We start from the raw sequence: 52,969 nt of genomic DNA, 5'->3' as shown, positions 1-52,969 counted from the left end.
CCCCCCCCCCCCCCCCCCCCCCCCCCCCCCCCCCCCCCCCCCCCCCCCCCCCCCCCCCCCCCCCCCCCCCCCCCCCAACTAGTGCCAAACTTCTTCCTTCTTTAAAGGGGCGATGGTAGCATAAAAATTCTAAAAACGATCATGGGTTAGTCCCGTTTTTCGTGTCTGATGAACTCTGGATTCACCCCTGCCATTTTGTCAGCCACCATTTGGGGGAAGTTGGGGTGGGGGATTTGCAAATTTATCCCTGCATATTTATAAATCTCCACACAACGTCCCAAACCATCGGGAGTTTGGAGCAAGGCATCAATTTTGGGGTGGTAGATCACATGATGGTTAGCGTGCATGGATGGGGGGTAGGGCACAAAGCGTTTAAAGGTGTTGCCACTACTGATCACAAAAATAGGCCCAAGGTCCAAAGCGACACAAAAATGCGGGATTGCCGTTTCATTGGACACAATAAAACGCGCTTGGCAGAGCACAGATAAAAGCTCCATTAAGCTTGTTTTGCCAGCTAAGTTGAGGGCATTAGGGATTTTTTGAACTAATTGTAAGCCCTCAGAACTCTCATTGGGCGAGCCACACAGCACAATCTGGAAGGCTGGGGCGATTTTTTGGGCTAGAGTCACCCACGAATCGAGTGCCCATTTTCTTTTGGGGTTGCTAGCCCCTAAAAAGAAAACGCCGTAATCTTGAGAGGGCAAGGCAAAGCTAGCCTTTGCATTCAAGGGCGGAGGTGGGGGGAGCTTGAAATACACTTTTGTCAAGGGCTTTTGCACCAGCTGGCTAAAAAATTCCCGATTGCGCTCAAATTCAAATAGGACCTCTGGGGAATTATTAAAAAGGCGTGTGTAGGCATGATCGAGACGGCCCGGGCGTGGGGTATCCACAAGCCATTGATTCACCTGCTCAAAACCTAAATGGCCCATTTTATGCTGGGCATGGATTAGACTGACTAAAAAGTCATCTTTGTAGATGGAACGACTGAATGTGGGGGTTAAAATCATTTCATAACTTCGTTTGTTGAGCATATAGACTGTCTTAAGGCGATAAAACAGAGGAAATCGTTTCCAAGAGCTCCACTTAGAGATGTCCAAAGGGATCAGATGATCGATATAGGATCGATCATAGGCTTCTATGATTTCTAAAAAACCTTGATTGCACAATAACGTGATCTCATAGCCGGCATAAAACTCTCTTAAGGGCTGTAAAAAATTCCTAAAAAGCACATAATCGCCAATGGTGTCTAATTTCATCAACAATAAAGTTTTGGGGCGAATCGGCTGTTTGTGGATTTTGCGCAACACCCACACCATCCAAGAGGCTAAAAAATAAGACACCCTTTCGAGCCATAAGCGTACATGGAGACGCAAATAGGCTAGAATGCTTAAATGTTCGTCCAATGTTTAGCCCTGAGCACTTAAGAAGTTTTCATCAAGCCTAGCAGGGCTTCTTTGCTAAAGCTGGGCGTGTTGAGCGTGGGGGGTTTGCTAAAGACTTGTTTTTGACTCACGCTCTCTTGGATTTTGCCCAAGGCTTGCTTGATGATCTCTAGGCGATCGTGCAAATACGCTGATAAATATCCAGCCCCCTGAGTTTCTAGCAACTCTAGCGGGTTGGCTACTTGCACTTCTAGACTCTCGCTCTCCAAACTAATAACCAACGACCCTCCAAAAAGGGCTTGCCCTAAAAATTGTGCCTTTTGCACCACTTCTTGCATCTGTGGCTCCGTGTTGCTATCCTGCCCGAGTGTGGGGATGAGCTTGAGCAATTTTTGGCAGGCAATCTGCAAGGTTTGCAAAGCCCCGATACTTTCATTGATGCCCTTGATCTCGCGACTGAATTTATCGATCTTGGCGGATTTTTGCTGGGTGTCTAGAATTTCTAAACTTTGGGTGTCAATCACGCCTAAGTGCTTTTGCAACGCTTCTAGCATGTTCTGTTTCAACATCTGCCATCCTTGTAGTGAGATAAACAAAACAAGCATTTTTTGTTCCGCTATAATTGGACAAGTTTTTTTAGGTATAATGGCGGGCCAATCTTGAAAGAAGAAAGTCTATGAAGCGTATTTTTTTCCTTTTAGTAGTTTGTTGCTATTTTGTCAGTGGCGTAGAGAGAAATGCTCACATGGCTATTGATGTGGAAAAGAGTGTCCATGTGGTGAAAAAAACAGGTGGTGAAAATGCGCCCACTTTATTACTCATGGGTGGGATTCAAGGCGATGAGCCGGGTGGGTTTAACGCCACCGATGTTTTTTTAATGCACTATAAAATTTTGTCGGGGAATGTGTGGGTGGTGCCGGTATTAAACCGCTATTCTATGCTCTTAAACCACCGCGGGATTTATGGCGACCTGAATCGTAAATTTGCCTATTTGAGCCCCAAAGACCCCGAATATCCCTTAATCCAGTCCATTAAAGGGCTGGTGGTCGATCCTCAGGTGCAGGTGATCATGCACTTGCACGATGGGAGCGGGTTTTACCGCCCCACTTATAAAAGCGCATTGCTCAATCCTAGGCGTTGGGGCAATTCCTCCATTATCGATCAAGATGAGTTGCCCGGCGTGGAGTTTGGGCACTTAAAACGCCTCTCTGTGGGGATCACCGACCATGTCAATCAGTTTTTGCTCAAACCTCTGCACAAATACCATGTCCGCAACACCCACACCGCCCGGGGTGATAAAGAGATGGAAAAAGCTTTAACTTACTTTGCCATCAAACACAAAAAGGCCGCCTTTGCCAATGAAGCCAGCAAAGAACTTTCTTTAGCCCAGCGGGTGTATTACCACCTCCTAGCCATTGAGGGGCTAATGCAAGAGGTAGGGATCACCTACACCAAAGATTTTACCCTTAAGCCCGCTAGTATTTACCGCTTAATCAACGATCCCAGCCTCACCCTGACTATGAATCAAAATATCCTCCTGCCCCTATATGGTTTGCGCAACCAGCTTAAATTTTTCCCCTTCCCCAAAGACACGCCCGTTAACCAAATCAGCCTCCAATCACAAAGCTATATTTTAGGACTCTTGCCCCGCAAAAACCAAATTTGGCTCAAGTATGGCAACAAGCTGATGACTCGGCTACATCCACTCTATTTGGATTTTGATTATAGCCTTAAGAATATTGATATTGAACTTGATGGGAAAATCACAAACGCGGCACCTGCTAGTATATTGGAAGTCAAACGTTCTTTTAAGATTTTGCCCAAAGAGGGTTATCGCGTGAATGTGATCGGGTTTTCTCTCAAAAATGGCGGGAAAAAACCCAATGAAGTGGGAGTTAAGATCGCTTATAAAAATTTGGATCAAAGATACTCCATTGATAGAGGGGGCAAGATTTACCGCATTGAAATCTACAAAGGGGATGCTTTTAGTGGCATGGTTTTGGTGCGCTTCATCTGATGCCCTTTTCTAGTTTAGAAATCTTAATGGCACTCAAACGCCTAGATTTACTCCGCGATGCTCCACCCTTGTGGTGGCCGGGTGCGGGCTCTTTTGAAGTGGTGATAGGAGCAATTTTAACTCAAAATACCCGCTTTGAGCGCGCCAAGCAATCCCTAGAGAATTTAAAAGCACTGGGGATTTTAAGCCCAGATACACAAGCCACCCTCACATGTCTAGCCCACAGCAAGCCTAGCGATCTAGCTCCCCACATTGCCCCTAGTGGGTTTTATAACCAAAAGGCACACCGCTTGGTGTTGTTGAGCCAAAATATCTTAAGGGATTTTGGTGGCTTTGAGAGTTTTAAAGCCCAAGTGGATCGCGCTTGGCTCTTGGAACAAAGGGGCATTGGCAAAGAAAGTGCCGATGCGATTTTAAACTATGCTTGTTTGCGCCCTATCTTGGTAGTGGATAAATACACATACCAGCTTTTATTATCTTTGGGGATGGATATTCCCGACTATGACGATCTGCAAGCCTTTTTGATGCATGGTCTGCAAGATCGCCCAGAGCAAACTTTAGAGCTTTATAGCCACCAGCTGGATTTAGCCAGCATTTATGCGCGCTTCCATGGCAAAATTGTCGCTTGCATGTGCGCCAAAATAAATCTCAAGCCCTATTTAGAAGGAAAACCATGATTTTTATTGATGCCTGCCATAGAAAACAAACCCCCTATACCCCCATTTGGATGATGCGCCAAGCGGGGCGTTATTTGCACGAATACCGCGCACTACGCCAGCAAGCCAAAGATTTCTTAGATTTGTGTTCTCGGGTGGATTTAGCCACGCAAATCACGCTCCAGCCCGTAGAAATCTTGGGCGTGGATGCGGCGATTTTGTTTAGCGATATTTTGGTGATTCCCCATGCAATGGGCTTGGATTTGGAATTTATCCCCCAAATGGGACCTAAATTCTTACACACTATCAGCACCCTAGAGCAGGTGCAGGCGTTGCAATCGCACGCCTACCAAAAATTAGATTTTGTCTATGAAACCCTTTTGAGTGTGCGCGCCAAGCTAGACCCCTCTAAGGCACTCATTGGCTTTAGCGGTGCGCCTTGGACTTTGGCGACCTACATGATCGAGGGTGAGGGCAGTAAAACCTACCATAAATCTAAAAAATTGCTCTACACCCAGCCCCATATTTTGCATGCCCTCTTGGAAAAGTTGAGCATAGAGATTATTGCGTATTTGTCTAGGCAGATTCAGGCAGGGGCTAATGCCGTGATGATTTTTGATTCGTGGGCAGGGGCTTTGGAATTAGAGGCGTATTTAGAATTTAGTTGGAAATACATCCGGCACATTAGCCAAGCTCTTAAATCCCAGCATCCCGACACCCCAATTATTGTTTTCCCTAAGGGTGTGGCGGGGTTTTTGGGGCATTTAGGTGGGAATTTTGAGGTGTTTGGGTGTGATTGGAGTACACCACTAGATTTAGCCAGACATATTTTAGGCGATCGCTATGTGTTGCAGGGCAATTTAGAGCCTGCCCGACTCTATGATAGAAATGCGATGTTAGAGGGTGTGGAGCGCATTTTAAAAGTGATGGGCAAGCAAGCGGGTTTTATTTTTAATTTAGGGCATGGCATGATCAAGGACTTGCCCAGAGAAAATGCCCTAGAGTTGGTTAAATTTGTGCAAACCCAAACAGCTAGATAATCCTAGTATTTGAAGATATAGGTAAATTCCTCAAAAAGTTTGTTTTGGGCAAAAAACATGGTTTCCAACAGAGCATCTAATTCATTATCAACACGGATGAGCCGCCCACCTTCTTTGGTTTTGAAATAGTGGGGCTTGTTGTGTAGATAGTTGAGTATTTGGGTGTAGCGCGACAAGATAAGCTGAACATTATTGCTCACAAGAACTTGTTTATCGGGGGGTAAAGTGGTGTTTAAAAAATAATCATAGAGGCGGTAACTGCAAGTATCCAGCACATCAAAGGATTGTAAGCTTCTGGTAAGCGATTCAAGAGTGCTAGGATCGGGGGTTTCTGTGCGTGCACTTTTCATGCAGGTCTTAAAAGCGTCCAGCTGTCTTAAAAAGGCGTTTTGGACTTCTAAAGCGATACGGGGTTTGTTTTGAATCGTGGTTGCCAAAAGATGGTGCAGGGTGGCGATGAGGTGGCGGGCATGCTGGATAAATTCATCTTTGTCGTATTTGGGCCACACAAACAAAAACACAACATAGACAATCAAAATCCCCAAGATAATGTCTAAAAAGCGGAAGGCGACAATATCCACAAAGTCGTATTTGAGTAGCGAAAAGCACAGCACAAAGGAAAACATCAAGGACATTGACCAAGTTACATAAGAATAGACCTTGAGGTAGATAAACAAAAACACGCTTGCCACCAAAAAGGCGTAAAAAATGGGGCTTTTAGCAAACAAGCCCACCACAATCAAGCCCAAGATCAAGCCAATGCTAGAGCCCGTGATAAGCTCTGCTTGGGCTTCTTTGGTGCTCCCTAAAGAAGTGCGCGACACAAAGAGGGTTGCCATCGCAATCCACATGCCATGGTTAAACCCAAAGTAGCGGGCGACAAACACGGCAATACCCATCGCAAGGGCGTATTTAGAGGCGTATTGGAAGACGGGGTGTTTGAGATGGCATGCCTTCCAAATGTCTTTGAATGAAGCCTTGTGAGCGGGGTTGGGATCAACTAGACTCTCTTCACCCCCCATGATGAAGACTTCCATTTTGTTATAAATAATGGCTAGGGAATGTTGCAAGACCTTATCCACCTGGGGGTCTAGGTTTTCTAGGGCTTGTTTTTGCAGATAAACATTGTGATTGGAAAAAATCCCAGCCAAGAGGCGTAAATTCTCGACCAGTTCTAAACGGATAGGTTCTAAAGTGGGTTGGTTAAAATCCCCATAGATGGAGTGGATAGAGTGGTACATTTCTTCTAGGGCATTGAGCTGGAATAAACTGCGTTGGATGTTTTGGATCGCATGGGGGTCTTTGATCTTGCTAGAGCGCGAGGTTAAAATAAACTTGGTGTTGTGGATTTGGGCAAGCACTTTGGTTTTGATCAAATTGTAATCTGTAGGGCTATTGACATAGCGTAACATCAGTTCCATGCTAGAAAGTAAAGTTGTGAAGCGTTTTTGGGTGAAGTAGCTGTATTTAGAGACAAAAATAAAATACTGGATGGCGATGCTCAGCAGCCCAAGCGCGGTGATCATAGTTAGGATTTGTCTAAAATCAATGGGTGCACCCGCATCGATATAAAGGCAGGTAACCAGCCCATTGGAAAGGGCCATATTACACACTTTATGCAAGTCTAAGCTATAAGCACTGGAGAGCCCCACCAAAAAAGTTACAATCAAAATGGGGACACACAGCCACGCCCCAAAGTGTGCCAAAGGATAGAACAACACCACATTAAAACAGCTAATGGCGATAAAGAGCAACAAATACCCAATTTCGTGTTTCTTGTCGCTGAGTAGCAGACTGAGATAATATAAAAAAATGGTTTGCAGACCCGCCCAAATCACCACATACCAGCCAAAGAACAACGCCCCTAGCCCCGCACAAATAAAGGTTGTGAAAGTGGCTTTGAGGGCATAAACAAGGCTAAAATAGCCCGGATCATACAGGTGGATCGTACGCTTGAGACGATTAAATAGGCTGGTGGGTGAGGCGATCATGCTTTAATGGATGGTGGGCTGGATTTGCTTGTTATCGGCTAATTTTTCTTGTTGCACCCTGCTTAAAAATTCTAGTAATTGGGAGCTAGCTTGGGCGTAGGCTTGGCTCACTTTAGAATGAGGGTGGGTGATATAAATGGGCGTACCCTTATCCCCGCCCTCTCGAACTTGGATTTCTAGGGGGATTTGGGCTAATACTTGGGTCTGGTAGCGTTTGGCTAGGGCGTCTAGGGTGTTTTTGCCAAAAATCTCGCTCACTCGCGTACAATGGGGGCAGACAAACCCGCTCATGTTTTCAATGATGCCCGCAATGGGGATATGCAGGCGTTCAAACATATCTAAGCTACGGCTAGCATCATCTAAGCTCACACTTTGGGGTGTGGTGATGGTGATACCTGCGCTAATGGGCACGGCTTGGGCCAGGGTGAGTTGGGCATCCCCAGTGCCCGGAGGCATATCCACGACCAAAATATCCAACTCTCCCCATAAAATATCAGTGAGCATTTGCTCAATAGCACGCATCAGCATCGGACCACGCCAAATCAAGCTCTGCCCCTCTTCATAGAGTAACCCCATACTCATGCTCTTGATCTTATAGGCCTCTAGGGGGATGAGCTTTTTACCACTGGGATCGGTGCTGGGATTGACCTCCATCAAACCCAACATTCTAGGGATATTAGGACCATAGACATCAGCATCTAAAAGCCCAACTTTTTGGTGTTGTGCCGCAAGGGCGAGGGCAAGATTAACGCTTGTGGTGCTCTTGCCCACCCCGCCCTTGCCAGAGCTCACCATCACCACATGCTTAATATTGGGGGCTAGATTCTTGGTCGTGGGTTCGGGGGTCTGTCTGGCTTCCCTCTTAGGGGGGGTTTTGATGTCAATGTGGCAATTTTCAATGCCCAAATCCTGCATTTTGGCTAGAATGTTGGTTTTGAGAGTTTGGCTCACTTCTGGCGAACTAGAAGGGATGTCTAACAAAAGGGCTAATTTTTTTTCATGAAGAGTGATATTTTTGACAAAGCCAAAGCTCACAATGTCTTTTTCAAAATTGGGGTAGATCACGCTCTTTAAAACGCCCAGCACTTCATCCTGTGTAATCATTTTGATCCTTAAATTGAGGGTAGCCCAAACTTATACCTACTTTTGCTTAACATTTATTAAAGTTGGGCGGTGCTTGGTGGGCTTGGGGTGTGTGGGGGGGGTTGGCAAAGCAAGCGCGCGACGAGGCACTTCCTTTAAAACTAAATCTTGCGAGGGGGTGAGGTATTGGTATTTGACCAAAGTTTGGATAATCTGCTTGAAGATTGGGGCAGCAGTTTGACTCCCATAATACTCCTCACTCCCCAAAGAGCCAAAGACCACCACACCCACCACAAAGGTGTTTTTCTTGTCCTTAGCAAAGCCAAAAAATGAGCTGTTGTAAATGTCGGTATATTTACCATTATTAGCCGTCCTAGCTGTGCCCGTCTTGCCCCCCACAACCAAGCCCTCCACTTGCGCGCGTTTGCCCGTTCCATGGGTTACCACCTTGATCAAGAGCTTTTGCATGGTGTGCGCGCTTTGGGGGGAGATCACTTGTCTAGGCGGGGCTAGATCAGGGATAAAAACATCTCCATTGGGGGCGTTGTAGCGTTGGATTAGGTGTGGGGTTGTTATCTCCCCTTGGTTGGCAAACACGCCATAAGCCCGCAACAGCTGCAAAAAGGTCGTGCGCAAGCCATAGCCATAAGAGGCAGTTCCCTTATAAACTTCACGATTAAGCAGTTTCACGCTGGGGATCAGCCCGGTTTTTTCATAGGGGAGTTCAATACCGGTTGGCTCAGCAAACCCGAAATTCTTAAGTCCGGTGTAAAGTTCCTGCCCACTTAGGCGTTTGGAGAGCTTGATCATGCCCACATTGCTGGAGCGCACCAAGACATCTTCAATCGTATTTTGTTTAAGCGGGGCAAGATCGTCTTTGATGGTGTATTTGCCTAGCTTGTAAAAACCATGGTTTAAGTCAATCAGCTGGGTGGCTACAATGCGTTTTTTATCCACTAAGAGCGAATAGACAATGGGTTTAATGGTACTACCCGGCTCAAAAGAGAGCTCTGTAGCATCGACATTTAAAGCGGGATAATCGCTCTTTTGGATATTATTGGGGTTAAAGCGGTTGGTGGTGGCTAGGGCTAGCAATTCGCCATTATGGGGGAGATAGATTCCAGCAATGATTTGCTTGGACTTGTAGTGGGCTTTGGCATGATCTAAGATTTTTTCTAGCTCGCGTTGTAGTCTTAAGGGGATACTCAAGGCCAAGTCATAGCCATTTTCGCGGGGCTGACTCTTAAAAGTCTTGTCCTCAATGAGATTAAAGCCCAAATCGCGCTTACCTATGTCCTGCCCATCTTGCTTGGGGGCTAATATTTTGTCCTTGAATTTTTCAAGCCCTTTGACACCTTCCACAGAAGTGATCTTAGAAACATCGATTTTTTTGACATACCCCACCAGCGGTTCAAAATTGTCAGCATAAAGATAGTTGCGTGCAATCCCGCTCACTTCAATACTCAAGCCTATCTTGGGCACGACTTTTTTGCTAGAGTCTTCATATTCGATAAAGACATTGTAAGCCAAGAATTTGGCATTGAGTTGGCGCAAACTGGCTGCCGTGTTGGCGTTGATATTGTAGGAGAGGGTTACAAAGCCCTCTTGAGAAAATTTCTCGGCGATGATGGACTTAGGGATGTTGGTATAAATGGAGAGAAGATCGATAAAAAACTGCTTTTTATTGGGGTCAATGGAGAGCGTGTTAAACCCCACTTTAAAGAGTTTTTGACTACTGGCAAGACTAAAGCCATCTTGGCTATAAATCGTGCCACGCGTGGCAATATCGGTCTTGGTAACCACAAAAGCGGGCATTTTACGGGGTAAGAGGGCTTTAAAAAACATTACCACAACGAACAAAACCAACGACCCACAAATGACCATAAAGATCAGCAACAAGCGTTCTGTACGCCTAGGTCCTAAATCTTGAGGGATATCGGGGCTGGTCTGTAGCGCAGACTCCATTAAAACTTCTTAAAATCCGCGCCTACACCGAGCTAAATCTGTGTCCTTAGAAGTTCTTTGTAAGCACTAATAGCTTTGTTGCGCACTTCCAGCATCAATTTCATGCTGGTTTCTGCCTTGCCAATAGCGATGGCGGCTTGGTGCAAGTCCTTTACTTGCCCAGTCGCCATGTCCGCTAGGGCCTTGTCAGACTCCATCTGCGTGTTGTTGAGCTCATCTATCGAGCGCTTGAGCATTTGGGAGAACTCCCCTTTCTCCATTAGATTCTCATTCGTCCTTGAATCTAAAGGAGTGCTGGCTTTGCCTAACCCTATATCTGTGTATAAAGTTTTCATTTCGACTCCTTGCATCCTATATCTCCTATATCGTCCCTTCTTGGATAACCTTTAAGCCTTGTTATTAAAACTTAGGCTTGGAGCATGCTAATGGCATTGGCCGCCATATTCTTGGTGCTTTGAAACGCCGCAACATTGGCTTGGTACGCCCTTGTCGCCTCGATCAAGTCTGCCATCTCCACCACTGGATTAACGTTGGGGTAAGACACATAGCCATTGGCATCGGCATCTGGGTGTGTGGGGTCGTATTTCAAAAGAGGTGCTTTATCATCGCGCACAATTTTATCCACATAAACACCCATGATGGGTGGGTTGGGTTTTTCAATCTCATCGCTCTCACTCAAGGGGTCTTCATACTCCATCAAATTATTATTCTGGGCGAGTTTTTCGTTCAAAATTTTGTTGAAGTCAAAGGATTTAAAGATCGCTTCTTGGCGCCGATAAGGCCCGCCCTCATCGGTGCGTGTGGTGTTGGCATTGGCGATATTTGAGGAGATGAGATTAGCACGCACTCTCTGAGCAGATAATCCATATCCACTGATGTCAAAACTAGATAAAAACATGTGCTGATCCTTTCTTAGATATTTTTAGCGGCATCGATGGCATAATTCACAATGCCCCGATGTTTCTTTAAAGCGGTGGTAAGGGCTAGATACATGGTCGAATTTTTGCCCATCTCAGAGGTTTCAATGTCCAAATCTACGCTATTGCCATCATTCTTTGCCAAGTGCCCATCTCTAAAGAAGATGGTCGCCTTGTCGTCCTCATAATTCTTAGGCTCTAAATGCCTTTTATCTGTAACTGCAAGCTCTAGGTGCTGATCTTTTTGGTGATCGAACACCTCCGCTTTTTTGCGGGCGAGTAGAGTTTCAAAATCCAAATCCTTGGGGCGGTAAAAGGGCGTATCCACATTGGCGATATTGCTCGCAATCAAATCCTGCCGTAAGGAGCGATAATCCATCGCTCGATAAACTAAGGGATAGGCTTTAGATAAATCCATTTCAAATCCTTTCTACTCGTGCCCTGCCTGTTCCAAACTAAAGCAAGGAGCATTCCACTAACAAGTCCCTGACTTTTGCTGTATAATGATAGCATATTTTAACCAATTCTGATTAATCGCAAGGTTTTTTATGCCCTACCGTTATTTGTTTTTCTATGCGAGCATGCTGATGATCTTGAGTGTTTTATTGAGCTATTCGCTCTCCACCTATATAGCCATGCTCTACCACTACAAGGAGATTCACTTTTTTATACGTCAGCTCATCGCGGTAGTGGCAGGGATTATCTTAATGTGGGGAGTCTCTTGGTTGGATCCCAACAAGTGGTTTAGCAAAATTGGTTTTGTGATCTTCTTTGGGTCGTTTTTCTTAATGGTGCTGATGAATTTTTTACCCGAGAGTTTCTCCACCAGTGCGGGGGGAGCCAAGCGTTGGATTCGCCTGCCTTTCTTTTCGCTAGCCCCGACTGAGTTTTTTAAGGTGGGGTTTGTCTTTTTCCTCTCTTGGAGCTTGTCGCGCACCTTCTTTAACCAAGAAAAATCCAGTGTTAGGGAAGAATTGATGATTCTCATCCCCTATTTAGTGGTTTTTTTGTTGATTGCTTTTTTAATTGGGGTCTTGCAAAATGACTTGGGGCAGGTGATCTTACTGGCAATTGTTTTGGGTTTTTTGTTGATTTTCTCAGGGGGGAGTTTCAAGTTGTTCCGCATTTTTTTTACCATTGCCCTGAGTGTAGGCGTATTGGCCATCATCACCAGCACCCACCGCATTTTGCGCCTCAAATTGTGGTGGTCTAACTTACAAAGTTCGATCTTAAGCCTTTTGCCCTCCAAATTGGCTAATCATTTACGCATTGAAAACCTACCCGAGCCCTACCAAATTTACCATGCCAGCAATGCCATCAAGCATGGTGGGCTCTTGGGGCAGGGCTTGGGGGAGGGGGTGGTCAAACTAGGGTTTTTAAGCGAGGTGCATACGGATATGGTTTTAGCGGGCATGGCAGAAGAACTAGGCTTTGTGGCGGTGCTTTTTTGTGTGGGTTTTACCCTAGTGATCTTGCATGGCATGTTTAAGATCACCAACCGCCTAGACAACCCCAAACACATGCTTTTTTGCTTGGGAGTTGCCCTTTTAATTGGTTTTTCTTTCATCATCAATGCCTTTGGAGTGAGCGGGATCATCCCCATTAAGGGAATCGCCGTGCCCTTTTTGAGCTATGGGGGTAGCTCGATCTTGGCTAATGCCTTAGCTTTAGGGCTAGTGCTCTCTCTCTCTAAACAAGCCCGCTAAAGCGCAAGCAACTCCATAAACTCCGCCCTTGTGCGCGCATCCTCTTTAAGGATACCTCTTAGCACGCTGGTTTTGATCATGCTATCTTGTTGTTGCACGCCTTGCATTGCCATGCAGAGATGTTTAGCACTACAAACCACCGCCACACCCTTAGGATGCACGATTTGATTAAAGGTGTCGGCAATCTGTGTACTTAAGCGTTCTTGGATTTGTAAACGCCTAGAAAAGCACTCCACCAAACGCGCAATCGCCCCCAAACCTACGATCTTTTCATTGGGGATATAACCCAAGCTAATATGCCCAAAAAAGGGCAATAAATGGTGCTCACACAGGCTATAAAACTCCATGTTTTTGAGCACCACCAAGCCCTCACACCCACATGTATCAAAGCCACCTTGTAAAATCTCTTGGGGGTCGCTTTGATAGCCTGACATCAAGTCTCCCCAAAGCTTTTCAAGCCGTTTGGGTGTGTCTTTGAGCCCCTCGCGCTGCGGGTCCTCGCCTATGCGGACAAACCATCCATTTAAGAGTTGTTCTAAATCACACATGGCGACCCATTAAAGCCGCGATGCGTTTTTCGATACTAGGATGGGTGCTAAACAGCGTGGAGACATCAAAAAGATAACTGGCTGTGCGGGTGGGGTTGGGATCGGCTTGGCTAAAATCGTGGGTGTTGTAGTTGTTAGAGATTTTTTGCAAGGCTCTAATCATGGGCTGGCTATCTTGCATGATATAAGCCGCTCCGCTATCAGCCATAAATTCACGGCTGCGACTCAAATACATTTGCAAAAACAAGCTAAAGATGGGCAAGACAAATTGCAAGACCAATAAAAGCGTGCGCGCTAGACTCGCCCCGCGGTTATTACGCCCCCCTAAAAACACCCACACCCCATAATTAGCCACCAACAACATGATATTGCTCAAAATCCCCACATACATGGTCAAGCGGACGTCCCCATGCCTAATATGGCTGAGTTCATGTGCCATCACAGCCTTGATCTCATCGCGTTCCAAATTATCCACTAAAGTTGTGGTCAGGGCGATTAGGGCGTTGTGGCTATCCCAGCCACTGGCAAAGGCATTCATGTAAGGCGCATCCAAAATATAAAGTTGGGGTCTAAAGGGCGTGTTGGAGGCTCTTAAAAGCTCCTCTAAAATCTGGGCTAGCATGCGCTCCTTGCCTCTAAGCACCAAAGAAGGGTCAATGAGCTTATACTCGCTCCCACTGAGCATGATCGCTTGGGAGTTACTGATGCAGATTGCCATGATCAACACAGCGGCTAGCAACATTAAGAGCGTGATAGTGGGGAAAATCTGGAAAGTGAGTAATTGCACAAGAGCACTACCCAAATGAGGCGCATTGATACGCACCACATCTACCAACAAGCCGATCAACACAAAAATTGCCATGTAGGTTACCAAAACCAGTGTGGTTTTATTTTGGTTTTCCCTAATCACTTGCTGGAAGGTCATCATTGCCTCTTTTGAATAATTCTAAATGAGCGATCTCTTCTAAAAAAATGGTCGCATAACTCCCTTTGGGTAAGAAAAAGGACAAGGTTGCTTGGGCTTGCTTTTCAAGGTAGCAAAACTCTAGCTGGGTGGGGAAGACAACCGCATAACGCCGATCCCCTAGGGCTTGTATATCTTGGTCATGCAGGACTTCAAAGTGGCTAGCCAACCCTTGGGCGCGCCAAACTTTCAAACCGGGCAATAACCCCGTGGGAGCTAGCTCCCGATGGTTAAAACGCCCTACATTGGGCTCGCCCTCTTGGTGGTAAAAGTACTTACCAAAGGGGTAATGGCAGAGCACGTCGCCCTCTAAAAGCTTGAAATAATGTTCTTGGGCTTGTAGGGTTTTAATCTGTTCTACAGGGATCATCTGAAACTGGCTATGCACTTCTTTGGGGCTAAAGTGATCTAGTAGAGTGCTTAGATGCATGCGTGTGCTGAGCCAAGCATTAAACAACCAACTTTGATAACTCGAGATCAAGAACCGATCGAGCCTTTTAAGTTTCTTGCTAGTTTGGAGCTTGGCTTGTTTGAAATTGTCCCCCCATTTACCAAAGCGTTGCGCGCCAAAATAATTGGGGAAACCCCATTGCACTAAAAACTCTAAGACATGGGAGATTTTTTGTGCATTTAGGGGCGTTACCTTTTTGAGGCGCACGAAAAAACGATTGCCCTTTAAATGCCCCAGGCGGATTTTATGGCCATGGCAGGTGGTGTCTAAAATTTTGATGTCTTGATCTTGCAGGGTTTTAGCATGGGTCTCTAGCGCGCCTAGATATTCTTTGGGCAAAGAAATATATTGGGAAGTGAGCGCATCTTTATCTTTAAGTCCAGCATACCCAAAAGCAGACAGAGGGCAACCCAAGACATTAGCCAAAAGAGAGAGCATCTCCCATGTGCTTTTGTTTTTCTTGCGTACATGCAAAATCCCATGCGCACCCTCGCCACTGAAAGGATACAAAGGCTCTTCGGACACAATAAAATCCTTAGGGCATTTTTTGAAATAAAAATCAATGGGTGCATGGCTGGAGGCAAAAAATCGCATAGGCGCGTTTGCTAGGTGTATTTCCATGCGCAACATTATAGCACACTATCTCAAAGGTCATTTTGGAGCATTTTTTGCTTGTAACTTGGCAAACCCATGAGGATGGAGAGATGGAAGTTAAAGATATCCAGAGTAATTCTTTGCATGCTTTGCTCAATGCGTCCAATTTAGGGCGGAGTGTAGCCCCCTCAAGTCCTACGCCCCCAGCCCCGCCCAAAGTAGAGGCTGTAGAACAGACAGCCCAAGTCCAGCCCGATGGCTTGAAAAGAGAGACCTATGGCTTTTTGGTTTTGGAATTGATGAGCGATAATGAGTATCAGGCTTTTTTGCGCGCCACAGCGGGCATGAATGAAAATGAGAAACGCCTAGCTGCCCAATCACTCTATAGTCTTACCAGTTTTTATGGCGGGCAGATTCAAGAGGACAAGCAAACACAAGAAAAGGTCGATGGGCTACGCGCCTTGCAAGAAACTCAGGTTAGAAAAGCCTTTGGTATTGATAGCAATTTTGTTAATCGCTACAAAAACGCCTATAACCAAGCCTACCAAGCGATGGATTTATTGCTTTAATCAACAGATTTTAAGCAAATTGGCTTTATAATGGATACTTTGCAAAAGAGCAATTTTGAAGTCAAGGTAGCTCAGCTGGTTTAGAGCGCTGGTCTCATAAGCCGGAGGTCGGGGGTTCAAGTCCCCCCTTTGACACCATTAAAATTCCCAAAATTTACCCGTTTTTGCTCCCTTGTTTGTTTTTGCGATTTGTTCCTATTTGTGCTAGCTAGGATGAATTTTTGCTATAATCATCCATAGAGCACTGCAATAGAGAGTACCATGCAACGAACAGCACAACTAAAACAACTTCCAGACTCACTGGATGTGATCATCATTGGGGGGGGTGCTAGCGGACTAGGGCTGGCTTTAGATGCCGCTAGCAGAGGGTATCACACCCTATTGTTAGAAGCCCATGATTTTGCCAAAGGTACTTCTAGCCGTTCCACCAAGCTTTTACACGGAGGTGTGCGCTATTTGGCACAAGGGGATTTTTCCCTAGTTTATGAAGCTTTACACGAACGCGGGACGCTCATGCAAAATGCTCCCCATCTGTGCGCGCCACAAGGCTTTGTGATTCCTTGTGCCCATTTATCAAGCACGCTTTTTTATGGCTTGGGACTCAAACTCTACGCCTTGATGGCGGGTAAATTACAACTGCACGGCACCGATGTGATTTTTAAGCCTCGAGGAATCCTAGAGGGGGTCAAACAAGAAAGATGCCGGCATGCGGTGTGCTATTATGATGGGCAATTTGACGATGCCCGCTTGGCTTTGAGTTTGGCTCTAAGCGCACACGATCATGGCGCGTTGTTGTTAAATTACGCCCAAGTTAAAAACTTGCTTTTTGAAAACAACCAAGTTTGTGGCGTGGTGTTTGCGGATCGAATCAGCCAAGAAGAAATCAGCCTTAAGGCGCGCTGTGTGATCAACGCCACGGGGGTTTTTACCAATGCGATCAACCACATGGATCCTAGCACCCAAGAAAACCACATCACCCCCTCTCAGGGGATTCATTTGGTTTTGGATCAAAAGTTTCTCCCCTCCAAGCATGCCTTAATGGTCCCTAAAACCTCCGATGGGCGTGTGTTATTTGCCATTCCTTGGCATGGTAAGTTGCTGGTGGGCACAACCGATACCCCCGTGCAAGAGGTGAGCCTAGAACCTAAAGCCCTGCCCGAAGAGATCGATTTTTTGTTAAACACTTTGGGGGAATATTTGGAGCAACAACCCACCCGAAAAGATGTTTTGTCCGTCTTTGTGGGGCTTAGACCCTTGATGGCAAGTTCTAAAGTGCGCACGACTAAAAAACTCTCACGAAGTCATAAAATTTATATTGCACCCAGTGGGTTAGTCCATCTTAATGGGGGCAAATGGACGACCTACAGACACATGGCACAAGAAACCCTAGATGCGTGTATCCAACAAGGACTTTTGCCCGCTAAAACCTGTTGCACACGCACGCTCAAATTACATGGCTATACCAACGAAGATTTAGACCCACGCTTAAAAGTCTATGGGACACACGCCCAAGCGATCTTAGACTTAGAGAATGCTAACCCCCATTTAGCCCGCTTAATCCACCCCAACTACCCCTATACCTACGCTCAAGTGCTGTGGGCGTTGCAATATGAAATGGCTTACCGCCTAGAGGATGTGCTCTCCAGACGCATACGTTTGCTCTTTTTAGATGCGCGTGCCGCCTTTGAGTGCTCTGAGGGAGTGGGGGAATTTATGGGCGCGCATTTTGGCTGGGATACAAGCCAACAAGAACAAGAGATCGCGCAGTTTCAGGCACTAGCTAAAACCCACATTTTAGAATAAGGGAGATTTATGGATCATTATATCATGGCACTCGATCAGGGCACAACCTCATCACGCACCCTCATTTTTGACAAACAAGGGCGGGTGATCTCGATGGCGCAAAAACCCTTTAGCCAATTTTTCCCCAAACCCGGTTGGGTCGAACACGATCCCAAAGAAATTTGGGCAACCCAAATCGCCACGCTCACAGAGGCTTTAGCTAAGGCTAACTTAGATGCCAAAAATATCGCCGCTCTAGGGATTACCAACCAAAGAGAAACCACGGTTTTATGGGATCGCTACACGGGCGAGCCCATTTACAATGCCATTGTGTGGCAGGATCACCGCACCGCCGATGTGTGTGAAAAACTCAAAAAGACCCACAAAGAGATGATCCAAGCCAAAACAGGGCTGGTCATTGATGCGTATTTTTCAGCCACCAAGATCGCATGGATTTTAGACCATGTCAAGGGGGCGAGGCAAAAAGCCCAGCAAGGCGATCTGTGCTTTGGTACGATCGATACTTGGTTGCTCTACAACCTCACCAAAAGACGGGTGCATTTTACCGATCCAAGCAATGCCAGCCGCACCATGCTTTTTAATATCCACACCCTAGAGTGGGATAGGCAACTTTTAGCCCTTTTTGGCATCCCCAAAGAAATTCTACCCGAAGTCAAATCCTCTAGTGAGATTTACGGGCACACCGCCACGCGTTGGGTGGAATGCGAGATTCCCATCGCTGGGATGGCAGGCGATCAACAAGCCGCCCTGTTCGGGCAAATGTGCGTGGAGCCGGGCATGGTCAAAAACACCTATGGGACGGGGTGCTTTTTGCTCATGCAAACTGGGCAACAAAGCGTGACTAGCCAAAATAACTTGCTTAGCACCATTGCATGGAAAATTGGTGGCAAAGTGAGCTATGCTCTAGAGGGGGGCGTGTTTGTGGGTGGGGCGGCTATCCAGTGGTTAAGAGATGGGGCCAGAATGATCCGCACAGCTGCAGACATCCAAAATTTGGCTAGCACAGTGGAGGATAATGGCGGGGTGTATATTGTGCCCGCTTTAACTGGCTTGGGCGCGCCTTATTGGGATCAATATGCCCGGGGGAGTATCTTTGGGGTTAGCCGTGGGAGCACCGATGGGCATATTGCGCGCGCCATTTTAGAGGGGATCGCCTTCCAAGTGCATGATATTATTAAAGAAATGGAAAAAGATGCGGGTCGGAGTTGCTCACAAATCCGGGTCGATGGGGGGGCGAGCGCGTGTAATTTGCTCATGCAAATCCAAGCCGATGTGTGTAACACCAATATTATCCGCCCCCAAAATGTGGAAACCACAGCGATGGGGGCAGGCTATCTAGCGGGCTTGGCGGTGGGTTTTTATGAGGATTTGGAGCAAATCCAGCAATTGTGGCACACCGACCAGCAATTTAGCCCCAAATTAGAACCCCACAAACTCCAAGAAATGTTATATTTTTGGCAAAAGGCGGTACAAGCCTCTAAAAACTGGTTGCTTTAGGGATGAGTATGGAGATTTTTATTTATGAGCTGTTGGGCACAGCCTTGATGATTTTGTTAGGTAATGGTGTGGTGGCGGCCTGCTTATTGGAAAAGACTAAATGCGGGGGGGCAGGGGCAGCCCAGTGGATGGTGATCACCACTGCTTGGGGGTTTGGGGTCTTTGTGGGCGTGGTGGTGGCTGGCCCGCATAGTGGGGCGCATTTAAACCCCGTAGTCACCTTGAGTTTAGCCCTGCTGGGCAAAATCCCCTTAGCCAGCATGCCAGCCTATCTAGCTGGGGAGTTTTTGGGCGCGATGTTGGGGGCGGTGTTGGTTTATGCAATCTACTATGAGCATTTTAAGATCACCCAAGATGAGGGGCTTAAACGGGCTTGTTTTTGCACCGAGCCAGCCATTAGAAAACCCTTTTCAAATTTCTTAAGCGAGCTAGTGGGGGCTTTTGTGCTGATCTTTGTGATCGTGCATTTTAGCGATCCTTCCATCCACACCCAAGACCCCAGTGCCAAAATCGGGCTAGGCAGTTTGGGGGCGTTGCCGGTGGCTTTGTTGGTGTGGGCTATTGGGCTTTCTTTGGGGGCAACAACGGGGTATGCCATCAATCCGGCAAGGGATATGGGCCCGCGAATCGTGCTCGCCCTGTTGCCCTTAAAAGTTTCGGCTGATTTTGGCTATAGCTATATCCCCTTCATCGCACCCTTAGTGGGTGGGGCTTTGGCTGTAGGGGTGAGTGCACTCTTGATCTAATCCAGCCAATGCTCTTGCCAAAGTGTTATCAAATTTCTCTATAATTGGGTTTTGATAGAAAGGAACTCTATGCCAAGCACCAACATTTTTGAAAAACTCACCCACCAGCTTAAAGAAAGCTTGGATCAAGCCCTCTCTCTAGCCCTGCACGCCAAGAACCAAGAGATCGAACCCATCCACCTTTTTTGGGCGCTCTTGAGCAATAGCCAATCTTTACTAAGTCATGCCTTGATCAAAATGGGCGTGGAGAAAACACCCCTAGAGTTAGAGGCTAGAAGTGTGGTGGACAGCTTGCCCAAGAGTTCGAGCGTGAGCGCGCAGGGGATTAGTTTGGGCAAGAATCTTCTAGACGCGTTGCACAATGCCTTGGGTTTGAGCGTGAAAAATGGGGATCAATTTGTGGCGGTGGATAGTTTTATTAGCGCCAATGCGGAGCTTTTTAGCCATTATTTCAAGCAATTCTTAGATGTTTCAGAACTGATTAAAACCTTGCAGGGGTTGCGCAAGGGGGCTAAAATCACCCAAGCTAGCGATGATGCCACCCTAGAGGCTCTAGAAAAATACGGGATCAATTTGACCACCAAAGCCCTAGAAAACATCCTAGACCCGGTGATCGGGCGCGATGAAGAGATTTTGCGCATGATGCAAATCTTGATTCGCAAGACCAAGAATAACCCCATCTTATTAGGGGAGCCAGGAGTGGGTAAGACCGCCATTGTGGAGGGGTTAGCCCAGCGCATCGCCAAAAAGGAAGTGCCCTTATCCTTGCAACACAAGCAAGTGGTGATGTTGGATATGAGCATGCTCATTGCCGGGGCCAAGTATCGGGGGGAATTTGAGGAGCGTTTAACTAAGGTAGTAGAAGAGGTCAAAAAAGCGGGCAATGTGATTTTATTCATTGATGAAATCCACACCATCGTGGGCGCGGGCGCGTCTGAGGGGAGCATGGATGCGGCTAATATTTTAAAGCCTGCCTTAGCGCGTGGGGAGTTGCACACCATCGGGGCGACCACGCTTAAAGAATATCGTAAATACTTTGAAAAGGACAGCGCGCTCACGCGCCGTTTTCAGCCCATCGCCCTAGAGGAGCCCAGCGTGAATGAAACCTTGCAAATTCTAAGAGGACTCAAAGAGAGTTTAGAAGCCCACCACAATGTGAGCATTACTGATAGCGCGTTGGTAGCCAGCGCGAAGCTTTCACACCGCTATATCACCAATCGCTTTTTGCCCGATAAAGCCATTGACTTGATCGATGAGGCCGCTGCCGAGTTGAAAATGCAAATCGAATCCGAACCTTACGCGCTCTCCCACACCAAAAGGCTAGTGCAACAACTAGAGGTAGAAAAACAAGCCCTCTTGATGGAGGAGAACCCCAGCAACAAGCAACGCCTAGAGGAGGTGCAAAAAGAACTTAGCAACGCGCTAGAAGAGAAGCAACGCCTAGAGGCGCAATTTGAAAACGAAAGGCGGGTATTCAAGGACATCGCGCAGGCTAAGAACAATATTGAGAGCTTGAAGCGCGAATCTGAGCTTGCCAAACGCCAATCGGAGTTTGAAAGGGCGGCTAAAATTGATCATGGCGAGATCCCTAGATTGGAGCAGGCGGTGCGCGATTTAGAAGCGCAATGGGCGCGCATGCAAGAGCATGGGAGCTTGTTACAGCACGCTGTGAGTAAGGATAGCATCGCGCGCATTGTGAGCAAGTGGACCCAAATCCCGGTGCAAAAGATGTTGCAAGAGGAAAAAGATCGCATTTTACACATTGAGCAGGAGCTAGCTAAGAGCGTGATCGGGCAACCCCAAGCCATTAGCGCGATCGCCAAGGCAATCAAGCGCAATAAAGCGGGCTTGAGCGATCCTAATAAACCCATTGGGAGTTTTTTATTCTTAGGACCTAGTGGGGTGGGCAAGACCCAAAGCGCTAAGACCTTAGCCCAATTTCTCTTTGATAGCCAAAAGAATTTGATCAGATTGGACATGAGCGAATACATGGAAAAGCACGCGGTGAGTCGTCTGGTGGGTGCGCCTCCCGGGTATGTGGGCTATGAAGAGGGGGGGCAACTCACTGAGGCGGTGAGGCGTAGCCCCTATAGCGTGGTGCTTTTTGATGAGATTGAAAAGGCGCACCCGGAGGTGTTTAACATGCTCTTGCAGGTGTTAGACGATGGGCGACTCACGGATAATAAGGGCGTGGTGGTGGACTTTAAAAACACCATTATCATTTTGACCAGTAATATCGCCAGCGACAAGATCATAGAGCTAGAGAATGTACACGCCAAGCACAAGGCTGAACAAGAAGTGTTAAAAGCCTATGATATTCAAAACGATCAGATCATGGAGTTGAGCGAGGAATACGACAAGCAAAAGATGGTACAAGAAGCCCTGAAAGCCTACTTTAAGCCCGAGTTTTTAAACCGCCTAGATGAGATTGTGATCTTCAACCCTTTGCACATGGAAAGCATTGTGCAAATTGTGGATTTGATGTTTGCCCAAATCCAAGACAAGCTAGGCGAGCGGGGCGTACAAATCGCTTTGAGCGATCGCGCTAAAGAGTACATCGCTAAGAGCGGTTTTGATCCCATCTATGGCGCACGCCCCCTCAAGCGGGCTCTATACGACGAAGTGGAAGATAGGTTAGCTACGCTTCTTTTAGAAACAGACAGCACTACTTTAGGGGGTAAAAAACTCATTTTTGATGTCCTAGATGATAAGATTACAATTGGGCAACTCTAGCCACATATCTTAAAATATATCAAGAGGAGTGTCTGTGCGTTCGTTTTCTTTAGGCAAACAGATTTTAGTGCTTTGGGGTCTTGCGATGGGTGCAATCTTCATCGTTTTGGTGCTTTTTTACCACAATAACAAACGATCAGTCTCCCATGTCAATCGCCTCGTGGCCAATGACTTGCAAGAACTCTTAGAAGAGCAGATTAAACTCTCTGTAGATGTTTTGGCTTTTAGTATCTCTAATGCTCTTAAAGACATCCCCCATGCTACAGATGCGCAGAAAAAGAAGATTGTGACTGATATGATCACCAATTTCCGCTTTGAAAAGGATCGATCGGGCTACTTCTTTGTCTATGAAGGATATGTGCCCTTTGTAATGCCCAACTTAAAGGGCGATCTTTCTAGGTTTAAGAATATGCAAGATAGGAATGGGGTTTATATCATTCAAGAACTCCACAAAGTAGCCATGAACAATGGGGGTTTTGTGCATTATGTGTTCCCTAAACCCTTGCCCGATGGGAGCACGCGCGATGTCCCTAAAATCTCCTATGCTCAAAAGATCGCGGGCACCCAGGATTGGTGGATTGGCACGGGGATGTACACAGACAACATCGCCCAGCGCACCCTAACGATTTCTCAAGCCATTGATAAAGATTTGAGTGAAAAGTTCTATGTCTATGCACTCATCGTCGTGCTCTTTTTGATTATTGTTGTGGTCCCGCTTTACTATGCCTTTTACCGTAAAATCACTAGCAACATTAGATTGTTGAGCAGTTCGCTTAAAGAATTCTTTGCTTTTGTGAATTACCGTGTCAAAAAAGAGCCCGAAGAGTTGAATTTGCAATCCAAAGACGAGTTGGGTGACATGGCACGCGCCTTAAAAAACAATTTAAAAGAAGCGGTCGAGCACTTCCAGGCCGACCAACATTTTTCCAAAGACGCTTTAAATGTCTTAGGTGGTGCGCATTTGGGGGATTTTAGTAAAAGCATCCAAGCCTATGCGGCTAATCCCGAACTCCAACGCTTGGGCAAGGATTTAAATGCTTTTTTTGACTTTTTAAGCCAGATGTTTAGCCGTATCCGCAATGCCCTCCAAGCCTACTCCAGCAATGATTTTAAAGAGGGCATGGATCTTGCAAACTTAAATGGCGGGTTTTTACAACTTGCCAATGACATCAATACCTTGCAACAGAGTATTGTCCATTCGCTCAAAAACTCTTTAGATGTCGCCCACGCTCTCTACCAAGAAACCGATGCGCTCAACCAAACCAGCAACCGCTTACAAGAGGCTTCTAAGCAACAAGTTAGCTCCCTAGAGCAGACTACTAGTGCTCTGGAGCAAATTAGCCAGAGCATGCAGAGCATCAACACCAAGAGCCAAGAGGTGATCGAACAATCTGATGGGATCAAAAACATGGTGGTGGTTATCAATGACATTGCCGATCAAATTACACTATTGGCCTTGAATGCCGCCATTGAAGCCGCACGGGCAGGTGAGCATGGGCGTGGCTTTGCGGTGGTGGCTGATGAGGTGCGCAAACTAGCCGAGCGCACCCAAAAATCTTTAGGCGAGATTGAAATCAACACCCAGTCCCTCACCCAATCCATTAATGATAGCGCGCAAGCCATCGAGGAACAGACTCAAAGCATTGGCAAGATCAGCGCGGCGATGGAGGCTTTGGAAGAAACGATGACAAACAATGCGGAGATCACCGCAACTTCCTTGAGTATTAGCCAAAATGTGCAAAAGATCGCACAAAATATCTTGGATGAAGCCAATAGCAAGAAATTTTGATAACCGCCCCATCGGGGGGACACAAGTAACACCCCAAAGAACACCATGCCCTCATTTTCTCTAGGCAAACAGATTGTAGCTCTATGGATGCTCACCATTGTGGCTGTGGTTGCGACCTTGTTGCTCTTTGCGCAAAATAACCGCGAGTCTGTCCATCAAGTCAATGCTTTGGTGAGTGCCGATTTAAAGGACATGCTGGGTGGCAAGCTCAAATTGGCCATAGATACCGCAAGCTTTAATATTGCCCACGCTATTAAAGAAGTCCCCACACAGGTAGCCAAAGAGCAGATCATTGTTAAAATGCTCAAGGGCTTTCGCTACGATGAGGATAAATCTGGCTACTTTTTTGCTTACAATAAATACACCCCTATTTACACCGCCAATCCCAAATACCGCATCGGCCAAAGTGCTGAGAATGTCAAGGATAAAAACGGCGTGTATTACATCAAAGAACTTTACAATGCTGCGATGGCTGGGGGTAAGTTTGTCTATTATGTTTCACCTAAGCCTTTGGGTAACGGCCAAGTCCGCTATACGGCCAAGATTTCCTATGCCCAAAAGATCGCGGGCACCCAGGATTGGTGGGTCGGTGGGGGGATGTATATGGATAATATCGAGGAGCGCACCCATAGCATCACCCAGCTCATCGATCACAACTTGAGCCACAAATTCTATATCCATGTGGTTTTGGTGTTGATCTTTTTGGTGGCGGTGGTGATTCCGCTTTATTATCTCTTTTACCACAAAATCACCAGCAATATCCGCACCCTAAGTGGGGCACTCAAAGATTTTTTTGCCTTTGTCAATTACAAAGATAAAAAAGTGCCCCAAGAGATCATCTTGCGTTCTGATGATGAGTTGGGGCAAATGGCACGCGCACTCAACACCAGCATTCAAGAAGCTGTGCAACATTTGCAAGCCGATCAAGCCCTCTCTAAGGAGGTTCTAGTGGTGCTTAATAGCGCGCGTACGGGGGATTTCACCCGAAATATCCACACCCAAGCGATCAACCCAGAACTCCAGCATTTAGGGAGCAACTTCAACGATTTTTCCCAGTTTCTCAACCATATTTTCCATAAAATTTCCACAACCATTGAAACCTATTCGCAAAATGACTTCAGGACTAAAATGGATACTGCCCAGTTGCAGGGTGGGTTCTTGCAATTAGCTAATAATATCAACACTCTACAACAAAGCATTATCGCTTCTTTGCAAAACTCCTTAGACTTTGCCCACGCGCTCAACCAAGAAACCAACATGCTCAATGAAGCTACCCATGCCATGCAAGATGCTTCCAAACGACAAGGTCGATCGCTGGAGGCAACCACGCATGCCCTAGAGAAAATCACCGCCTCCACGCAAAGCGTGAATACCAAGAGCCAAGAGGTGATCGAACAATCTGATGGGATCAAAAACATGGTGGTGGTTATCAATGACATTGCCGATCAAATTACACTATTGGCCTTGAATGCCGCCATTGAAGCCGCCCGGGCGGGCGAGCATGGGCGTGGCTTTGCGGTGGTGGCTGATGAGGTGCGCAAACTAGCCGAGCGCACCCAAAAATCTTTAGGCGAGATTGAAATCAACACCCAGTCCCTCACCCAATCCATTAATGATAGCGCGCAAGCTATAAGCGAGCAAACACAGGGGATTGCCCAAATTAACGAGGCCATGCAAGAATTGGAGCAGAGCGTAGCGCATAACACCCAAATTGCGGCCACTTCCTCAAACATCAGCGAAAATGTGCAAAAGATCGCCCAAGATATTCTCAAAGAGGCCAGTAGCAAGAAATTTTAGCCTAACGGGTCAGCCATCTGTAGGCTTGTTTTGGTGAGCAGAAGGGGCTATTTTCTAATTTGATCAATGGCCTTTCTATATTGCTTCAAATCAGCATTTTTGACCCAAGAGATAATTTTTTTCATCACAACTCCATAAGCCTTGCTAAGGATGGTTTGGATCGCATCGTCATGGTTTTTGTCCATTCTGCCACCAACTGTATTTGCCTCATCAAAACTATCCAGACTTGTTGCGCCACGGCTGACTGAGTTTGCGCCCGCAAAACTATCCGAACTTGTAGCTTCTTGAAAATACGAATAAGTGATGGCATGTTCTGCACCGACATTGATGGCAAAGTTGTGGGTAGTCCGTCCTGTCTTGGGTTCAAAGAATTTGAACAAGACAGCACCAGCACTTTGATCCACCGTTGTTTTCATATGAGTGTCCTCTGGATCGTCTGTGTTAATGTCTGCATCGACCAATATACCTACCCATCCTCTGATTTTTAAAATAGAGTAAATTTTGCTTTTTTGCTTGGGCGTTAAATTTTGTGCAGATGCCAAGTGTATGATGTTATAACCTTTTTTTTCAAAAATCTCTTGCACCTGCCTCACTAAAGCATTTTGGAATCGTTGGATATAGGGCTGGACATTTTCATCTGCTTGGATGTGTGGGGCTAAGATGGCAATCGTATGGTTGTTGGCATCCTCTTGGCTAATAGCGATAGGATAGTTAAAGTCTAGGGGAGTAGCACTTTTCTTAAGAGTTGCGTGCTTTTTGGCTTGGTTGGTTTTTGCACCCGTGTCTATAGCACAGCCTGAGAGTGCGAGCGATACCCCCATCAGTGCCAATAACATGTCCTTTGTAATCTTGCGCATGGGACTCCTTAAAAGTTAAAGAAGTTGCCATTTTGGGATTTTATTTGTTAATTTTAGTTTAAAGTGCCATGATCTATTCTGCAATTTTTAATTCAAACCCCACAAGGGGGTTTTTAGAGTGGCTTTAATCAAATGGGGATAAAATGGGGAATGGGGGAGCCATATAAAGGAGAACTATGCAACTTGATCCTAGCATTTTTAGAGAATACGACATCCGGGGGATTTTTGGGCAAAATCTCACCCAAGAGGTGGTCTATAACATTGGTGTGTATTTGGGTCGCTTGATGGCTCTAAGCGGGCCATGTGTGGCGGTGGGCTATGATGCGCGCACACATTCACCGCTTTTGTTTGAGTGGCTTAAAAATGGTTTGCAAAACTCTTTAGAGGTCTATGATTTGGGCTTGATCCCCACCCCTATAGCCTATTTTGCAACCTTTAACAAAATTGAGGGGATCAGCATCCCCCACTCGATTATGATCACGGGCTCGCACAACCCACCTGATTACAATGGGTTTAAAATCACGTTGGACCAACAGCCCTTTTATGGCGCACAAATCCAAGCCCTCAAAGAGGAGATTGCCAAACAACCCCTAGCATATGCCCCCAGCCTCAGCACGCCCAAAAAACTTAATGCTCTTAGGGCTTACCATGAATATTTGATCCAAGCCTTTAAGCACCTCCAAAACTTCCCCCGAAAAATCGCGCTGGATTTTGGAAATGGCGTGGGGGCTTTGGGGCTAGAACCCGTGCTAAAAGCACTCAATACCAATTTTGATAGCCTCTATTCTAATCCGGATGGGACTTTCCCTAACCACCACCCCGATCCCAGTGAAGAAAAAAATTTAGCCACTTTAAAGGCGTACATGCAAGCACAAGGCATAGAAATTGGACTCGCCTTTGATGGCGATGCCGATCGAATCGCCCTACTCACACCTAAACGTACCTATGGGGGCGATGAGTTGGCCATTGTGCTAGCCGAGCAGATGTTAAAACAGGGTATCAAGCCCCTAGTGATTGGGGAAGTCAAATGTTCGCAAGTGATGTATGACACCATTAATAGTTTTGGTGAGGCATTGATGTATAAAACAGGGCATAGCAATTTAAAAGTCAAGCTCAAAGAAACAAGGGCGCATTTGGCGGCTGAGATGAGCGGACATCTCTTTTTTAACGATCGCTACTTTGGCTATGACGATGCCCTTTATGCGGCTTTACGCCTCTTGGAGCTGTTAAGCCAAAAAAGCCCTCAAGAATTAGAGGCGCGTATGCAGGCCCTGCCCTATTCTTACAAAACTGCAGAAGAAAAAATCAACGTGCCCGAGGAGCGAAAATTCCAAATCATTGAAAAGCTTAAAAACTCTCTCCAAGCACCTTTGCCACCCAATTTCCCACCCATTGTTAAGGTGATTAGCATTGATGGTGTGCGGGTGATTTTTGAGCATGGTTTTGGGCTGGTGCGTGCGAGCAACACCACCCCCACACTAGTCATGCGTTTTGAGGGCAAAGACCAAACTTGTGCAGAGCACTACAAAAAGAGCTTGCTGGACTTGCTAGAGCTATAAAGGAAAGTGGGAGGGAGACTCCCCCCAAGGGGGGGGAGGGAGAAACCGCAACTAGTCTTGATTGTTGCTGTTATTGCTGTTGTTGCTATTGTTGCTGTTATTGCGGTTGCTGTTATTGCTGTTGTTGCTATTGTTGCTGTTCCTGCTGTTATTGCTGTTGCTGCTCATAACATACTCCTTTCATGGATTTGAAAACCTCAGGATCTGCTAGACTGGAGTCCAGCAAACCCCTCATTTTCATAGCCGTAGTTTAGCGTAAGTCTTGTTTACTTTGGTAAACAGACTGATATAAAATCTTTCAAGCTATAATAATAAACTTTAAGTTTCTCATAATATGTCTCTAGTTTATTACCATAGCATAATCAAGAATCATGCACATGTGCCCTTAAGCCCCGCAGTTATCGCAAAATTCTAGTGCTATTTTTTGGGTTGGTGCCAGTACAAATGATTCTGCAAAAATCCAAGCAAAGATTTGGGTCTATCCCATATCAAAGCAAGAACTCACTCCAATACGATTTTTTCACTAACCACATTAGGTTTTCTAGGCAAATTATAGCGGCGGCGTTTCTCCCAAAGAGATTTGCGGCTAATGCCTAGCCTCTTGGCCAATTCGGTGTCAGTGTAACAAGGGCTAAACTGCTGGATGGCATTTTTTTCATAATCTTGGATGGAGAGCAGACCTGAGGGGATCAAGGGCTCCTCACCCTCCAAATAATGCACGACCCCCTCAAATTCCAGACTATCATGCCCGACAAAAGAAACCATCGCATGGTGATTGGGGAGTGTTTTTAAAAGTTTTTCGCGATCTTGGTGGCGCAAAACCTCTAAATGTGTGATGTAGGTTGCATGCAAGTGGCTAGGTTCGTGTTTGAAAACTTCTTGGATGCTATGGGTTTTTAAAGAAAAAAACTCCAAGTCTAGCCCATTGACCCGAGCATAGTTTAACGCAAACAAGTCGGCGGTGCTTTGGGTGTGGCTGTGCAAAACAAGAGGGAGGGAATCTTCACAACTATAGCTCACATTGAGGTCTTGGGTTATGAAGTCTAAATAGCGTTCATGGACCCCTGCACGCACCATCGCCTCTTTGTAAGCTTTGTGGTAAGTGATCTTGCGAATCAGCTCATCCATTTTAAAGGGCTTTAAAATATAATCCCTAGCACCCGCCTTGATCGGGCGATTGACACTATCCTCACTCACAAACGAGGCCATCATGATGGTGATCGCCTTCGAGTTTTTACGCACAAAGTGCTCACAACGATCCACACAGACCTTAGAAGAAATCAACACCACATCGTAATCTTCTTTAAAGTGGTGGAAAATACTCGAAGCACTTTGGCATTTATAGCCCAAACTGCTCAAAGCAGAGGCAATGCTTTGGGCCAAATGCACCTCATCTTCAATGATTAAAACGCTCTGTGTTCTGTTCATCTTGCTTGGGTGGGTACCAAGATGCTGGTTTGGACCAACACTTGTGCGCCCACGCCCTCCTTTCTTCCAATAAAGCCTAAGCCCTCTGTTGTGGTTGCTTTCAAATTGATTTGGTGGGGCTGGATTTTTAAGAGTTTGGCTAGATTTTGGCAAATTGCCATTCTATAGGGAGCAATTTTAGGGATTTGGGCAAATAAGGTGGTATCGATGCCCACCACCACATGCCCTAAATTTTGCACCAAGCCATAAATGCTTTGCAACATGAGGGCTGAATCCATGCCCGCATAGGCAGGATTTTGATCGCTATAATACATGCCAATATCTCCACCCTTGATCGCCCCTAATAGCGCATCTATCAGGGCGTGCAAAAGCACATCCCCATCGCTATGTGCCTTAAAGCCTTGCTGTTGGCTATCTTTAGGATCGATCTCCACACCCCCTATTTTCATAACTTTATTGGGCTCAAATCCATGCACATCAAAACCCATCCCAAAGGAGTGGTTAGAAACTTGCGACTGGGGGGGCAGATCGCGCGCATAGGTGAGTTTATGCAGGCGCGTGCTCCCAGAGATATAGGCTACCCGCGCGCCCAAGCTCAAGATCGCACTACTCTCATCACTAAACGCACCAGTGGCATAAGCTTTTTTAAGCACGGCCGTGCGGCAGAGTTGGGGGGTTTGCACACACCGTACCCCATCGCGATTAAGCACTTGGTTATCTTGGTAGATCAGCGTATCACTTGCGGGTAAGCTAGGGGCTACACAATCTAAAACTTGCTCATGCATGGCTGAAAATAAATTGTGCAAAACAGGGTAATCCAAACAAAAGCGCGCCACATCGCTCACCATCACCAGGGGTGTATCAACCAGATCGAGCGCATTTTGCACGGATTGTTGGCGGGTTTTACCCCCCAAAATCACGCTAACTAAGGGATCACTAAAACGCTGTTGGAGATAAATTTGCTCTACCGGGTGGCTGACCACTAGAAAGATTTGCGCAAAACATGCCGTGCCTTGAAAATCCCGACACACCTTTTCTAACAAGGGCATACCCTCTAAGGGCCACCATTGTTTTTTGATCTTAAAAGCACCTTCCAAACTTTCCAAAAAGCGCACACTTGATCCAGCTGCAGGCAAGATAAGCGAAACACCCATAGACCTGAAAGCCTGAAAATCTAACAGAGAAACAGACATATCCAACACACACAATCCATCATTTATAAAAGTAACAAAATATTCTAGCATTCTAAATCTTAAAGGGGTGTTAGTACGATTTAAGCCAGCATTTAAAAGCTTATGTTAGGGTGCAAGATTTTAAATAAAGGAGAAGAGATGAGCCGTGAGTACTGCGCCAAGCGCGCCAACGACCCCATTAAAACCCAGTTGCACTACGCCAAAAAGGGCGTGATCACTGAAGAGATGGCTTATATCGCCAATGTAGAAGAGGTGAGCCCTGAGCTTGTGCGCTCTGAAGTGGCGCGGGGGCGTTTGATCATCCCAGCCAATATCCAGCACCAAAATTTAGAACCCATGGGCATTGGGATCGCGCTCAAAACCAAGATCAACGCCAATATCGGTAGCTCTGCCATCATCCACTCTGTAGAAGAAGAGGTAGAAAAATTGCGGGTTGCTATGAAATACGGAGCGGACACGGTGATGGATCTCTCCACTGGGGGGGATTTGGACGCGATTCGCCAAGAGATTATTAACGCCTCTAGTGTACCCATTGGCACCGTGCCGATGTATCAAATTTTGCACGATGTCAATAACGATGTGATGCAACTAGACATTGAGACGATGCTAGGGGTGTTAGAAAAACAAGCCAAACAGGGGGTGAGTTATTTTACGATTCACTGCGGGTTTTTGCTCGAACACATGCCCTATGTGAGTCAGCGCAAAATGGGCATTGTGAGTCGGGGGGGGAGCTTGATGGCAGCTTGGATGATGCATTACCACAAGCAAAACCCTTTTTATAGCGCTTTTGATGAGATTCTAGCCATCTGCCAACAATACGATGTGAGCTTGAGTTTGGGCGATTCTTTGCGCCCGGGATGTCTAGCCGATGCGAGCGACACCGCCCAATTTGCCGAATTGAAAGTGCTAGGCGAGTTAGCCCAAAGAGCGTATGAAAAAGATGTGCAGGTGATGATTGAGGGCCCCGGGCATGTGCCCTTGAATCAAATTGAGCGCAATGTCAAACTCCAACAAGAGTTTTGTAACCAAGCCCCCTTTTATGTGCTAGGACCTTTGGTAACCGATATTGCGGCCGGATACGATCACATCGCTAGCGCGATTGGGGCGTGTGTAGCCGCATGGAAGGGAGTGGCGATGCTTTGCTATGTAACCCCCAAAGAACATCTAGGCTTGCCCAATGCTAAAGATGTCAGAGAGGGGATTTTAGCCTACAAGATCGCTGCCCATGCCGCTGACATCGCGCGCGGTCGGGTGAATGCACGGGTACGCGATGACTTGATGAGCGATGCTAGGTATGCCTTTGAGTGGAACAAACAATTTGAGCTCGCCTTGGATCCCGATCGCGCTAGAGAGTATCACGATGAGGCTTTACCCCAAGAAGTCTTCAAAGAGGCGGAGTTTTGCTCCATGTGCGGCCCCAAGTTTTGCAGTTACAAGGTGAGTCAGGACATTTTTAAGAATTACAAGGGGGCTTAGGGTTTGTTTTCTCTAGTGGAGGCAAGGTAATAATAAATTGCCTTGATCTCATCGGGGGTTAGGTTGTATTTGGGCATGATGGATTTGCCATTGGTGAGGGCTTTTTTAAAGGCTTCAAACTCTAGGTTGTTGATGGGAGGGGCTTTGATGGAGTGTTGCTGGTTATCTTGGGTATAGCTGGTGATCACTTGTTCTGTGCCCAAAGCCCCATGGCACTTGGCACAACTGATGTTGCGGGGGTTGTTGTAAAGTTCCTTGCCATATTCGGCGGTGGTGATAAAGCTATTTTCTGTGGCTAGGCTGGTGCCAACCAGTAAAAACAAGCCACGCAACAGCCTTTGTAGGTAAGTGATTGTGCACATCGTCCCTATCTTTCAAAAATTTTGATTATAATAGCACAAAAACTTTAGCGAGCTTAAGATGGTTTTACTAGACGGGCAGGCATTGGCAAAGCTAAAAGAAAAGGAGCTGTGTAGTGCAGTGCAGAGGCTCTCTTTAGTGCCTTGCCTAGTGGTGATCTTGGTAGGTCAAGACCCCGCAAGCGTGCTCTATACTAATATGAAAGTTAAGGCGTGTAAGCGTGTGGGGATTGCTTGTCATTTGCAAAGCTTTGAATCCGCAATCTCTCAAGATCGTTTGCTCCAAGCCATCAAAGCCTATAATGATGACCCACAAGTGCATGGGATTTTAGTCCAGTTGCCCTTGCCTACACACATGGATACCAGAGAGGTGATCGAGAGCATTGACCCGCATAAGGATGTCGATGGTTTCCACCCGCTCAATATCGGGCGGGTCTATTCTAATAGTGCTTCCAAAGGTTTTTTACCCGCTACGCCCATGGGGGTGATGGAATTACTAGAACATTACCAAATCCCTATCAAAGGGCAAGATGTTGCCATTATTGGGGCAAGCAATATCATTGGTAAGCCCTTAGCCTCTTTAATGCTCAATGCCGGAGCGACCATTAGTTTATGCCACATTTTGACTAAGAATATTAGTTTTTACACCCAAAACGCCGACATTGTGTGTGTGGGGGTAGGCAAACCAAAGCTCATCCAAGCCCCCATGATCAAACAAGGTGCAGTGGTGGTGGATATTGGGATCAACAAGGATGAACAAGGTAATATTGTGGGTGATGTAGATTTTGATGGTGTGCAAGAGAAGGTGAGCTACATTACGCCCGTGCCTAGAGGTGTAGGACCAATGACGATTTCTTGTTTGTTGCAAAATACCCTTTTAGCGGCCAAGAGGGTAGAGACTTCTTCAAAGGATTAAGATGGCGTTGTTAAAAAGTTTGCGGGATTTTGCGCTGAGCTGGGTGGGCACAATTGTGTTGGTGCTCTTGGCAATTTTCTTTGTTGCCCAAGCCTTCGTGATTCCCTCCCGCTCTATGGTGGGCACTCTTTATGAGGGGGACATGCTTTTTGTCAAGAAGTTTAGCTATGGCATTCCCTTGCCCAGACTCCCATGGTTGGATTTTTCCTTGCTCCCTGATTTTAGAGGGAATGGGCATTTATTTGAGGGCAAAAGACCCCAAAGGGGTGAAATTGTGGTCTTTATCCCCTACACCAATAAGGGCTACTGGGTCAAAAGACTTTTTGCCACTGGGGGCGATGAAGTGATTTTTAATCAAGAGGGCTTTTATTTGCACCCCAAAGAGAGCGACAGCGATCCAGATTACATCTCCAAACACTTCCCCAACCACCAGATCAAGCAATTTTTAGGTAAGGACTTCGTTTTTGCGCCCTATGCCTCCAAACACCCCGGGATTTTTTATAGCCAAAATAACATGGCTTTTAGCAATATGCAGATGCTCCATGCAACCCAGCCCTTTGGCGTGGCGATGCAACTCATCGACCTAGAGGGCACCCCTGCCTTTTATAGCAAGATCGAATCCGATCACTTCTTTATGATCGGGGATAACCGCGATGATAGCACTGACTCGCGTTTTGTAGGGAGTGTACCCTATAGCCACATTATAGGCACGCCGTGGTTTGTCTATTTTAGTATCAACTTAACCAATAGTGTTGAGGCTAACACCAAAAACCCTAAAAATCTCTTCACCGTACGTTGGAAACGCATGTTTAAAAGCGTGGAGGGCTTGGAACACCAAATCCCCACACCCCGCAAGCAAGTGGGGAGCTGATGCAAAATTTAAAGGTTGTGGTGGGTTGCGACCATGCGGGCTTGGATTTGGCTCACTTTGTATATACGTTTTTGCAACAAAAACAGGCCCAGATTACGATGTTTGCGCCCCCTAAGGGGCAACGGGTAGATTACCCCGATTTTGCCCATCAAGTGAGTGATGCCTTAAAGCAGGATTGCCAAGCCAAAGGTGTTTTGGTGTGTGGGAGCGGGATTGGCATGAGTATGGCTTGTAATAGAGTGACTGGCATGCGCGCTGCTCTCTGCACAGATGCCTACATGGCTAGAATGGCAAGATTACACAATGATGCCAATGTGCTCTGTTTGGGGCAAAATGTCGTAGGCTTTGGGGTAGCCTTAAGTATTTTAGAGGCTTTTTTTAGCACAGAGTTTGAGGGCGGGCGGCATGTCCTCCGTTTAGCCAAACTAGAGGGGCAACCATGTTAGCTGAGTGGATGCTCATCACGCTCATGGTGCTTTTTGTGGCTTATATGGCGGTACGGGCATTTTTTTACCGCTCCATTGCTAAAAAGCAGGAAAAATATTCGGCATCCATGAAACTTACCTTGCAAGAGGCAGAAGTGTTGATCCAAAAACACCAATTACAGCTACAACGCTCGTTGGGCACCATTGATATTTTAACCCACGAAATGAACGCGCTCAAAGATGAAGTCAAGGTTTTAAAACAGCGTAACGCCCAATACCGCCTAGAAACTGACAAATACAAGGCACGGATCAAAGAGTTAGAACAAAAAATTGAGGCATTATTATAAGGAAATCCATGTTTAGCCAAAAGCTCAAATCCCAGCTTCGCGACAATATTAGAGAGATTGAAAATTACCCCCAAAACGGTATTTTATTTAAGGACATCACACCTTTAATCAGCCACCCAACTTTATTCAGTGCTCTCATTGATGCACTCAAGGATCGCTACAAGCACCACAGCCTAGATTTTGTGGTGGGCATTGAGGCACGGGGATTTATTTTGGGTGCAGCTCTAGCCTATGCCTTGCGGGTGGGGTTTGTGCCCATACGCAAAAAGGGCAAGCTCCCCTCTAAAACCCTGAGTGCAAATTATAGTTTGGAGTATGGCAAGGACAGCGTGGAAATCCATGCCGATGCCTTGCGTGAGATCAAAGATGCCCATGTGATCTTGGTTGATGATTTGATCGCTACGGGGGGGACGGCATTGGCGAGTTTAGAACTCCTAGATAAACTCCAAGCCAAGTGTATTGAAGCATGTTTTTTGATCGCGCTTAGGAGTTTGGGTGGGTTGCAAAAAATCGCTGAACAGGCCAATGTATTTAGTGTTTTAGAGTATGAACGCTAGAGGTTTTGTGTGGAAGCTTTTATTATAGATTTGTGGGACAAATACGCCGCTACTTGGGGTTATCTGATTCTCTTCTTTTGGAGTATTTTGGAGGGTGAAATTGGGTTAATCTTGGCTGGGATTGCCAGTTACGCTGGGCATATGAATATCTTTTTGGCAATTTTGGTGGCTGGCTTAGGGGGATTTACGGGAGATCAAATTTATTTTTATGTGGGCCGCACTGGCAAGCACTACATCAAAAAACGCCTCGAAAAACAGCGGCGCAAACTAGCTCTTGCACATTTGCTTTTGCAAAAATACGGCTGGTTTATTATCTTCATCCAACGCTACATGTATGGCATGCGCACGATTATCCCAATTAGTATTGGGATCACCCGTTATAGTGCCCTGAAATTCGCACTCATCAATCTTTTAAGTGCTTTTGTGTGGGCATCGATCACCATTTTGCTCGCTTGGTATTTTGGCGAGCAAATTTTTGCCTTGCTGGGATTGCTTAAGCGTTATCCTTACCTCGTTATACTATTCTTGGTCTGTACGCTGGGTGGCGTATTTTGGTATTTCAGAGCGCACACAAAAAGGATCGATAAGAAAATCCAAAAAGTCCAGCAGGGCTTAGAACTTAAGAAAGGAAAGGAATGTTGAAACTCAAGTTAGAAGAGACTTGTTTTAAAGCTTTAGAAGCTGATGTGGCAGTTGTGTTTGTGGTGGAGAAGGATTTAAAATCCTCTTGGATACACAATGAACGGCAGCTAGAAACTTTTAATTACGAGGGCGAAGGCATGTTTGTGGATCAGCACCACAAGGTCGTTTATGTGGGCGTGCCTAAAAGCGATGTGCATTTATTTAGAGAAGCCGCTTGCCAAGCGGTTCGTGCCATTAAAAAAATGCACTTCAAAAGTGCCAAGGTGGGACTCTATGCCGCTAAACACTCCGTGGAACAATATGCCCTCTCAGAAACGATGTTGGCAATTTTTACAGGTCTGCAATTTGGCATGTATGAATACGAAACCTACAAGGAGAAAAAGACCAAAACGCACCTCAAAGAGGTTCTTGTAGCCCTAGGCGATGCTAAGGAATTTGCAGAGGAGCCCCATACGCTCAAGGGGGTTTTAGAAAAGAAAATCCACAAAGCCCGTATCTTGGTCGAACATGTCAATTTGGCACGCGATTTGGTCAATACTCCACCAAATGTCGCCAGCGCGCCCTATGTGGCTAAAATTGCCCAAGATTTGGCGGAAAAAAATGGCTTAGACTGTTTTGTGCATGGTGAGGACTATTTGAAAGAAAAAAAGATGGGGGCTTATTTAGCGGTCAATCAGGCTTCTGCTAATCCGCCCCAACTTGTCCATGTGATCTACAAGCCCAAACATGCCAAGAAAAAAATTGTCTTAGTGGGTAAGGGCTTGACTTATGATTGTGGCGGACTGAGTATCAAGACCTCTGAGTACATGATCACCATGAAAGCCGATAAGGGTGGGGCGTGTGCGGTCTTAGCGGTGGTGAATGCCCTAGCGCATCTGGGCGTAGAAGCAGAGGTGCATGCCGTGCTGGGTCTAGCTGAAAACATGATTGCAGGCAATTCTTACCGCCCCGATGATATTTTGATCTCCAAAGAGGGCAAGAGCATCGAAGTGCGTAATACCGATGCGGAAGGGCGTTTAGTGCTGGCAGATTGCTTGAGTTTCGCCCAAGATTTGGAACCCGACTTGATCGTGGATTTTGCTACTCTTACAGGGGCTTGCGTGGTGGGCTTAGGTTCTTATACCAGCGGGATCATGGGGAATAATGAAGAACTCAAAAACCAGTTTGAAAAATCTGCCCTCAAAAGTGGGGAGTTGGTGGCTAAATTACCCTTTAACCGCCATTTACGCAAACTTTTAGATTCTAAAATGGCAGACATTAGCAACATCACCCCCGTGCGCTATGGGGGCGCGCTCACCGCTGGATTGTTTTTAAACGAGTTCATCCGTGAGGCTTACAAGGATAAGTGGCTACACATTGATATTGCTGGACCTGCCTATGTTGAAAAAGATTGGGATGTGAATACCCCGGGTGCTAGTGGGGCAGGTGTGCGCATGTGTGTGCAATTTGTGCTCGATGTCTTGGCCAAGTCTTAATGGGTCTCTCTGTTGGAATTGTGGGCTTACCCAATGTGGGTAAGTCCAGCTTGTTTAATGCGCTCACCCGTACCGCACAGGCCCAGAGTGCTAATTATCCTTTCTGTACCATCGACCCCAATAAGGCTATCGTGGATGTGCCCGATGCGCGCTTAAAGGAGCTAGCCAAGATTGTCAAACCTCAAAAAATCCAGCACTCTAGCGTAGAATTTGTGGATATTGCTGGGCTCATCAAGGGGGCATCTGCTGGCGAGGGCTTGGGTAACCAATTCTTGGGGCATATCAAAGAATGTGCGGTGATCTTGCATGTGGTGCGTTGTTTTGAGGATGATGACATCACGCATGTGAGCGGAGAGGTCAATCCCCTAAGCGACATTGAAACCATAGAGATTGAACTCATTTTAGCAGACATCCAAACCCTCCAAAAACGCATAGAAAAACTAAACAAGCTAGCCAAAAGCAACAAAGAAGCCCAAGCGCATTTAAACCTCGCCCAAAACCTCTTAGAACACCTCAATGCCTTGCATCCAGTGAGTAGTTTTAAAGATAAAAATAACCCTTACTTTGAGGAGTTGGAAAAAGAGTTGCGCTTTTTGAGTGCCAAGAAGGTGATCTATGTGGCTAATGTGGGTGAGGAAGATGCCAGCTCTTTAAATACCCATGCGTGTCGCGTGCGGGATTTAGCCCAGCAAAGAGGGGCGTGTTTTGTGGGTTTGAGTGCCAAGTTAGAGGAGGAGCTAGGGAGCATGGAAACAGCGGAATCCCAAGAGTTTTTAGAAAGTTTGGGGATCAAGCAAAGCGGGTTAGAACAAATCATTAGCCTGAGCTTTCAAGAATTGGGTTTGATGAGCTATTTCACCGCTGGAATCAAAGAGGTTAGGGCTTGGACAATCACTAGGGGCTCGAGTGCGCCAGTAGCTGCGGGGGTGATCCATAAGGACTTTGAAAAGGGCTTTATTAGGGCTGAAACGATCTCTTATAACGATTTTATTGCCTATGGGGGTGAGGCGGGTGCGCGTGCTAAGGGAGCACTGAGAGTGGAAGGCAAAGACTACATCGTGCAAGATGGAGATGTGATGCACTTTAGATTCAATGTCTAGGTGTTATAATAGACCACCTTTTTAAGGAGAGTGCATGACCAATAACTTAGCGCATATCGATCAAGTTACCAGCTTACATAAAAATAACGAACTCCAGCTTCTGTGCTTTAAATTAGGCAAGAATAGAGACCTTTATGCGGTGAATGTGTTTAAAATCCGCGAGGTGGTGAAATATGAGGGGAGTTTGACCATCATCAGCCATGAGCCTAATTCTTTGGTGGAGGGCTTGATTATCATTCGGGAGATGACCATTCCTTTGATTGACATGAAAAAATGGTTCTATTATGACAGCAACAACAAGCAAAAGGACTTGCGTCCTTACCGCGTTGAAAGGGCTGAGGGGGAGGATGATATTATCATGATCTGCGAGTTCTCGCGTTGGACCATTGGGGTGCGTATCTACGAAGCCGATCGCATCCTCAATAAAAAATGGACCGAGATCGAACAGAGTGCAGGCGTGGGGGGCAATACGGGTAATTCTAAATTAGTCAGTCGCACGCGCTATTTTGATGGGCGTTTGGTGCAGGTGGTGGATATTGAAAAAATGCTAGTCGATGTCTTCCCTTGGATTGAAGATGAAAGCCGTGCAGAATTGGAAAAACTCTCCAAAGTCTATAGCGATAAAATGGTTTTGCTGGCTGATGATTCGCCCAGCGTGCTCAAGACCATGCAGGTGATCTTAGACAAACTGGGGATCAAACACTTGGACTTCATCAACGGGCAACAGCTCTTAGATTATCTCTTTGATAAAGAAACCATTGTTGAGGATGTGGGCTTGATCATCACCGATTTAGAGATGCCCGAGGTAAGTGGGTTTGAGGTGATCAGACGGACTAAATTAGACCCCAACACCGCTAAAATCCCCATTGTGGTCAATTCTTCCATGAGTGGGAGTTCTAATGAGGAGATGGCACGCTCCTTGCATGCCGATGACTTCATCTCTAAGTCCAACCCCTTAGATGTGGAGCGTATCATTAAAAATTTCATGCACACTGAGCGGGCTTAGAGTGGATTATCATACCATCCCCTCGCCTTGCTATGTCCTAGAATTAAGCAAACTCCAACACAATCTAGCACTACTAGAGCGGGTACAACAACAGGCAGGAATTAAAATCTTGCTTGCCTTGAAGGGTTTCGCTTTTTGGCGTTGCTTTGAGTGGGTGCGCCCCAGTTTGCAGGGGTGTTGTGCCAGTGGGGTGCATGAGGCGTTATTGGCTTATGAGGAATTTGGTTCTAGAGAGAGTGGGAAAGACATCTGCATTTTTAGCCCGGGCTTTAAAAAGGCAGATATTTTAGAAATCCTCCCCATCGCCACGCACATTATCTTTAACTCCTTTAACCAATACATGGCTTATAAAGATTTGGTGCTCAAAAAAAACCAGCAATTAGATAAATTGGGGCTCTCACCCATTAAGATGGGCTTGAGACTCAACCCGCTTTATAGCGAGGTTAGTCCCTTGATTTATAACCCCTGCGCCCCCTTTAGCCGTTTGGGGATCACGCCCAGTGCTTTTCAGGAGGGTATAGAAAAATACGGACTAGAGAGCATTAGTGGGCTACACTTCCACACACATTGCGAACAGGATGCGCTGGCGTTTCAAAGAACCCTAGAGCACATCTGCAAGCACTTTGGGGAGGCAATTAAGCAAGTTCAATGGGTTAATTTTGGAGGCGGACACCACATCACCAGAGAAGGTTACCAAATAGAGGTATTGACTCAGTTGGTGCAGGATTTTAAAAGTCGCTATACTAATATTTGTGAGATTTTTTTAGAGCCCGGAGAGGCGGTTGGCTGGCAAGCGGGCTTTTTGTTAGCCAGCGTGATCGATGTGGTGCAAAATGATATGCCCATTGCAATCTTGGATGCCAGCATCGCCAACCACATGCCCGATTGCTTAGAGATGCCCTATAAGCCACAAGTGGCTAGGATAAACGCACAAGGGCTAGAGCAAGCCCATTTAGAGCCCCAAGAGAACCCTTGCATGCTGGGTGGCACCAGTTGTTTGGCGGGGGATTTTGTAGGACCCTATGGTTTTAAGAGTCCTTTGCAAATAGGCGATAAGCTCATTTTTCAAGACATGTTACATTACACCATTGTCAAAAACAACACCTTTAACGGGATTGCCCTACCCAGTTTGGGCTTGGTTGAGCATGATCGCTTTAAATTGCTCCAAAAGTTTGATTACACCCACTACAAGGAGCGTAATTAGTTAGTTTGCCTGATGGCAACAAATCCGCGATCCAGCCCAGCGTAGTCGCTATAAAAGCTGGCTTGGTAATTTTTTAACCCCAAGTACTCACTCAAGGATGCGCGGTGGGTAGCCCCCATCTCGCACACCAAGTATCTAACCCGCTTATGGGCCGCCTCATTAATCAAGGCTTTAATGATCTCATCGCCTTGTTCGCCCCCATAGAGGGCAATCTCAGGCTCATAACGTACAGAGGCATCTAAAGGGTAATCCAGCGCAACATAGGGTGGATTGCTCACCACCAAAGTGCGCGCCTGAATATCCACGCCCTCCATCAAAGAGGTTTGGAATAAAGAGATGCGATTTTGCAGATTAAAGGTGGCGATATTGACGCTTGCCACTTCCAAAGCCTCCATCGAAATGTCTGTTGCCAAAATGGAGATTTTAGGGTGGGCGATGGCTAGACTCACCGAAACAACGCCACTCCCAATCCCCACTTCTACCACATTCTTGATCCCATAGTCTTGAATAATTTGAGAAGCTTGATGGACCAAAATCTCGGTTTCCGGTCTGGGAATCAGCACGCGCTCATCAACAAAGAATGAACGCCCATAAAAACTCACCTCGTGGGTGATGTACTCTAAAGGTTTGCCCTTAGAACGCACCTTCACCATGTGCATGAAGTGCTCAAAGGCAAATGCATCTAGTTCCTCTTGGGCATGCATGTGCAAATACACCCGATCCACGCCCAACAAATGACTTAAAAGGGTCTCAGATTCTAATGCGGGGCGCATGCCTTTATCTTTAAGGATTCTCTTAGCCTCATATAAGGCTTTGGAAATATTAACATCCATCAGCAAACCACGATATTGGATTTAGTTTTGCAACCAGTCAGCCATTCTAACCTAAAAAACCTTTAGCCTATTTGAGAGAGAACAATACCAAAAGTAGGGGTGGTGGTATTTTTTAAAAGATTAGATATAATAATAGCAAATGGACGTCTCTTGGCATGTATATAAGGATTAGAAGTGGAATACGGGTTGTTATTTGGTGGCAAAAGCTACGAACATGAAATTAGTATTGTGAGTGCCATTGCTCTCAAGCAAGTTTTAGGCACGCAGATTGCGCATTTTATCTTTTTGGACGGGGCGCACCGCTTTTATTTAATCGCTGAAAAAGACATGCGTTCGCAGTTTTTTTCTAGTGGGCATTATAAAAAGTGCCCCGAGATCGTCTTAAAGCATCAGGGCTTCCACACGCAGGGCCTACTGGGGAGCAAGCCGATCAATATGGAGAGTCTCATTAACCTGATTCATGGAGGTGATGGGGAAGATGGCAAGATTGCCTCTTTTTTAGAGTTTTATGGTATCGATTTTATTGGTCCTCGGGTGGAGGCTTGCGTGATGAGTTACAACAAATACTTTACCAAAATGCTGGCTAAAGAAAAGGGCATTAAAACACTGCCCTATGTATTTTTAGACAAACGCGAAGGTAGTGCGATCAAAGGGCTTTCCTACCCCTTAATTATCAAGCCCAATCGCTTGGGGAGCTCCATTGGGATTAGTATTTTAAAAGATGAAAAAGATATTGAGTATGTATTAGATGAAGTCTTTGAATTTGACAGCCAAGTCATGATTGAGCCTTTTAAAGAGGGCGTGAAAGAATACAACTTAGCTGGGTGCATGGTGAAAAAGGGGGGCGATGATACCGAGAGTGAATTTGTTTTTTCTGTGGTTGAAGAGCCCAAGAAAAGGGATTTTTTGGGCTTTGAAGAAAAATATTTAGACTTTGGGCGCACCCAAAAGGTCAAGAAGGCAGACATTAGTAGCGAGTTAGAAATGCAGATGCGCGCCCTTTTCAAACGCATTTATAACCCCTTGTTTGTCGGGGCAATTATCCGTTGTGATTTTTTTGTCATTAATGATGAAATTTACCTAAATGAGATCAATCCCATTCCCGGGAGTCTCGCCCACTATCTTTTTGAAGACTTTTCAAGCACCCTAGAACGAGTGATTTTGCCCAAAGAAGTATCCATCCCCATCACCTACCACTACATTGAACAAATCCAAAAAGCCAAGTAATGGCTAGGAGGCGTATAAAATATAGGGGGGGTGAATTTGAGATTGCCTATGATTTTTATAACCGATCGGCTTGTAAAAATGTGGTCTTCCTGCATGGTTGGGGGAGTTCTAAGGAGTTGATGCAAATGGCTTTTAAGCCCTATTTTGCTGCCTACAACCATTTTTATGTGGATTTGCCCGGATTTGGCAAAAGCCCTAATGATACTTTTTTGACCCCCAGCGACTATGCCCAAATCATTGATGCCTTTTTTAACTCCTTGCAAGTGTCCCCAGATATTGCGATCGGGCATAGTTTTGGGGGCAAGGTCGCCACTCTTTGTCAAAGCAAACACCTGGTGCTTTTGAGCAGTGCGGGGATTTTAATCCCCAAGTCTTTCAAAACACGCGCCAAGATTAAACTAGCCAAGTGCCTAAAGGCTTGGGGTTTGCAAAAGGCACTTTGCAAGCTAAGAAGTGAGGATGCGCGCGATCTCAACCCAGCCATGTATGAGGTGTTCAAATACACCGTGCAAGAAAATTTTGAAGACCCCTTTAGGGCATGCCAAAAACAGACTTTGATTATATGGGGGCAAGAGGACACCACCACCCCCCTAGAAGCAGGGCAAAAAATCGCCCAGCTGATCCCGCATAACCACTTTGTGAGTTTGCAAGGCGATCATTACTTTTTTTTAAAGCAGGGTGCGGTGGTGGAGGAACATTGTGCGCAATATCTGGAGGGGTTTTGATGGAAATGTTAGATTTGTTGGTGGTGTGGGCGTTTGTCCTAGGACTCAATTACTATTTGATGACCTTATTGCAATGGTATAACTATAGTTTTTACCGCATTTGCACCAAGCACCACAAATGGCGTTGGCATGTCTATCATGCCCTCTTGCCCTCAGGCGTGTTTATGGTAACTCATCTTTTCCATGTCATTTGGTTATTTGATCTCTTTGTGGGCGTGGTGCAACTCCCATGGCTCATTATATGGGCGATCAAATTAGATAAACGCTTGGTTTTTACCCCTCGCGTGTTGCGCTTCTTTGGATTTCTTTTCTTACTCTTAATCGCCGATGCAATCTTAGGTAGTCTGTATGGCAGAGCCCCTTTTGGACTTTATCTCTTGTTAATCGCTCTGGCCCACCTAGGCTCTCAAGGTTTTGAAAAGCTCGCCTCAAGGGGTTATATCCAACTGGCTAAATCCAAGCTCCAGCGCATGACAAATTTGCAGATCATTGCCATCACCGGGAGTTTTGGTAAAACCAGTATCAAAAACTACCTTTACCAAATGTTGCAAAATAAATACAATGTCCATGCGACTTTGGGCAGTGTGAATACTTTGCTAGGCTTGAGTCACGACATTAACAATAACCTAGATGAAACCACCGCCATTTACATCGCCGAAGCAGGGGCGCGCCAAAAGGGAGACATTAGAGCGATTAGCAAACTTTTAGAACACCATTATGCCATCATCACTGAAATTGGCAACCAACACATTGAATACTTCAAAAATATTCAAACCATTTATGAAACCAAAGCTGAACTCTTGGATTCGCCACGTTTAATTCAAGCCTTTTGTTACCACACCAACCCTTTAGAAAAATATTGTCCTCCTGAGCCCAAACAAAAGATTTTGCCCTACCCGGGGCAAATTAGAGGTGTTGAAGCGACTTTAGAGGGCACACGCTTTGAACTCTTTTTGGATCACCAATGGGTGGCTTTTCAAACCAATATCCTAGGGGCTTTCAATGTGGAAAATATCAGCTTAGCGGTCATGGTCGGTTTTTATTTTAAAATCCCCATCCCCCAACTTAAAAAGATTGTTGCTAAACTCAAACCCGTCCCCCACCGCCTGCACCTTGTGCATGTCAATGACAAGGTGATTATTGATGATGGTTTTAATGGCAATTTAAAGGGCATGTTAGAGAGCGTGCGTTTGGCTAGCCTGTATGAGGGGCGCAAAATCATCGTTACCCCGGGCTTGGTGGAGAGTGATGAAGCCAGTAACAAACAACTAGCCCAAGCCATTGATGGAGTCTTTAGCATTGTGATCATCACGGGCGAACTCAATGTGGAGGTTTTTGCCAGCGCGATTGAGCGGCCCCAAAAAGTTTTTTTGAAAGACAAGAGCCAATTAGAGCAAGTCTTGCAAACCATGACCCTCCCTAAAGACTTGATCTTGTTTGCCAACGATGCCCCCAACTACATTTAGGACAAGCCCATGCAACGATTATATGCCCCTTGGCGTAGCCCGTATTTGCAAGAGTTGAGCCACGATCACGATTGCGTATTTTGTGCCATCCAGCAAAACCCGCATTTAGATAGCAAACACCATGTTTTGCACCGCGATTTCCATTGCTTTGTGGTGATGAATGCCTACCCTTATAATCCCGGTCATTTCATGGTGATTCCTAATGCGCATGTGGATAGCCCCGAGCAACTCAGCCTAGAGGTGTGGCAACATTTGCAAATGCGCATTTATCAAGGAGTACAATTACTCTATGCCTTTGGGGCACAAGGGATTAATCTAGGCTTTAATCTCAAAGATGTTGGCGGTGCGGGCATTAGCGCGCATTTACACGGACATTTGGTGCCCCGGTTTGCTAAAGATGTAAATTTTATAAGTGTCATTGGGGAAACACGGGTTTATGGTGTGGATTTTGAGGCAATCTATGCGGATTTAAAGAGTAAATCTGCTGACTACTTCAAGGAGTGAGCATGAAAACGCGGAGCTTTAAGATTTTTAGTGGGAGCGCACATCCTAGCTTTAGCAAGGAGGTAGCAAAACACCTTAATATCGGGCTTTCTAAGGCGGTTTTGGGGCATTTTAGCGATGGGGAGATCAATGTGCAAATCAGCGAATCGGTGCGCGGGCGGGACGTGTGTATCGTCCAGCCCACTTGCGCGCCGGTGAATGATAATCTCATGGAACTTTTAATCATGGTCGATGCCCTTAGGCGTAGCTCGGCTAGTTCTATTACAGCGGTGATTCCCTACTTTGGGTATGCCAGACAGGATCGCAAGGCAGCCCCTAGAGTGCCTATTAGTGCTAAACTTGTAGCCGACTTGATGCAAAGCGTACAGATTGATCGCATCGTTACGATGGATTTACACGCCGGGCAGATTCAAGGCTTTTTTAATATCCCGGTGGATAATCTTTACGGATCGATTGTTTTTAGGGATTATATTTTGGATCGCGACTTTAAAAACCCCATTGTAGCTAGCCCAGATATTGGAGGCGTGGCGCGGGCGCGTTACTTTGCTAACCAAATTGGCATGGATTTGGTGATCGTAGATAAACGCCGTGAGCGCGCTAATGAAGCAGAAGTGATGAATGTAATTGGGGATGTGCAGGGGCGGGATGTGATCTTGGTTGATGATATGATCGACACGGCTGGGACGATTTGCAAGGCGGCTAGCATGCTCAAAGCCAAAGGCGCGCGCTCGGTGATGGCATTAGGCACGCATGCGGTGTTGAGTGGGAATGCGATCAAACGCATTAAAGAGAGCGAACTAGATGAGGTGGTGGTGAGTAATTCCATTCCGCTTAAAGCCCCACACCCCAAGATTCGTGTTTTGAGCGTAGCACCTTTGTTTGCGGAAGTGATTCGCCGGGTTTATCACAATGAGAGCGTGCATTCGCTCTTTGTTTAAGGGAGATCGCATGGCTGATATTGTCTTGGGGGTGCAGTGGGGAGATGAGGGCAAGGGGAAGTTAGTCGATCACTTGGCACAAAATTATGATTTTGTCGTGCGTTTTCAAGGGGGGCACAATGCCGGACACACCATTGTAGCTAATGGACAAACCCATGCCTTGCACTTGATCCCCTCTGGCGTGCTCTACCCACATTGTAAAATTGTAATCGGGAATGGGGTTGTAATTGCCCTAGATGCGCTGGTTAAGGAGATGCAGCCCTTTGGCGATCTTAAGGGGCGGCTTTTTGTGAGTGATCGGGCGCATTTGATCTTACCCTACCATCAAGTTTTAGACATCAACCACGAACAAAACCCTAAAAGGGCGATTGGCACAACCCAAAAGGGGATCGGACCAGCCTACCAAGATAAGATCGCCCGTGTAGGCTTGCGTGTGGGGGATTTGCGCTCCCCCAAACTTTTAAAAGAAAAACTTGCCTTTTTGTCCTCCATGCCTTGCAAGGAGAACATCCCCAGTATGCAAAGTCTAGAGCAATACATAGATACCTACGCCCCCCCTATTCTCCCTTATATCACCGATACCACCGCGCTTTTATGGGAGGCAACAAAGACACAGCAACGCATTTTATTAGAGGGCGCACAGGGGAGCATGCTAGATATTGACTTTGGGACTTACCCCTATGTGACCAGCTCCACCACTATAGCCCCGGGGGCATGCTCTGGGAGCGGACTTAGTGTTAAAGACATTAATCAAATTATTGGGGTGGCTAAGGCTTACTGCACACGCGTGGGTAATGGCCCTTTTCCTAGCGAGGATTTGGGGGCTGTGGGGGCGTATTTGCGCCAAAAAGGGCATGAATTTGGCACAACCACGGCGCGCGCTAGGCGGTGCGGGTATTTTGATGCGTTGGGTGTGAAATATGCCTGTCGCCTGAATGGTTGCACCCAGCTAGCTCTAATGAAACTTGATGTCTTAGATGGTTTAGAGGAAGTGTTAGTAGGAGTGGGTTATAAAAAAGAGGGGCAAGAGATCGCGCATGTGCCCAGCAACCTAGAGGGCATCACGCCTATTTATCAAAATTTTAAAGGCTGGGAGAGCACAGCGGGGGCGCGCAAGTTTGAGGACTTGCCTAAAGGAGCCCAAGAGTATATTTTAGCCCTTGAAGATTTTATTGGCGTGCCCATTAAAATCATCTCTACTAGCCCTAAGCGTGAAGACATGATTTTAAGGAACTAACATGGATACATTTAGCTCTCTTGTTAAGATCAAGCACCAGATCGCACAACGCTATGAAAGCGACATCATCCACAACCAAAACCAAATCAAGCGCAAACAAGAGGAGCAACAAGAACTTTTAGCCCAACTACACGATCTGAGTTTGCCTGCTTGTGGGGGATACATGGAGTTGAGGCAACTTAGTGCCCTCAAAAAAAATTATCTTTACATGATCGATGAAATCCACACCGAAATTAGCAAACTTAGAAAAGTGGGGTTACATTTGCAGGACTTGCACAAGGCGGCGATGCTGGAATACGAGAAGATCAAATACCTCCAAACCCTTGAAATCCAAAAACAAAAGCAGAAGCTTAAAAAGTTTGAGGATAAGCAGATGGATGCCATTGGCATGGGTGTGTTTTACCAAAACCAAAAGGACAAGCGTGTTTAGGTGGCTCATTTTCGGAGTGTGTGCATTAAATATTTTGGTGGCTACCCCAACTTCTCAAGAATTCTTGCAATGCAATGCCATTTTTGAATCCCGTAAAGCCGAAATCGCTGGCCAACTCCAAAAACTCCAAGAGCGCGCCCAAACCTTGCAAACCTTGCAGAATGAAACCCAAAACCTTTTAGATCGACGCAATGCCAAAGTTAGTGCTAGAGAAAAGGCTCTAGATGCCAAATTAAAAGAACTAGAAACTAAAGAGGCAGATTTTAAGAAGGCACAAGCAGAGAGCGAAAAAAAGATGAAAGATTTGATCGCCAAAAACGAGCAACTCTTAAAAGAGATTAAAGAGGCGAGCACTTCTAAAGTCGCCACGACTTATGCCAAAATGAAGGACTCCAAAGCTGCACCCATTTTACAAGACATGCCCATTGATAAGGCCGCAACGATTTTATCCAAACTAGAGGCTAAGGACATGGGCAAAATTTTAGCCAAGATGGACCCCGCTAAGGCAGCTAGTTTAACCGAAATGCTCCAAAAAGGCCCCCCCTTCATCGCCCCCCCTCCCCCTCCCCCTCCCAAACCCAAAAATGAGGATGAGGAATAAAAACCAATCAAGGGGGATTGCCAAAGCTCCCCAGATCAACACAAAGATTATCAAAGGCACGACAAGATAACCAGGAGGGGACAAAAGGCATCTCAGATATAGACTCTGCTATTAGGTCCAACTTAGCGGTGTTTCTTAATGGTTTTTGGGTGCAAACTTCATTATAATGGAGCATTTAAGCCAAAGGTTTTGATTTGTCGGTACCAGAGCTTTATCAAAGCGTTTTGCATTTTTTTATGGACCCCACCCACGCTTTGATCCAGCATATTGGCTTGCAAATGCTCCAAGTGGTCAAGTTCCAACTTCTGGCAAACGCTTTAGTGGTCTTGGCTATGATGATCTGGGCTTACCAAAGGGTGCAACATGCCGATATGTTCAGGTGGCGGACTCTCTTTAGTCTAGCTAGTTTTGCCGGCTTTTTTGTGCTCTTTAATTATGCCATGCAACACCCCCAAGCCTTTTATACGTGGCTAAAAACAACCATCTTTTATGCCTCTGATAGTCTCATGGAATTGGTACAAGAAAGCTTAAAGGCTTCTGGCCAAACACTGGGCTTAGACGCCCAGCAACTTAGCCTAGAGTTTCTCATCAACCAAACTTTCCACACTTTGGTTTGGATTTTATCCGAGATCACCCACCAACAGACTAATGCCAATCCATCTATGCTTTTAATGGGCGCACTCATTTTGTCTCAAGGCGCGCTTTTAACCTTGATTTTGGTCCTTGTCTTGATCGTTTCTATTGAGATTTATCTTTGGCTGGCATTTGGGGCGTTAATGTTGCCCCTCGGCTTTTTTGTTGCCACCAGATCGATGTTATGGCTCTACCTTAAAAAATGCACCGCCTTGAGCCTTTACCAACCCATTGTCTTTTTAGTTGCCTTTTATAATGCCCACGTGGTGCAAACCCTAATCAGCACCATCCCCACGCATTTAGACAATGCCCATGCCCCAATTGGATCATCTGTGATCTTAGTGGTGAGTTCGTTATTGGTGTTATTTCTGGTCTGCAGAGTCCCCCATTTTATCCATTCCCTCTTCCACACACAAGGAACACTCCAAGACATGATCTCTATGGCCACTTTGAGCAAGAGTGCGCTATTGCAGAGTGTAGGGTGTGTGGAGCATACAAGTTTAGTGGATTCTAACAACACAGAAACCCAAGAGAGCCGCCATTGGAGTCAAAAACCCTCTTTTAAGATTCAGACCCTATCAGAACCCAGTATAGACATCAGACAAACACACCAAGGATGAGTATGCCAATAAAAATAGGATATTGTTTGGGGACTCTTGTGCTGGTTTTTGGCCTAGAGGCTTGCACGGGTAAAATACATGAGATGCAAAAAAGTCCCTGTGCATGTGCGCAAAACCTAGTTAGTTTAAAAAAACTATAAGAATTTTGTGCTAGAATGAGTCCCTTTAGGTTATTTATGGCTAAATGGGGCTGACTAGGATTTCGACAGAGATTGCGTTGCGTGGGTTGCATGCCAAGTGTCTCTTGTTAAACGACACAAACAATAAGCGTAAATAATCCTAATTACGCTCCTAACTACGCTAAAGTAGCGTAAGGAGCTGGAAGCTTGGCGAATCGACTGGTGTTGGCTGGGCGTTCCATCATTTTTAGCCAGTTGCCTTTAAAAAGTGCCCGTTTTTAAAGTAAGCTTAGGGCTAGGGTTTTTCTTAAGTTCTTGAGGAGTTGGGCTAGAAAGACCAGAAAATCCAAAACTTCTCTAAGCATGTAGATGCCCACGGATGGATGTAGTTTTTGGACTGGGGTTCGATTCCCCACAGCTCCACCATTTTACCAACGATCACAATCTAGAAGGATAAAAAGCGATGAGACTTCAGTATTGCAAACATCTAGTAGGCTCTGTGTTTTGGATCGTGTTGGTTTTTTGGGCTCTTTCCCCTTTGCGCGCCATTGATATCCAAGCACTTTCCAACGAACAAGCCAAGAGTGCGGAATTAGCGACAAAATTGGTTACTGTGAGCCATGCAATGCTAGAAAAGGCGATCGATAGGGGAGCGACCTACCCACAAGTTAAGGAACTCAATGGAATCTACCAAGACTTGCAAACAATCCAAGCACTTCTGTCCGCCAATAATCCTAACCCAAACAACACTCCCAGTAACACTGCCGGTGGCAAGACGGACACCAAGGACAAAATAGAGTCGGTCTTTAAAAAAGCGATCCAAGCCCCTATTGATTTTGATCAAGCTATCCAGCTCACCACCGCCTTGCAAAAACGGATCAAGGATACGCCACAAGGGAGTGTTGATTTTACCCCCATCACGAGTATTTTAACCCAACTAGAAGCCTCGTTACAAACAGCCCTTGATCTCAAATCCCAGTGGTTAAACACCAGAAAAGCTAACTAGTCCATCCAATTGCGCACATCGCCTCTATAGCGCACGGGTGTATTATCCTCCCCCTCGATTTGTTTGACGATCTCTTGGAGTTCTTGGGCTTGGGGGTCATCTTCAGAGTAGCTATAATGCATATGGGCACTAATCACCCCCGGAGTGGCTTCAATCTGTCTATTGGCTCCCAATTCTTCCTGTACGCTCTGCGCTTCAATCAAAGCGATCGCAATCCCCTTTTTTTGATCAAAAATAGGCACTTCCACATGTGGAATCAGCCTAAGTGCCTCTAAAACATCCTCAAAGTGCTCCAAATCCACTTTGATAATCACGCTAGAAATATTCATCTAAACCTCCATGAAATGGAATGAGTGAAATAGCACTGCTTGGGCACACACCCACACACATGCCACAGCCCACACATGACTCTTGGACATGCGGATCGAACATCCCTCTAAGATGGATCGCATCTATGGGGCATGCATCTTTGCACGCAAAACAAACCACGCGTTGGTAACTCAAACACGCCTGGCGATCCAAATAAGCAAATGCCTCGATTCGATCGCCCCTTGTCTCCTGCAACACACCTCCACACGACTGGCATGCTTGTTGGCAAGCCCGGCAAAAGGTACAACCCGTTTGTTGGGTGTCCAAATAAGGTATGTGTTGCTCAGGCTTGATCACGATTTTTTCCGGACAAGCAGGTACGCACGCCCCCACACAATCCAAACAAAGAGAAGACTTAGCGTGATCAAAATAGGGCAAGGGGACTGGGGGTATTTTTTGTTTGGAGTTAAAAATCTCTCTAAAGGGTTTTCTTGCTTTCATGCCCATCTCTGTAATCTATCAGCTTGCCAATTTCCATCTCTGCAGTAACCATCTTTAAAATATTTCAAGCCCTACTGGACAATGATCGCTCCCCAAGATGTGTGGGTAAATCAAGGCATCTTTGAGCTGTTCTTGGAGTGTGTGAGAAACTAAAAAA

The 52,969-nt window shown here is 46.1% G+C and carries 52 protein-coding genes, 1 tRNA gene, 1 other RNA gene and 1 pseudogene (1 of these 55 running past the window's edge); 36 read left to right on the top strand and 19 right to left on the bottom strand.

The window, feature by feature from the left end:
• Positions 1-146: 146 nt before the first annotated feature.
• Both FNE76_RS03495 and FNE76_RS03490 read right to left on the bottom strand, forming a co-directional pair.
• Positions 147-1,403, bottom strand: a complete 1,257-nt coding sequence (locus FNE76_RS03495) for a glycosyltransferase family 9 protein (protein ID WP_143928376.1) — start codon at positions 1,401-1,403, stop codon at positions 147-149.
• 17 nt (positions 1,404-1,420) lie between these two features.
• Positions 1,421-1,951, bottom strand: a complete 531-nt coding sequence (locus tag FNE76_RS03490; protein ID WP_120947962.1) for a flagellar FLiS export co-chaperone — start codon at positions 1,949-1,951, stop codon at positions 1,421-1,423.
• A gap of 107 nt (positions 1,952-2,058) precedes the next feature.
• On the opposite strand from FNE76_RS03490, the gene FNE76_RS03485 reads away from it, so the two are divergent.
• The 3 genes from FNE76_RS03485 to hemE are packed head-to-tail and all read left to right on the top strand — an operon-like array spanning position 2,059 to position 5,095.
• Positions 2,059-3,399, top strand: a complete 1,341-nt coding sequence (locus FNE76_RS03485) for a M99 family carboxypeptidase catalytic domain-containing protein (protein ID WP_120947963.1) — start codon at positions 2,059-2,061, stop codon at positions 3,397-3,399.
• Positions 3,399-4,076, top strand: a complete 678-nt coding sequence (locus FNE76_RS03480; protein WP_120947964.1) for a 3-methyladenine DNA glycosylase — start codon at positions 3,399-3,401, stop codon at positions 4,074-4,076. Before FNE76_RS03485 ends, FNE76_RS03480 begins: the two co-directional genes overlap by 1 nt.
• A complete protein-coding gene (gene hemE, locus FNE76_RS03475) occupies positions 4,073-5,095 on the top strand; it encodes a uroporphyrinogen decarboxylase (protein WP_120947965.1) in 1,023 nt (340 codons plus the stop codon). Before FNE76_RS03480 ends, hemE begins: the two co-directional genes overlap by 4 nt.
• A gap of 2 nt (positions 5,096-5,097) precedes the next feature.
• Here the strand turns inward: hemE and FNE76_RS03470 are convergent, their stop codons facing one another.
• The 6 genes and pseudogenes from FNE76_RS03470 to flgB form a co-directional block, all read right to left on the bottom strand.
• Positions 5,098-7,086, bottom strand: coding sequence for an FUSC family protein (locus tag FNE76_RS03470; protein WP_235852216.1), 1,989 nt, complete (start codon positions 7,084-7,086; stop codon positions 5,098-5,100).
• A 3-nt stretch (positions 7,087-7,089) separates the two neighbouring features.
• Positions 7,090-8,211, bottom strand: a pseudogene (locus FNE76_RS03465) (Mrp/NBP35 family ATP-binding protein); the annotation flags it as partial.
• A 15-nt stretch (positions 8,212-8,226) separates the two neighbouring features.
• Positions 8,227-10,134 carry a peptidoglycan D,D-transpeptidase FtsI family protein gene (locus tag FNE76_RS03460; protein ID WP_120947967.1) on the bottom strand — a complete coding sequence of 636 codons (1,908 nt, stop codon included), beginning with the start codon at positions 10,132-10,134 and terminating at the stop codon, positions 8,227-8,229.
• A gap of 32 nt (positions 10,135-10,166) precedes the next feature.
• A complete protein-coding gene (gene fliE / locus FNE76_RS03455; protein ID WP_034582830.1) occupies positions 10,167-10,469 on the bottom strand; it encodes a flagellar hook-basal body complex protein FliE in 303 nt (100 codons plus the stop codon).
• A gap of 71 nt (positions 10,470-10,540) precedes the next feature.
• Positions 10,541-11,032, bottom strand: a complete 492-nt coding sequence (gene flgC, locus FNE76_RS03450) for a flagellar basal body rod protein FlgC (RefSeq protein ID WP_120947968.1) — start codon at positions 11,030-11,032, stop codon at positions 10,541-10,543.
• A 14-nt stretch (positions 11,033-11,046) separates the two neighbouring features.
• On the bottom strand, positions 11,047-11,469 hold the full coding sequence (flgB, locus tag FNE76_RS03445; RefSeq protein ID WP_120947969.1) for a flagellar basal body rod protein FlgB: 423 nt from the start codon (positions 11,467-11,469) through the stop codon (positions 11,047-11,049).
• Between the two features lie 130 nt (positions 11,470-11,599).
• Here flgB and FNE76_RS03440 point away from each other — a divergent pair, with 130 nt between their 5' ends.
• Positions 11,600-12,757 carry an FtsW/RodA/SpoVE family cell cycle protein gene (locus FNE76_RS03440; protein WP_120947970.1) on the top strand — a complete coding sequence of 386 codons (1,158 nt, stop codon included), beginning with the start codon at positions 11,600-11,602 and terminating at the stop codon, positions 12,755-12,757.
• Here FNE76_RS03440 and folE read toward each other — a convergent pair.
• Genes folE through truD form a run of 3 tightly spaced genes read right to left on the bottom strand, consistent with a single transcriptional unit; the run spans position 12,754 to position 15,314 of the window.
• Positions 12,754-13,305: a GTP cyclohydrolase I FolE gene (gene folE, locus FNE76_RS03435; protein WP_120947971.1), complete on the bottom strand. Its 552-nt coding sequence runs from the start codon at positions 13,303-13,305 to the stop codon at positions 12,754-12,756. The two genes, FNE76_RS03440 and folE, sit on opposite strands and share 4 nt — an antisense overlap.
• Complete coding sequence (gene htpX, locus FNE76_RS03430; protein ID WP_185962981.1) at positions 13,298-14,233, bottom strand: zinc metalloprotease HtpX; 936 nt, start codon at positions 14,231-14,233, stop codon at positions 13,298-13,300. Before htpX ends, folE begins: the two co-directional genes overlap by 8 nt.
• Positions 14,208-15,314: a tRNA pseudouridine(13) synthase TruD gene (truD, locus tag FNE76_RS03425; RefSeq protein ID WP_407925310.1), complete on the bottom strand. Its 1,107-nt coding sequence runs from the start codon at positions 15,312-15,314 to the stop codon at positions 14,208-14,210. Before truD ends, htpX begins: the two co-directional genes overlap by 26 nt.
• 110 nt (positions 15,315-15,424) lie before the next feature.
• Here truD and FNE76_RS03420 point away from each other — a divergent pair, with 110 nt between their 5' ends.
• From FNE76_RS03420 to FNE76_RS03385, 8 genes are all read left to right on the top strand, one after another.
• Positions 15,425-15,883 carry a hypothetical protein gene (locus tag FNE76_RS03420; RefSeq protein WP_120948055.1) on the top strand — a complete coding sequence of 153 codons (459 nt, stop codon included), beginning with the start codon at positions 15,425-15,427 and terminating at the stop codon, positions 15,881-15,883.
• Positions 15,884-15,943: 60 nt separating this feature from the next.
• Positions 15,944-16,021 (top strand) — tRNA-Met (locus FNE76_RS03415).
• A gap of 123 nt (positions 16,022-16,144) precedes the next feature.
• Positions 16,145-17,686, top strand: a complete 1,542-nt coding sequence (locus FNE76_RS03410) for a glycerol-3-phosphate dehydrogenase/oxidase (RefSeq protein WP_120947974.1) — start codon at positions 16,145-16,147, stop codon at positions 17,684-17,686.
• 9 nt (positions 17,687-17,695) lie between these two features.
• Positions 17,696-19,183: a glycerol kinase GlpK gene (gene glpK, locus FNE76_RS03405; RefSeq protein ID WP_120947975.1), complete on the top strand. Its 1,488-nt coding sequence runs from the start codon at positions 17,696-17,698 to the stop codon at positions 19,181-19,183.
• A gap of 8 nt (positions 19,184-19,191) precedes the next feature.
• Positions 19,192-19,929 carry an MIP/aquaporin family protein gene (locus FNE76_RS03400; protein WP_120947976.1) on the top strand — a complete coding sequence of 246 codons (738 nt, stop codon included), beginning with the start codon at positions 19,192-19,194 and terminating at the stop codon, positions 19,927-19,929.
• Between the two features lie 69 nt (positions 19,930-19,998).
• A complete protein-coding gene (locus FNE76_RS03395) occupies positions 19,999-22,662 on the top strand; it encodes an ATP-dependent Clp protease ATP-binding subunit (RefSeq protein ID WP_143928374.1) in 2,664 nt (887 codons plus the stop codon).
• 34 nt (positions 22,663-22,696) lie between these two features.
• Entirely contained in the window at positions 22,697-24,451 is a 1,755-nt protein-coding gene (locus FNE76_RS03390) for a methyl-accepting chemotaxis protein (RefSeq protein WP_120947978.1), read from the top strand.
• A gap of 45 nt (positions 24,452-24,496) precedes the next feature.
• Positions 24,497-26,248 carry a methyl-accepting chemotaxis protein gene (locus tag FNE76_RS03385; RefSeq protein WP_120947979.1) on the top strand — a complete coding sequence of 584 codons (1,752 nt, stop codon included), beginning with the start codon at positions 24,497-24,499 and terminating at the stop codon, positions 26,246-26,248.
• A gap of 47 nt (positions 26,249-26,295) precedes the next feature.
• Here FNE76_RS03385 and FNE76_RS03380 read toward each other — a convergent pair whose 3' ends face one another.
• Positions 26,296-27,105, bottom strand: a complete 810-nt coding sequence (locus FNE76_RS03380) for an HpaA family protein (protein WP_143928373.1) — start codon at positions 27,103-27,105, stop codon at positions 26,296-26,298.
• Between the two features lie 176 nt (positions 27,106-27,281).
• Between FNE76_RS03380 and FNE76_RS03375 the strand changes: the two genes are divergently transcribed.
• Positions 27,282-28,664, top strand: coding sequence for a phosphomannomutase/phosphoglucomutase (locus tag FNE76_RS03375; protein WP_120947980.1), 1,383 nt, complete (start codon positions 27,282-27,284; stop codon positions 28,662-28,664).
• A 57-nt stretch (positions 28,665-28,721) separates the two neighbouring features.
• Positions 28,722-28,856, top strand: coding sequence for a hypothetical protein (locus FNE76_RS08675; RefSeq protein ID WP_268877236.1), 135 nt, complete (start codon positions 28,722-28,724; stop codon positions 28,854-28,856).
• Between the two features lie 309 nt (positions 28,857-29,165).
• Here the strand turns inward: FNE76_RS08675 and FNE76_RS03370 are convergent, their stop codons facing one another.
• Together FNE76_RS03370 and ispF are read right to left on the bottom strand one after the other, a co-directional pair.
• Complete coding sequence (locus FNE76_RS03370; RefSeq protein WP_120947981.1) at positions 29,166-30,092, bottom strand: response regulator; 927 nt, start codon at positions 30,090-30,092, stop codon at positions 29,166-29,168.
• Entirely contained in the window at positions 30,089-31,285 is a 1,197-nt protein-coding gene (gene ispF / locus FNE76_RS03365; RefSeq protein ID WP_235895355.1) for a 2-C-methyl-D-erythritol 2,4-cyclodiphosphate synthase, read from the bottom strand. Before ispF ends, FNE76_RS03370 begins: the two co-directional genes overlap by 4 nt.
• Positions 31,286-31,423: 138 nt before the next feature.
• On the opposite strand from ispF, the gene thiC reads away from it, so the two are divergent.
• Positions 31,424-32,761 (top strand): phosphomethylpyrimidine synthase ThiC, encoded by a 1,338-nt coding sequence (gene thiC / locus FNE76_RS03360; protein WP_120948056.1) that lies wholly within the window; start codon positions 31,424-31,426, stop codon positions 32,759-32,761.
• Here thiC and FNE76_RS03355 read toward each other — a convergent pair.
• Complete coding sequence (locus FNE76_RS03355) at positions 32,758-33,123, bottom strand: c-type cytochrome (RefSeq protein WP_185962980.1); 366 nt, start codon at positions 33,121-33,123, stop codon at positions 32,758-32,760. The genes thiC and FNE76_RS03355 overlap by 4 nt on opposite strands.
• A 58-nt stretch (positions 33,124-33,181) precedes the next feature.
• On the opposite strand from FNE76_RS03355, the gene folD reads away from it, so the two are divergent.
• Genes folD through nspC form a run of 10 tightly spaced genes read left to right on the top strand, consistent with a single transcriptional unit; the run spans position 33,182 to position 41,663 of the window.
• The gene (gene folD, locus FNE76_RS03350; RefSeq protein ID WP_120947983.1) at positions 33,182-34,036 is read left to right on the top strand and encodes a bifunctional methylenetetrahydrofolate dehydrogenase/methenyltetrahydrofolate cyclohydrolase FolD; all 855 of its coding nucleotides are present in this window, start codon (positions 33,182-33,184) and stop codon (positions 34,034-34,036) included.
• 1 nt (position 34,037) lies between these two features.
• On the top strand, positions 34,038-34,907 hold the full coding sequence (gene lepB / locus FNE76_RS03345) for a signal peptidase I (protein ID WP_120947984.1): 870 nt from the start codon (positions 34,038-34,040) through the stop codon (positions 34,905-34,907).
• Entirely contained in the window at positions 34,907-35,353 is a 447-nt protein-coding gene (rpiB, locus tag FNE76_RS03340) for a ribose 5-phosphate isomerase B (protein WP_143928372.1), read from the top strand. Before lepB ends, rpiB begins: the two co-directional genes overlap by 1 nt.
• Entirely contained in the window at positions 35,347-35,679 is a 333-nt protein-coding gene (locus FNE76_RS03335) for a hypothetical protein (protein WP_120947986.1), read from the top strand. Before rpiB ends, FNE76_RS03335 begins: the two co-directional genes overlap by 7 nt.
• Before the next feature lie 8 nt (positions 35,680-35,687).
• Positions 35,688-36,236, top strand: coding sequence for an adenine phosphoribosyltransferase (apt, locus tag FNE76_RS03330; RefSeq protein ID WP_120947987.1), 549 nt, complete (start codon positions 35,688-35,690; stop codon positions 36,234-36,236).
• A gap of 9 nt (positions 36,237-36,245) precedes the next feature.
• Entirely contained in the window at positions 36,246-36,878 is a 633-nt protein-coding gene (locus FNE76_RS03325) for a DedA family protein (RefSeq protein WP_120947988.1), read from the top strand.
• Complete coding sequence (locus FNE76_RS03320; protein WP_120955885.1) at positions 36,872-38,353, top strand: leucyl aminopeptidase; 1,482 nt, start codon at positions 36,872-36,874, stop codon at positions 38,351-38,353. The genes FNE76_RS03325 and FNE76_RS03320 overlap by 7 nt, the downstream gene beginning before the upstream one ends.
• Positions 38,353-39,453, top strand: coding sequence for a redox-regulated ATPase YchF (gene ychF, locus FNE76_RS03315; RefSeq protein ID WP_120955886.1), 1,101 nt, complete (start codon positions 38,353-38,355; stop codon positions 39,451-39,453). Before FNE76_RS03320 ends, ychF begins: the two co-directional genes overlap by 1 nt.
• A 34-nt stretch (positions 39,454-39,487) precedes the next feature.
• The gene (locus tag FNE76_RS03310) at positions 39,488-40,459 is read left to right on the top strand and encodes a chemotaxis protein (RefSeq protein WP_120947991.1); all 972 of its coding nucleotides are present in this window, start codon (positions 39,488-39,490) and stop codon (positions 40,457-40,459) included.
• Position 40,460: 1 nt separating this feature from the next.
• Positions 40,461-41,663 (top strand): carboxynorspermidine decarboxylase, encoded by a 1,203-nt coding sequence (nspC, locus tag FNE76_RS03305; protein ID WP_120955887.1) that lies wholly within the window; start codon positions 40,461-40,463, stop codon positions 41,661-41,663.
• Here the strand turns inward: nspC and prmC are convergent.
• Positions 41,660-42,496 (bottom strand): peptide chain release factor N(5)-glutamine methyltransferase, encoded by an 837-nt coding sequence (gene prmC, locus FNE76_RS03300; RefSeq protein ID WP_120947993.1) that lies wholly within the window; start codon positions 42,494-42,496, stop codon positions 41,660-41,662. The two genes, nspC and prmC, sit on opposite strands and share 4 nt — an antisense overlap.
• Positions 42,497-42,670: 174 nt before the next feature.
• Between prmC and FNE76_RS03295 the strand changes: the two genes are divergently transcribed.
• From FNE76_RS03295 to FNE76_RS03240, 11 genes are all read left to right on the top strand, one after another.
• Positions 42,671-43,723: a D-alanine--D-alanine ligase gene (locus tag FNE76_RS03295; RefSeq protein WP_120947994.1), complete on the top strand. Its 1,053-nt coding sequence runs from the start codon at positions 42,671-42,673 to the stop codon at positions 43,721-43,723.
• On the top strand, positions 43,723-44,448 hold the full coding sequence (locus FNE76_RS03290) for an alpha/beta fold hydrolase (RefSeq protein ID WP_120947995.1): 726 nt from the start codon (positions 43,723-43,725) through the stop codon (positions 44,446-44,448). The genes FNE76_RS03295 and FNE76_RS03290 overlap by 1 nt, the downstream gene beginning before the upstream one ends.
• Positions 44,448-45,914 carry a Mur ligase family protein gene (locus tag FNE76_RS03285; RefSeq protein WP_120947996.1) on the top strand — a complete coding sequence of 489 codons (1,467 nt, stop codon included), beginning with the start codon at positions 44,448-44,450 and terminating at the stop codon, positions 45,912-45,914. Before FNE76_RS03290 ends, FNE76_RS03285 begins: the two co-directional genes overlap by 1 nt.
• Before the next feature lie 9 nt (positions 45,915-45,923).
• Positions 45,924-46,418 carry an HIT family protein gene (locus FNE76_RS03280; protein WP_120947997.1) on the top strand — a complete coding sequence of 165 codons (495 nt, stop codon included), beginning with the start codon at positions 45,924-45,926 and terminating at the stop codon, positions 46,416-46,418.
• A 2-nt stretch (positions 46,419-46,420) separates the two neighbouring features.
• Positions 46,421-47,356 (top strand): ribose-phosphate pyrophosphokinase, encoded by a 936-nt coding sequence (locus FNE76_RS03275; protein ID WP_120947998.1) that lies wholly within the window; start codon positions 46,421-46,423, stop codon positions 47,354-47,356.
• A 10-nt stretch (positions 47,357-47,366) separates the two neighbouring features.
• Entirely contained in the window at positions 47,367-48,593 is a 1,227-nt protein-coding gene (locus FNE76_RS03270) for an adenylosuccinate synthase (protein ID WP_120947999.1), read from the top strand.
• Between the two features lies 1 nt (position 48,594).
• Positions 48,595-49,023: a flagellar FliJ family protein gene (locus FNE76_RS03265; RefSeq protein WP_120948000.1), complete on the top strand. Its 429-nt coding sequence runs from the start codon at positions 48,595-48,597 to the stop codon at positions 49,021-49,023.
• The gene (locus FNE76_RS03260) at positions 49,016-49,624 is read left to right on the top strand and encodes a MotE family protein (protein WP_120948001.1); all 609 of its coding nucleotides are present in this window, start codon (positions 49,016-49,018) and stop codon (positions 49,622-49,624) included. The genes FNE76_RS03265 and FNE76_RS03260 overlap by 8 nt, the downstream gene beginning before the upstream one ends.
• A gap of 194 nt (positions 49,625-49,818) precedes the next feature.
• Positions 49,819-50,877: a type IV secretion system protein gene (locus FNE76_RS03250; RefSeq protein ID WP_235852219.1), complete on the top strand. Its 1,059-nt coding sequence runs from the start codon at positions 49,819-49,821 to the stop codon at positions 50,875-50,877.
• A gap of 186 nt (positions 50,878-51,063) precedes the next feature.
• Positions 51,064-51,422: a transfer-messenger RNA gene (gene ssrA, locus FNE76_RS03245) on the top strand.
• A 37-nt stretch (positions 51,423-51,459) separates the two neighbouring features.
• Entirely contained in the window at positions 51,460-52,002 is a 543-nt protein-coding gene (locus FNE76_RS03240) for a hypothetical protein (RefSeq protein ID WP_120948002.1), read from the top strand.
• Here the strand turns inward: FNE76_RS03240 and FNE76_RS03235 are convergent.
• The 3 genes in view from FNE76_RS03235 to FNE76_RS03225 are tightly spaced (at most 54 nt apart) and all read right to left on the bottom strand, a layout consistent with a single transcriptional unit that may run on beyond the window.
• Complete coding sequence (locus FNE76_RS03235) at positions 51,999-52,331, bottom strand: chaperone NapD (RefSeq protein ID WP_143928371.1); 333 nt, start codon at positions 52,329-52,331, stop codon at positions 51,999-52,001. The genes FNE76_RS03240 and FNE76_RS03235 overlap by 4 nt on opposite strands.
• A complete protein-coding gene (locus FNE76_RS03230) occupies positions 52,318-52,812 on the bottom strand; it encodes a 4Fe-4S binding protein (protein WP_120948059.1) in 495 nt (164 codons plus the stop codon). Before FNE76_RS03230 ends, FNE76_RS03235 begins: the two co-directional genes overlap by 14 nt.
• 54 nt (positions 52,813-52,866) lie before the next feature.
• On the bottom strand, positions 52,867-52,969 hold the 3' portion of the coding sequence (locus tag FNE76_RS03225) for an exodeoxyribonuclease III (protein WP_120948060.1). Its footprint extends 650 nt past the window's final position; only the last 103 of its 753 coding nucleotides appear in the window; its start codon lies off the right edge, out of view — the gene reads right to left on this strand; its stop codon occupies positions 52,867-52,869.

It is taken from the genome of Helicobacter mehlei, assembly GCF_007280785.1.
Lineage (GTDB): Bacteria > Campylobacterota > Campylobacteria > Campylobacterales > Helicobacteraceae > Helicobacter > Helicobacter mehlei.
The sequence above is the reverse complement of the archived record's forward strand: the minus strand, read 5'-3'. Positions and strand labels throughout refer to the sequence as shown.

Excerpts from the sequence above, each read along its gene's own strand:
- FNE76_RS03490 (WP_120947962.1), bottom strand. The coding sequence starts at position 1,951 with ATGTTGAAACAGAACATGCTAGAAGCGTTGCAAAAGCACTTAGGCGTG.
- FNE76_RS03485 (WP_120947963.1), top strand. The coding sequence starts at position 2,059 with ATGAAGCGTATTTTTTTCCTTTTAGTAGTTTGTTGCTATTTTGTCAGT.
- FNE76_RS03480 (WP_120947964.1), top strand. The coding sequence starts at position 3,399 with ATGCCCTTTTCTAGTTTAGAAATCTTAATGGCACTCAAACGCCTAGAT.
- hemE (WP_120947965.1), top strand. The coding sequence starts at position 4,073 with ATGATTTTTATTGATGCCTGCCATAGAAAACAAACCCCCTATACCCCC.
- FNE76_RS03470 (WP_235852216.1), bottom strand. The coding sequence starts at position 7,086 with ATGATCGCCTCACCCACCAGCCTATTTAATCGTCTCAAGCGTACGATC.
- FNE76_RS03460 (WP_120947967.1), bottom strand. The coding sequence starts at position 10,134 with ATGGAGTCTGCGCTACAGACCAGCCCCGATATCCCTCAAGATTTAGGA.
- fliE (WP_034582830.1), bottom strand. The coding sequence starts at position 10,469 with ATGAAAACTTTATACACAGATATAGGGTTAGGCAAAGCCAGCACTCCT.
- flgC (WP_120947968.1), bottom strand. The coding sequence starts at position 11,032 with ATGTTTTTATCTAGTTTTGACATCAGTGGATATGGATTATCTGCTCAG.
- flgB (WP_120947969.1), bottom strand. The coding sequence starts at position 11,469 with ATGGATTTATCTAAAGCCTATCCCTTAGTTTATCGAGCGATGGATTAT.
- FNE76_RS03440 (WP_120947970.1), top strand. The coding sequence starts at position 11,600 with ATGCCCTACCGTTATTTGTTTTTCTATGCGAGCATGCTGATGATCTTG.
- folE (WP_120947971.1), bottom strand. The coding sequence starts at position 13,305 with ATGTGTGATTTAGAACAACTCTTAAATGGATGGTTTGTCCGCATAGGC.
- htpX (WP_185962981.1), bottom strand. The coding sequence starts at position 14,233 with ATGATGACCTTCCAGCAAGTGATTAGGGAAAACCAAAATAAAACCACA.
- truD (WP_407925310.1), bottom strand. The coding sequence starts at position 15,314 with ATGCGATTTTTTGCCTCCAGCCATGCACCCATTGATTTTTATTTCAAA.
- FNE76_RS03420 (WP_120948055.1), top strand. The coding sequence starts at position 15,425 with ATGGAAGTTAAAGATATCCAGAGTAATTCTTTGCATGCTTTGCTCAAT.
- FNE76_RS03410 (WP_120947974.1), top strand. The coding sequence starts at position 16,145 with ATGCAACGAACAGCACAACTAAAACAACTTCCAGACTCACTGGATGTG.
- glpK (WP_120947975.1), top strand. The coding sequence starts at position 17,696 with ATGGATCATTATATCATGGCACTCGATCAGGGCACAACCTCATCACGC.
- FNE76_RS03400 (WP_120947976.1), top strand. The coding sequence starts at position 19,192 with ATGGAGATTTTTATTTATGAGCTGTTGGGCACAGCCTTGATGATTTTG.
- FNE76_RS03395 (WP_143928374.1), top strand. The coding sequence starts at position 19,999 with ATGCCAAGCACCAACATTTTTGAAAAACTCACCCACCAGCTTAAAGAA.
- FNE76_RS03385 (WP_120947979.1), top strand. The coding sequence starts at position 24,497 with ATGCCCTCATTTTCTCTAGGCAAACAGATTGTAGCTCTATGGATGCTC.
- FNE76_RS03380 (WP_143928373.1), bottom strand. The coding sequence starts at position 27,105 with ATGCGCAAGATTACAAAGGACATGTTATTGGCACTGATGGGGGTATCG.
- FNE76_RS03375 (WP_120947980.1), top strand. The coding sequence starts at position 27,282 with ATGCAACTTGATCCTAGCATTTTTAGAGAATACGACATCCGGGGGATT.
- FNE76_RS03370 (WP_120947981.1), bottom strand. The coding sequence starts at position 30,092 with ATGAACAGAACACAGAGCGTTTTAATCATTGAAGATGAGGTGCATTTG.
- ispF (WP_235895355.1), bottom strand. The coding sequence starts at position 31,285 with ATGTCTGTTTCTCTGTTAGATTTTCAGGCTTTCAGGTCTATGGGTGTT.
- thiC (WP_120948056.1), top strand. The coding sequence starts at position 31,424 with ATGAGCCGTGAGTACTGCGCCAAGCGCGCCAACGACCCCATTAAAACC.
- FNE76_RS03355 (WP_185962980.1), bottom strand. The coding sequence starts at position 33,123 with ATGTGCACAATCACTTACCTACAAAGGCTGTTGCGTGGCTTGTTTTTA.
- folD (WP_120947983.1), top strand. The coding sequence starts at position 33,182 with ATGGTTTTACTAGACGGGCAGGCATTGGCAAAGCTAAAAGAAAAGGAG.
- lepB (WP_120947984.1), top strand. The coding sequence starts at position 34,038 with ATGGCGTTGTTAAAAAGTTTGCGGGATTTTGCGCTGAGCTGGGTGGGC.
- rpiB (WP_143928372.1), top strand. The coding sequence starts at position 34,907 with ATGCAAAATTTAAAGGTTGTGGTGGGTTGCGACCATGCGGGCTTGGAT.
- FNE76_RS03335 (WP_120947986.1), top strand. The coding sequence starts at position 35,347 with ATGTTAGCTGAGTGGATGCTCATCACGCTCATGGTGCTTTTTGTGGCT.
- apt (WP_120947987.1), top strand. The coding sequence starts at position 35,688 with ATGTTTAGCCAAAAGCTCAAATCCCAGCTTCGCGACAATATTAGAGAG.
- FNE76_RS03320 (WP_120955885.1), top strand. The coding sequence starts at position 36,872 with ATGTTGAAACTCAAGTTAGAAGAGACTTGTTTTAAAGCTTTAGAAGCT.
- ychF (WP_120955886.1), top strand. The coding sequence starts at position 38,353 with ATGGGTCTCTCTGTTGGAATTGTGGGCTTACCCAATGTGGGTAAGTCC.
- FNE76_RS03310 (WP_120947991.1), top strand. The coding sequence starts at position 39,488 with ATGACCAATAACTTAGCGCATATCGATCAAGTTACCAGCTTACATAAA.
- prmC (WP_120947993.1), bottom strand. The coding sequence starts at position 42,496 with ATGGATGTTAATATTTCCAAAGCCTTATATGAGGCTAAGAGAATCCTT.
- FNE76_RS03290 (WP_120947995.1), top strand. The coding sequence starts at position 43,723 with ATGGCTAGGAGGCGTATAAAATATAGGGGGGGTGAATTTGAGATTGCC.
- FNE76_RS03285 (WP_120947996.1), top strand. The coding sequence starts at position 44,448 with ATGGAAATGTTAGATTTGTTGGTGGTGTGGGCGTTTGTCCTAGGACTC.
- FNE76_RS03280 (WP_120947997.1), top strand. The coding sequence starts at position 45,924 with ATGCAACGATTATATGCCCCTTGGCGTAGCCCGTATTTGCAAGAGTTG.
- FNE76_RS03275 (WP_120947998.1), top strand. The coding sequence starts at position 46,421 with ATGAAAACGCGGAGCTTTAAGATTTTTAGTGGGAGCGCACATCCTAGC.
- FNE76_RS03270 (WP_120947999.1), top strand. The coding sequence starts at position 47,367 with ATGGCTGATATTGTCTTGGGGGTGCAGTGGGGAGATGAGGGCAAGGGG.
- FNE76_RS03265 (WP_120948000.1), top strand. The coding sequence starts at position 48,595 with ATGGATACATTTAGCTCTCTTGTTAAGATCAAGCACCAGATCGCACAA.
- FNE76_RS03240 (WP_120948002.1), top strand. The coding sequence starts at position 51,460 with ATGAGACTTCAGTATTGCAAACATCTAGTAGGCTCTGTGTTTTGGATC.
- FNE76_RS03235 (WP_143928371.1), bottom strand. The coding sequence starts at position 52,331 with ATGAATATTTCTAGCGTGATTATCAAAGTGGATTTGGAGCACTTTGAG.
- FNE76_RS03230 (WP_120948059.1), bottom strand. The coding sequence starts at position 52,812 with ATGAAAGCAAGAAAACCCTTTAGAGAGATTTTTAACTCCAAACAAAAA.